Genomic DNA, 57,671 nt, shown 5'->3' on the forward strand with positions numbered 1-57,671 from the left:
AATGATGGTTTGCCATTGTTCTTGGCTACGCGAAATTCTCATGCTTATCTCCTAAGTTAAGTGAGGAGATAATGTATATGAGATCAAGTGCTAGAGGCAGGTGTCGTTAACTATACGCTTACGATCAATCATTAAAAGGAAGAATAATGAAAATCACCATAATTGGAGCTGGTAACGCAGGTTCTGCTTGTGCGTTTATGGCTGCCGAGGCTGGACATAAAGTAAGACTATTGAAGACATCAAATCGTATTACACATGATGAGCACTTTGAAGCAATGGTCAGCAATAAAGGAATATATTGCGTCAATAACACCAACAATGGCCATTTTACCGACAGTGCCGTTGATGCCGAAAAAACTTTCCAACCATTGGAAATGATCACGCGAGATCCCAAAGAAGCGATTGAGGGAGCAGATGTTGTGATGATTTTCATTCAAACTACATACCATCAAGCTTTAGCTGAACGGATTGCAAAGTATTTTCAGGATGATCAATTGGTCATGTTAGTCCCAGGATACGCAGGAAGTTTGTTTTATCATCAATTTTGCGATAATAATCCAATCTTTGCTGAGGGTGAATCAACCCCTAATGATGCAAGAATAGTCTCACCTGGTACAGTAAAAGTCTTATTCAAAAATGTCAGAAACTCTCTATCATTTTTTCCAGCTTCAAGAACTACTGAAGGCATGGCCATTGCCTCCCGTTTATTTCCTGCCTATAACATTGAAATGAACAACGTTCGAAAACATATATTCGAATCAGCACTACATAATCCCAATATCATTGTTCACACAGTGGGCATGTATGTTATGTACCCGATGCTTGAGTATTGTGCAAAACACCATCCTGATGAAGTTCCATATATGTACAGAGACGCACTTTCGACAGACATGGCATGGCTGATGATAGAGAAATTGGACGCGGAAAAAATGGCGGTATTAAATGCACTAGGATGTGAAGAAATTCCTTATCTAGATGCTTGTTTATTTAGAAACGAGGAAGATCTCACGCAAAACCCAAGAGATGTATTTGAAAGTTATAAATTATCATCACCACCAGGTCCCTATAGTTTTGATAATCGTTACATTACAGAAGATGTTCCTATGGGATTGGTTTTATTAGCATCATTAGGTGATAAATTGAATATTGCTATGCCTGAGTGTCATCGCTTAATAGAGATGTGTGGTGGCATTTTAAAAAGAGATTTTTATAAGGAAGGAAGAACCTTAACTTCATTAGGTTTAGGTGCGTTATCAACAGAGGACCTATTATCTTTTGTCAATGACGGTATAGTACCAATCAAAAACTGATTGCATAATGAAGGAGGAGGTAAGTATAAATTTTATACTTACCTCTTCACTACACAAACCAATTTATTTTGAAAAAATATTCTAAGGTCAGCTATCCCTAAGATAGTGATCATAAAAGTGAAGTCTTTTTTACAATTAATTAGCACCACTTTGTGCCTTGAGTTCAACCGATGCAGCACGATCCTAAAATCAGTATTAAAGAATTTACAGAATGTTAAGGTGGGTTGAACGTAAAGATAATATGTAAAACATGGTCTAATATGTATATAATTTCACCGGAGAAACTTATGAATTTGTACGAAAATAGATCAGTGTCTAGCTTGTTTCCACTCGTCATTATGTTCTGTCTTATCAGTACATCTCTTTTGGCAGCTCAAATTTCGGATCCGGATGCATCCCAAAAAGCCTCAATAGATAAAATGCATCACAAACTGCATATTGATCAGGCTCCCTTTAAACTACAAGAAGTGCAGGCACTCAAAGAACTTAATGAAATGACCATTCTTGATGATGTTAAACTTGAAAATATCGATGTCAAGATTGATGAACTTATGGCGGCAAAAACACAGATTATGCGCCTAAGATATGAACACCTTATCGAAATGCGTGCAATTCTTTCCGAGGCACAAAAAGTACCATACGACAAAAACGTATTAAAGCGATCGCTTGTTAAGTAATAAATAATTCCCCTTGGAGTAAAAATCATCAGTGAGAACAGAATTTTCTAGTTTTTATTGAAAATAATTTTACTGGTACAATTGCTAATGTTGCCTTTGTGGCAGAAGAACCGTTTCTCATTATTTCTGACACCTCAACATATTAGGTAAGGATACTGATATATCCTTACCTGTAGATTTTATTTTAATAACGTTATTTTTCTAATATATTACTTTAATGGCAATTTTATTGAATAAAACCAGTGCCTATTCTCGTCCCATTCCTCCCGCCACATTTTAATAAACCGCAACTTAACCCGTTGCGGTTTTTTCGTTTTGCATTAAGTAACATGCCTATGCACTTGGTCAGGATCGTCATCCCCGTGGTGTTTTAATCGAGGACCCAGTGTATAAAGAGCAATGGATCTTCGATCAGAGACTTCGAAGATGACGTTTACAAAGAGTTCCTGAGTAAACTACATAGGCATGTTAAGTAATGGTAAACTAAAGGGTCTGTAGCATGAAATCGGCACAAAAAATCAAGTGGCTAATTCCTCCATCAGATAAGGTTATATCAATATAGTTAATCTCTTATAGACAAAGTGTTTTATTGATGTAATCTAAAATTACTATTCAATTTAATAAGAATAAATAATGCAAAGATTAAGAGAATCTCAACAGGCGTTAACTCTTATTTATAACGCTTATAATGACGCAGCAACTAAGTCACTAGCACCCTTAGACATTGATGATGCAGAAGTATTGAAAAAATTACTTGATACTGTGATGAATCGAGAATCTGTATCACATATGCAAAATAAAAAAACACTTAAAGAAAGTACTGCACTTCGAAGCGCTATAGCCGATGTACTATTGTTACTTGATCATTGTGATATTAAAGAAATTAAAGCAAATATGAAAAAAGCCACCTCTACAGCGGTATAAGTAGCAGACTACGTTATTGTTAAGGCTTGTTGTACAAAACTAGCCGATTGCTATATTAAGAAAGCCCATTACCTAAGTAATGGGCTTTTTTATTTTTGGGCAGCAACTAAAATAAAATCTGCATTAGTCTGCTATTGCTCTATAAAGCTAGGCTATAACAGCGTAGGATCATATTACGTTCGATAAAAATTAGGTTTGCACTTATACCAATTGGCTAATAGGTGCACTAATACCAACTTAATCAAAATGGTATACATAAAAATATGCAACTAACAGCAAAAGCATCACGTACTAACGCTTTACTTATTTCAATTTGCACACCGGATTTTAAAGGTGATGAGGCAACTGAATCACTGGCAGAGCTGGCGCGTTTAGTGACGACGTTAGGCTTTAAAGTGGTTGGTAGTCAGTCGCAAAAGCAGAGTTCGACTAAAAAAATTAATGTATTGGGTTTAGGGAAACTGGCTGAAATAGCGCACCTCACTGGTAACAAAGGTGAAGTTAACACCGAAGTAGAAGCGGGCGAGGTTTTACCGGAAGAAGAAGTTGATGAAACGCCATTTAGTGATATTCCCTCGGACAACCTGCCGTTTGCTTGTGCGGATGTAGTCGTATTTGATTGTGATTTAAGCCCATCGCAGTTGCGTAATGTCGAGAATCAATTAGGCGTAGAGGTGTTTGACCGTACCGGCATTATTATTGAAATATTTAGTCGCCATGCCCGTACCAAAACAGCAAAATTACAAGTTGAAATTGCTCGCCTTAATTATGTCGCGCCACGGCTTCGTGAGACATCATGTGGTGATAAAGAACGTCAAATGGGTAAAGGCGCTGGCGAAACTACGCTAGAGCTAAACCGCCGGAAAGTTCGTGACCAATTAGCAGACCTTAAGCGTGAGTTGGTGAGTGTGCAAGATGAAATGAAGGGCAGGCGTAGCCAACGTGCGGAGCTTTTTTGTGTGGCTTTGGTTGGTTATACCAATGCCGGTAAGTCATCATTGATGCGAGCGATTACCGGTAGTGATGTCGAAGGTGAAAACAAACTTTTTGCTACCCTTGATACTACGGTACGGGCCTTATTTCCAATCACTCAACCTCGTATTTTAGTATCAGATACGGTTGGTTTTATTAAAAAATTACCGCACGATTTAGTTGCCTCATTCCATTCAACCTTAGCAGAAGCACATGATGCTTCATTATTGTTATATGTAGTAGATGCTTCAGATCCTTCTTTTCGTGCGCAACTCGATGTGGTGCACGGCGTATTAGAAGAGGTCGGTGTTGAGGACAGTAAAAAATTACTGATACTAAACAAATCAGATCAACTTAGCAGTGAGCAACAACAAGCATTGATGGATGAGTTTCCTGAAGCCATGATGACATCGGCTCGTGATCCGGCTGATATCAGTAAATTGCATAAATATATCGTTGCAATTGCCCAGGATGAGATGATTGAAGAAGAGATTATTGTCCCTTACACTGCTAACGGTATCATAGGTGAAATTCGCTCAAAAATGAGTGTCACCAAGGAAGAGTATGAAAGTGATCATATCAAGATTACGGTTAGGTCAAATGCCATTGATTTAGCACGATTGAAAAAGCGGATGCAGAGCTTATAAAGCTAAGCGCAAGCAATAGCTAATTTAACAGGGTCAGCATGCCGGTAAATAAAGCTCATCTGACCCTGACTAATACCAAGGAATGACCGATTAAACTGTTTTAGAAAAGTTTAATCGGTTTTCATTGCTAATCTTTAGGTTATTCTTAGATAGTTTTTAACGATAAAACGCTTCAACAGTGCCTTTTATTGTCATCATAAGCGGTTGTCCACGACGGTCTAACGCTTTTTTAGACGGCACTTTTACCCAACCTTCACTGATGCAATATTCCTCAACATCGAAACGTTCTTTGCCATTAAGCGTAATACCAATTTCGTGCTCGAAAACTTGCTCATCATGGTGAGGGCTACGGGGATTACCAGAAAGGTGATCCGGTAAAGCTGGTTTCGATGTAGTGTCGTTCATGTTCGTGACCTGTGATAAATAAATAGTGCGCTATTGTAGGCAATATAGGCTTACCGCTCAAGTGTTGCCGTAATAAATGTTAGCCAGGGGTACCGTTGTCACCCTTAATTTTCTCCAGTGACTAAAATAAAAACAGCTAATTAAAACGATTGTTTTATTTTGCTATTTTTACGGGTATTTATGGTGTTATCATTTCGCCCAGAAATGTCCTGAAAATAAAGACTGGTCACAAACGACGCTGGTCTTATTTTCTAAGGCAAAATAAATTGTCAGCTAAATAGGCTCTTAATAGATTATTAATAGGTAATCACACCATGTTTAACAGTACCGAAAATTACATTGCATCAGACGATCTTCGCTTAGCCGTGAATGCCGCTATCACCCTAGAAAAACCTTTATTAATTAAAGGGGAGCCCGGCACAGGTAAAACACAATTAGCGGAAGAATTGGCTAAGTCACTCAATTGTAAGTTGTACCAATGGCACATCAAATCAACGACAAAAGCGCAACAAGGTTTATACGAATATGACGCGGTATCGCGCTTGCGTGACAGTCAACTTGGCGATGAACGGGTAAATGATATCGGTAACTATATTATTAAAGGCAAGTTATGGCAGGCGTTCGAAGAAGACGAACGTTGTATATTGCTCATTGATGAAATAGATAAAGCTGACATTGAATTTCCTAACGATTTATTACAAGAGCTTGATAAAATGGAGTTTTTTGTTTATGAAACTCAACAGGTTATCAAAGCGAAACAACGTCCTATTATCATTATCACTTCAAATAATGAAAAAGAATTACCTGATGCCTTTTTAAGACGCTGCTTTTTTCACTACATTAAGTTTCCAACAAAAACTGAAATGCAGCAAATTATCGACGTTCACCATCCTCATGTTAAACAAGACTTATTAAAGCAAACATTAGACGTATTTTTTGACTTAAGAGAATTAAAGGGCATGAAGAAAAAACCGTCAACGTCCGAATTAATTGATTGGTTAAAATTGCTGATGGCTGATGATATTGCCCAAGAGGTTTTAATGGATAAAAAATCTGACATTATTCCTTTATTTGGCGCCTTATTAAAAAATGAGCAAGACGTTTCTTTAATGGAAAGACTTGCCTTTATGACCCGTAGAAACAGGTAACTAGCCGTGTTTATTGATTTTTTCCTCGCCTTAAAAAAGCACAAAGTACCCTGTAGTTTGCGTGAACTGTTAGATTTAATCGCGGTATTAAAAAAAGGTGTGATTTTTGCTAATGTCGATGATTTTTATAACCTTGCCAAAATAGTCATGGTTAAAGATGAAATTCACTACGATAAGTATGATCGTGCTTTTGCTGAATATTTCCAAGGTATTGAACAAATTGATATCTTTGACAAGCTATTACCGGAAGATTGGTTAAGAAAAGAGTTTGAAAAACACTTAAGTGATGAAGAAAAAGAAAAGCTCAAGTCGTTAGGTGGCCTTGACCAATTAATGAAGGCGTTAAAAGAGCGACTTGAAGAGCAGAAAAAACGTCATGCTGGCGGCAGTAAATGGGTTGGTACCGGTGGCACATCGCCCTTTGGTGCTTATGGTTATAACCCCGAAGGTATTAGGGTAGGGCAGGATAAAAACCGTAATAACAGTGCGGTAAAAGTGTGGGACAAACGTGAGTTTAAAAACTTCGACCAAGACCGTGAATTGGGCTCTAGAAATATCAAACTAGCGCTGAAAAAGTTAAGGAAATTTGCCCGTACTGGCGCCAGTGAAAAGCTGGATATTAATACCACCATACACGCCACGGCAAAAAATGGCGGTATGCTTGACGTACACATGGAGCCGATACGTCATAACGCGGTAAAAGTATTGATGTTCTTTGATATTGGCGGCTCTATGGATGAATACATTAAGACTTGCGAAGAGTTATTTTCAGCGGCGCACAGCGAATTTAAACATTTAGAATTCTTTTATTTTCATAACTGCGTTTACGAAAAAGTGTGGCGAGATAACCAAAGACGTCGCAGCGAAACTGTCGATATTGAAGAAATCATCAGAACCTTTGGCTCAGATTATAAAGTGATTTTTGTCGGTGATGCCACTATGGGGCCATACGAAATCACCTACCCAGGCGGCAGTGTTGAACACTGGAATGAAAAACCTGGCGCTGACCATATGAATAGACTTACCAGTCATTTTAGTAAAATTGCCTGGTTAAATCCGCAACCTGAAGCGCAATGGTCCTATTATCACTCAATAGGGCTGATCAATGAGTTGATTGACAACAAAATGTTTCCGTTAACCGTTGATGGCATCGGGCGGGCAATAAAAGCAATAAGTTAACTTTTGAGGGTAAAATAGTTTTTGAGCCTAAAGGGAAAACTATGAAGTTTTTATAAATGGCTGAGCAAGCTTGCGAATAACAAAGTTAGCAGATTACTCCGCTAACTTTACTCCGCTAATTTTATTTAGCTAGCTTTACCGGGTAATAATGAGATGAAAAAGCTCATTTCCAAGGCTTTTTCTCTTAAACTTTTAAAACGTCCTGATGCGCCGCCATGGCCCGCTTCCATATCAGTTTTAAATAACAATAAGTTATCATCGGTTTTCAGCTCTCGCATTTTTGCTACCCACTTCATCGGTTCAAAGTACTGCACTTGTGAGTCGTGCAGTCCGGTAGTAACCAGTATATTGGGGTAGTGTTGCGCACTGATATTATCAATGGGCGAATACGCTAAAATACTATGGTAAGCCTCTGCTTCATTCGGGTTGCCCCATTCGTCATATTCATTGGTGGTTAGCGGTATGGTTTCATCGAGCATAGTGGTTAACACATCTAAAAAGGGTACATGTGCACCAATGCCTAGATACAGCTCAGGTGCTTGGTTTACCACAGCGCCCATTAATAAACCGCCGGCGCTACCACCCGAGGCGAATATTTTATCTTTTGCGCCATAACCTTGGGCAACCAAGGCCTTAGTGACATCAATAAAGTCATTAAAGGTATTTTGTTTAAACTCTTTTTTTCCGGTTTCATACCATTCTCTACCTAACATTTCTGAGCCCCGAATATGGGCGATAACGTAAACAAAACCTCGGTCGAGCAGACTTAATGTTTGACTGGAAAAGTCAGGGTCGATGGTAATGCCATACGCACCATAACCGTACTGTAAAAGCGGGTTAGTGCCATCCTTTTTAAACATATCGCTACGATAAACAAGGGATACCGGTACTTCAACACCATCACGGGCAGTAATAAATAACCGCTCTGATTGATAATCTTCTTTGTTAAATTCACCTAATACTTTTTGCTGTTTGAGCAGCGTGCGCTCACCCGTAGCTAAGTCAAATTCAAATAAAGAGCCGGGTGTGGTTAAGCTTGAATAATATAATCTTGCCGTAGTACTATTTGGCTCTGGGTTATCGCCAAGGCAAGCAAAATAACAGGGGTCGTCAAATGATAATGGATACTGATGGCCAGAATTTTTACCTCTTGTGGTGTGCACAATAAAACGAATTTGGCCATTTTCACGTTCGGTCACCACAATGAAGTTATGAAATAATTCAATGCCCTCAAGTAGCACCTCTTTTCTGTGTGGGATCACTTCTTGCCAGTTACTTATGTCATCAACTTTATCAACAGCGACTTTCATTAAGCGAAAGTTTTTAGCTTGATAGTTGCTGACAATATAAAAGTGTTCGCCCATTTTATCAGCGTGATATTCGTGTTGTTCTTGATAAGGCAGTAGCTCAATAAACTCGCCCTCAGGCTCATCGGCACTAAGCGTTAAAGTATGCGTTGATTCAGTGGCATGTAAGCAAATATAAATTTGTGACTCATCTCTGCTTTTATCTAAACTCATATAAAAGCTGTGATCGTCTTCTTCATACACCAAAACATCATCAGCTTGTGGCGTACCCAGTTTATGGCGATAAACTTGTGTACCTAACAAGGTTTCTAGGTCTTTTTTTACATAAAATACCGTTTGATTGTCATTAGCCCAAACAATCTGTCCTTCCGTTGCAAGTAAAATATCGGTTAAATAAGCGTCTTGTGCGTCAGTTTCGTTGCTTAACTTGTTTAAGTCTTTAAAATTAATGGTGTAAATACGGCGGCTGTCAGTGTCTTCAGCTATTGTCATTATTTGATCATTAGGACTTATTGATATATCACCTAAGTCATAAAACTCATGGTCTTTGGCTCGCGCATTAACATCTAACAACAGAGTTTTTTTGTCACCAGCAAAGCTGGTTGTGCGGAAATAATTTGAATACTCTTGTTCGCCATTAATTTCACTGTGATACCAATACTTACCATCTTTTGCCGGCACGGTATTATCGTCTTTTACGATACGTGCTTTAAGCTCTTCAAAAAGCTGTTCTTGTAACGGTTTTTGTTCAGCCAACATAGCATCAGCATAACTATTTTCATCCTTAAGGTGTGCCAATATCACTTCATCACTACGCTGGTCATCACGCATCCAATAATAATTATCCACCCGCTGATGATCATGTATTGCCATTGTATGGGGGATTTTTTTAGCAAGTGGTGCGGTAATGTTTTGCTTTGGTTTTGGCTCTGATGAAGGTGAAAGTAAAGATGTTGGCACTAAGTGCTCCTAGGTAAATGAGGTGATATTTTATTAAAGCTATAACGGGATAAAAATCCCTATGATCAAGTTTATCGATATTTTATCAATTAAGTTAGTTAATTATTTAAAAATTAAGCATCAAGGTTGAACAAGGCTTGTTGTCACTTGACTACGTTCAGCTGACAACCTGTTATTGACCTGCACAATTGCAGGTTCTGCTTAGTACATCTGCCATTGAAAAGTTAAGATATAGTCGGCAATAGGGCTAGCGACAGCGAGTAAATAAAATACCACCGGGTCGTTAATAACGTACGGGTAGCTGTTAGCTTGGCTCCATGCCACTATATATTTTAGCCCACAACTACTTAATCCGTGCACGTGGCAATGGCGTTCAATCGAAGACCAGTAGATCAAACAGGAGAAACCCCCTTGTCTGTTCACATTCCTTTCCTTTATCATCGATTTTAGTCATTAATAAAACACATCTTGCCGGAATCTCGCTATTTACTGGCTTTTATTCCCTGTACAATGAGCTTTTAAGCATTCTGGTTAATACTAATTTACTTCCAGGTAAACTAGATGCCTTTTTGCATTGTCAGCTACCCCCTATAAGAGCTAAATAATTTAATGATACCTTATACCGATACCGCCGAATTAATTGTAACCTTAGAGTCAGAAATAAAAGCACTTAGCAATACCATTGCCACCTTAAAGCAAGAGCCGAAAAGCTTTAATGAACAAGTTATCTTTAAGTATATTGATACCGCTAGTACAGGTAAAACTAAAGATTTTGTTAGATCATTAGGGGTGAAATCTGAGCGTGGTTCGCTATTTTCCTCGGGTGATGTCAGCAAGCTAATTAAAAGTGGTGCTGACGATATTTCACCAGAGTTACTGGTTATAGCGCGTGATGTCATGTATATGAAAAAGAAAAAACGCTAAGCGGAGTTGCTCAACAACCGATTCAGCAATAAAATTAACAATCAAATTTTGATGAACATTTACTCACCTACCGGTAGGCTTTACTCTATGAATAATCGTTTTATCTCTGTGTTATCAGGGCTCTTTTTTGCTGCATTAAGCTTTAATATTAGCCAAGCTCATGCGCAATCAGATAACTTTTCTGTGCAACAATTAGCACAAGTTGAACAGATAAAGTTGCAGGCTTTAGAAAGTGACCTTGCTTGGCGTTTAGTTGAGTCGTTAACCACCGAAGTAGGCCCGAGAATGCCAGGTACCCCAGGAGATAAAGCTGCAGTTGCTTGGGCAGTAGCCAAGTTTAAAGCCATGGGTTTTGACAAAGTATGGACAGAGCCGGCTACTTTTCCTAAATGGCTTCGCTACTCAGAGTCAGCCGCTATTGTTAGCCCAGCACCGCAAGCACTTCATATAACAGCGCTAGGTAATAGTATAAGTACACCTAAAGCCGGTATTCAAGCACAAGTCATTGAATTTCAATCCTTAGCCGAATTAGAAAATGCGCCGGACAATGCGGCAAAAGGTAAAATTGTTTTTATAAATTATCGCATGAACCGTAATCGCGATGGCAATGGTTACGGCCCAGCGGTACAGGCACGTAGAGATGGCGCTGTTGTCGCAGCACAAAAAGGTGCTGTCGGTTATGTCATGCGCTCAGTAAGCACGGCTAATCACCGCTTTGCTCATACGGGTGGCAGTCATTATAAAGCAGGCGTTACCAAAATTGTTACTACTGCCATTTCAAATGCCGATGCTGATCAATTACATCGTTTAATTGCTTTAGATAAACCTGTTATTATCAATATTAAGGTACAAGCAAAATCGATGGGTGAGGGCACATCTTATAATGTTATTGCTGAATTTACTGGCAGTGAATACCCTGAACAGCATGTACTTATTGGTGGTCACTTAGACTCTTGGGATCTCGGCACAGGCGCATTAGATGATGGCGCCGGTGTTGCTATAACGATGGCTGCGGCAAAACTAGCCGTATCAAAAGGTAAACCTAAACGCAGTATTCGTGTGGTATTGTTTGCCGCAGAAGAATTTGGCTTATGGGGCGCGAAAGCTTATGTTAAAGCGAATAAAGCAAGCCTAGCCAATATAGTTGCGGCAGCAGAGTCAGACTTTGGTGCCGGTAAAATATGGGCATTTGATGCCAATGTTCACGACAGTGTCTTGCCCTTGGTTAGTGATATTGCCGCTATGATGAAATCTCTTGATGTTGAGTACCTCGCTAAAAACTCAGCACGTGGCGGTCCAGATTTAATCCCATTTCGCCCTTTTAACATTCCAGTCTTTCGTTTATCGCAAGACGGTAGCGACTACTTTGATTACCATCACACCGCTGATGATACGCTGGATAAAATAGATCCGGAAAAGTTACGTCAAAACGTGGCAGTTTATGCGGTATTTGCCTATATGGCAGCTAATGCTAAAACTCGCCTGATTGGTAAGTAGCTAGGCTCAATATAAAAAGTATGCCACCAAGGTTACTTAGATTATTGAAAAGCACAGGGTAATTATTCTGTGCTTTTTTGTTTCTGTTTATTACTAGCTTGATTGTCAGTGACGGGCATAATTAAAAAACACGGTGCTCAATTATAAGAATCATCGTTATGTCGGCTGTTTGGCGATAAATAACTAGTTTGTGTAAGCCTAATCGCAACAGGAAATAACCAGTAACTTGGCAAGCGAGTTCGGTTCCGCTCGGTTTTATCTGTTATTCTATGCCCAGTTCATCTTTATTGTCTTTTAATCCCAGTTAAGGTCCTTATATCTATATGAATCAAAATGTTATGCCGACATTTGTCGGTGTTTTTACCAGTTTATTTGCCATTTGGGCGTTACATACTTTTTTAATCGTTGATGATTGTTTAGATAATGGCGGCTCGTTTGATTACGCTACCGCTAAATGCTTACTTGAAAATGGTCAAACATATGAGTCAACTCTCGCAACTATAGCCGTTGTACTTTATTTTGTTGTTGGCTTTGTCGTGTCATTCTTAGTTTCAAACTTGATAAGAAAGGTTTTTAAAATCAAAGCTAAATCATAGTGAAATGGAATATTATTAAGGCAACTAGATGCAACGTATCGTCGTTATTGGTGCTAGTTGTAGTGGTAAGTCGACTTTTTCACAGCAGTTAGCGAGTACAATTGATCTTGAATACATCGAGTTAGAGCAATTACATTGCTTACCCAATTGGCAAGAGCGAGCTGACGAATATTTAAATAAGATATAGATATAGATAAAACGTAGCTTATGACAATGAATGAACGCTAGCGATAGAAAGAGACCCTAGTACATAACTAGACACTTGCTTACCAAGTCAGCCAACTTTTACAAAAGAAAATGAATGTTTGTCGGGTCTATTAAGCTATAGCCTTTTATTTAGTTCAGGAATGCCCCTTGCTACGCAGTTTTGCTATTCAAGCCATTATTTTTTTAGTGGCCTTTCAACTCATTTCTTTTTTACGAGAAACCAGTATGTTGGCGACAGATACGCCGCTAAGCGAAGTGGTCAGCTCTAATCAAAGTATCAATATTGATAAGGTACCGACTTTGATGGGCGAGACAGTGTCATTAAATGCTCAAGGCAAGACCACCATTTTGTATTTCTTTGCGCCTTGGTGTCAGGTCTGCCATGCCAGCATAGGTAATTTGCAAGCCTTGTATGAAAAGAATGAGCAGCTTGATGTTATCGCTATTGCCATGGACTTTACCAGTCATAAAGAAGTCATGGCATTTACTAGCAAACATCACTTAACTTTCCCTATTGCTTTAGGTAATGAAGCGATAAAACAAACTTTTGAAATCAGCGGATATCCCAGTTATTACGTTTTAAGTGAAGAAAATGTGATTATTGCTAAATCTATGGGATATTCTTCAGAGTTAGGGCTTTATTTACGTTCATTGTAAAATATTTTAGCGGAATCTATATAGTGATCTGCTAGCCGTTTGTGTACACTGTGTAACTCAATTATTCATTGGCGCTATACCGTGTAAATGCCGTATAAATAAGCCAAGCAAATTAAGAAATAATTATTATGCAAATTACTGACAATTTCGACAGCGGTAACATCCGCGTTATTGATGCATCTGATGCCAGCAATATTCAACTAGAAATAAAAAAAGACAACCAATCTGATTTTTACCAATGGTTCCACTTTAAACTGCAAACTGACTTAAATGCTAATGGCGAACGTCAAGAGCATGTCATGCATTTAAACAATGCTGGTAAATCTGCTTATACAGAAGGCTGGGAAGATTATCAAGCGGTTGCCTCTTATGACCGTGAACATTGGTTTCGTGTACCAACGCAATATGATGGTGAAAAACTTACTATCACTTTAACGCCTGAATATGACTCAGTATATTTCGCTTATTTTGCACCCTATAGTTATGAACGCCACCAAGACTTGGTTCATAACGCGCAAATGCACCTTGATTGTCAGTTACAAGTGCTCGGACAAACCCTTGATGGTCGTGACATGACCTTATTAAAAATCGGTGAAGAGGGTGAGGGCAAACGTAAGATTTGGATCACTGCTCGTCAACATCCTGGTGAAACCATGGCTGAATGGTTTGTCGAAGGCATGTTAGAGCGTTTACTTGATGAAGATGACGGTGTTGGTCGTGCTTTATTAAACAAAACCGTATTCTATATTGTGCCTAATATGAATCCAGATGGCAGTGTCCGTGGTAATTTACGAACCAATGCTTGTGGCGCCAATCTTAACCGTGAATGGTTAGAGCCAACCATGGAACGCAGCCCAGAAGTTTTCCTCGTTCGTAAAAAGATGCTTGAAGTCGGTGTTGATATGTTCTTAGACGTTCATGGTGATGAAGCCCTACCAGTAAACTTTGTTGCTGGCTGTGAAGGTGTTGTTAATTACGATGCCCGCCATAAAGCACTTGAAGATAAATTTAAAAAATTCATGGTAGCTCTCACGCCAGAGTTCCAAGATGAGCGCGGTTATGATAAAGATGAACCAGGTAAAGCATTACCAACGGTAGGCACTAACTGGGTTGGTAATCAATTTAAGTGTTTAGCTTATACCATTGAAATGCCATTTAAAGATAATGACCTGTTACCTGATTACAGCGTCGGTTGGTCTGATGAACGCAGTAGTTTGTTAGGACGAGACTTCTTAACAGGCGTGTACCACATGGTAGACGATTTACGCGAGTCATAGACAGTTATCTTATTGCTGTATAGCCCAATTAATGCGTTAAATGTACTCATTGACATGCGTCAACTCCGTGCATTTTCCTGCTAATGGAACTTTACAGCTTTAAGCTAAACGCTATTTAAAAGTTTACTATAAAAACAAAAACAAAAACAAAAACGATAACAAAAATAAAAACAGTAGGAGTTAACTGTGCAAGATCTTGTCAATAGTATCAATGCCATCATTTGGAGCCCAGCGCTTATATACTTGTGTTTAGGTACAGGTTTATTTTTCTCAATAATCACCCGTTTTGTCCAAGTACGTCAATTTAAAGAAATGATTCGCTTATTGCTTTCGGGTAAAAGCTCAGAGAAGGGCATTTCATCATTTCAAGCGCTATCCGTGTCGTTATCGGGTCGTGTTGGTACCGGTAATATTGCCGGTGTTGCCGCTGCCATTGGTTTTGGTGGTCCGGGTGCTGTTTTTTGGATGTGGGTAGTCGCCTTTTTTGGCGCCGCCACCGCTTACATTGAATCAACCAACGCACAAATTTATAAAGAAGAAGAAGACGGGGTCTACCGTGGTGGTCCGGCCTATTATATTGAAAAAGCCATGGGACAAAAATGGTATGCGTGGATATTTGCTATTTCAACTATCGTCGCCTGTGGGGTGTTATTACCCGTAGTTCAATCTAATGGTATTGGTGATGCCTTGGTTAATGTCTTTGGTACCGGCGGTACCGTACCTTCATTTTTAGGTGATATTGCCTTAACTAAAGTTTATGCCGCGACCTTTATTGTGTTAATCCTAGGTTTTATCATTTTTGGTGGTGTAAAACGCATCGCCAACTTTACTCAAATTGTTGTGCCATTTATGGCGTTAGCTTATATCATTATTGCTTGTGTTGTTATTGGTATGCACATTGATATTTTACCGAGTATTTTTATGTCAATCATCACGGATGCTTTCACACCTATGGCGGGTTTTGGTGCTGCAATTGGTTGGGGCGTTAAACGTGGTGTTTATTCCAATGAAGCAGGTCAGGGCACAGGTCCACATGCTGCGGCGGCGGCCGAGGTTGAACATCCGGCACAACAAGGTTTAGTACAAGCATTTTCGGTTTATATTGACACCTTATTTGTTTGTTCGGCAACCGCTTTTATGATTTTAATTACTCAGTCTTATAATGTAATGACCCCTGCAGAAATATATAATCTGATGCCTGAAGGTAGTAGTCCTTTTATCGTGCAACATCTTGCCGCCGATATAGTGATTAGCGGCCCAGCATTTACTCAGATTGCAGTGGATAGTGTGTTAACCGGCTTCGGCAAACCTTTTATTGCCATTGCGTTATTTTTCTTTGCTTTTACCACCATATTGGCTTATTACTTTATTGCCGAAAACAATGTTTCTTACATCAACAGAACCATTAAAATACCGGCCTTACGGTTTGTATTAAAAATTATTCTTATGTCAGCCGTTTTTTACGGCACAGTAGCTCAGCCAAGTGCGGCTTGGGGCATGGGTGATATTGGTGTTGGTTTGATGGCTTGGCTTAATATTATTGGTATTCTTATTATCTTCTTTATGGCAAAACCGGCGATAAAGGCGTTAAAGGATTACGAAGCACAACAAAAAGCCGGTGTTAAAAACTATACTTTTGATCCAAAAAAGTTAGGTATTACTAATGCTACTTTTTGGGAAGAGCGTATTGCTAAAGCGCAAAGTGAAAGCAAGTCGCAAGTCTCAAACAAAGACAGTGAAAGTTAACCGGGCTGAATTGAGCTGAGTAAGCTCCATTGGTTCTAAAGAAAAAGCCGCTCATCGTTGAGCGGCTTTTTTATTGTTTTCGACTGTATTGACTTTAGGCGTTATTCCCGTGGTTTATGCGGTATTGTTTGCTATCAAAATGCCAATAGCAACTACGACGAGTTAACACTGTGCTATTCGAGGTATTAGTCGAACAGCCCTGCGCTAAAATAGGGATTATTGTTCAGACACTTGCATAATCCCTAGCTAATTTACTCTGCTAGTAAACGCTCAAATTTTAATTAATAATACTCTGACTCAGAACTCAAGGCTTTTGTGTATCTGCCTAGTGAAATAGCACAACAGGTCAGGTATACTAAGCAAAATCCAAGCGAATTTCTGGTAAAGGTCTTTTCACAAGGCACTCGCTGGTTATCATTTTTATATATTGCATGAGTAGTTAAATGGCCGTTATTAATTGTCCGGGTTGTTCGAAAAAAATATCTGATAAAGCAAAAGCCTGTAATCACTGTAACCTTGATTTATCAGGCCTTGATGCCGGTAAAATTGCCAACCTGAATCGAGTTGATCTGATTAATAAAACCCAAAATTTGATGAATTACTCATTTATCGCCATGCTGTTATTTTGTGGTGGCTTCTTATTTATGTTTTGGGAAGGTGTTGAATTAGGTAGCTGGCAACATGACTTAGCCATTGCCAGTACCATGCTCGGTTTTGTTCTGTACATAATCATCCGCTGTATGTTGCTCTTCACCAAGCATAAAGCGAGCTAGGCTGTGCTAAGACAGCACGAATAAAACACGATAAATAACTAATATAACTAAATAATCATCTATTAATACTACTTAGATCTCGGAATTCTGATGGACTTACTTAACACCATAGACGCTATGTCAAATGACATGTACTTACGCTTAAAATGTGCTGCGGAAACTGGCAAGTGGCCTGAGGGCACTGTGGTTGATAAAGCCCAGCGCGCTACGGCTTTACAATTAAGTATGGCATATCAATCTAGGCACCTAGAAAGTGACCAAATGCTTACCATAGGCCCTGATGGTCATATAGTTGAAAAAAACAAACGCCAGTTAAAAGCCGAATTTTCTGGTGATAAGCCGGAAGAAAAAGTTAAAAAACGTAGTAAACCAACACAAGCGGATATCGCTTATTTCAGTAACCATGAGCTTTAACTATGAACTTAAATTTCATGGTTATTTTCCAACGGAATGAAACCAAATAAACTATGATTTTCTCCTCCTTTTTTAAAACAAAAGCCAATTGGCAACATAAAGACACCACGGTACGAATCACGGCCATTAATAGTGAGTTATCCGTGGATAACAGCGAACAACTGGCTATTTTAACCGATCTTATTCAACAAGATAGCAGTGATTTAGTGCGCCGTGCCGCATTGATTAAGGTGGCCTCTTTTGACTGTTACCTTGACGCTAGCCATAATAACTCTCAAGCGAAGGTAAAACAATTTGCCGGTAAACAAGTTCATGATATTTTAGCGACCGATCACAAAATTGTGCTTTGCGCTGAGAAGAAACAGAATATATTAGCTAAACAAGCGCAAAACCCGATACTTGGCACCGTTCTATTAGAAGCATGGCTAGCCCATGAACAAGACAGTGCAATTATGATTGCGCTTTATCAACAAATTAGTGCCCGTAAAACATCTACACATTTATTAAGTCATAGCTTTAGTCAAAAACAAAACCCTGAGTTTCAAACTTACTTACTTAGCCAAGTTGATGACAGCAAAGTATTAGAGAAACTGAGTAAAAAAGTTTGTAACGATACTTTAGCTCAACAAGTTAACCATAAACTCGCCGCTATTCAGGCGGCTGTTGAAAAGCCAAAAAAATTAGCCAAAACAATACAACTTGTTTTAGCCAAATTACAAGCGCTAAAAGATGTTGCAGACTATGGTGAATATAAAAAGCGGAAGTCACGGTTAATTGATGAATGGCAAGTGCTGGAGCCTGAACATGAAGTTTTTAGTGCCGAAGAACGCAGCATTTTTAATGATAAGTACCAAGGTATAATAAACCATCTGGAAAAATTGTTTATCGCCAAAGCTGAAAGTTATCAGCAACAAATCATTATCGATAAACTAGCCCATGATAAACAGCGAGACAAAAAAGATTTTACTCAACAGCTTAATCACATTAGCCAAGCGATAACAACGGCGGTATTTTCAAGTGATAATCTGGATGAAGAACAATTTTTAGGCTCGCTCGGTCAGTTAAATACAGCTATTGAAGCCTCGGTTCTGAATAAAGACGAGCAACAAGTCTTTATCTTACAAGTTAAGCAATTAACTAAACGTTTAGGTCAAATACCTGAGATTGCCGAGTCGGTTAGCCAAGCGACGAATTTAATCTCTAAAATATCGCAACTTACTTTGCCGACATCATTGCAAGAGTTAAATACTCGTCAAGAAACCTATCATGACTGGCTAATAACATGGCGTTTAATTGAACAAAAAACGGCGGGCATTTTGCCTGAGTCTATTGTGCAAGCGCAAAAACAAATAGTCAGTACTTGGCAAGGGGGGTTAAAACCCTTACAAAGTCAGCAAAAAGAATTGTTTTTTGTGCATAAGAAAAAACTACAAGATATAAAACGCCTACTTAACAATGGTAAATTTAAGGTTTGCTTTGGTTTATTTAAGGGCGTAAAAGAGAATATTGACCAGTTATCCGCACAGCAAAAGCAACAACTGCAACGTGATTTTGACCAAGTTAGCGAAAAAATGACTGAGCTTAGCGATTGGGAACACTATATCGCTACGCCACGTAAACAAGAATTATTACTAGCAGTGCAAGCACTGGTTGATACGCCGCTTGATAATCCAAATGAACAAGCCGAAAAAGTTAAAGCCTACCGCAGCACATGGAATTCGTTGGGTCATGCCGATGAAGATATTGATAAACAATTGAATGAGCAGTTTAACCAACGTTGTGAACAAGCTTTTGCCCCTTGTCGATTATTCTATGCTGAGCAAGATAAAATACGTCAGCAGCATTTAGAGCAGCGTAACAATATATTAGCGCAAGTGGAGCAACTGGTTACCGAGCTTAATAAGGCAGAAGAGACGCAGAGTGTCGATTTTAAAAAGCTTGATGGCAAACTTAATACTATACAACAGCACTGGAAAAATGCCGGCGAAGTAGATCGTAACCAGTACAAAAAATTACAACAGCAATTCAAAAATACTATTGCGCCGGTAAAAAGTGCCATTGGTGCCTTTCATTTAACTAATAGCAAAGAGAAACAAGCACTAATAGTTAAAGCGCAGCAGTTAATTGCCAGTGATGATATTTTTGCTGCTATTGACTCAGCCAAACAATTACAGCAATCATGGCGTGAAGTCGGCTTTGCCGGCAATCATCAAGAGAGTCAGTTATGGCAGAAGTTTCGTCAGGTGAACGATGAATTATTTGCCAAAAGACAAGTGTTAAAGTCAGAGCAACAAGCGGCCTTATCTAATCAACAGCAAGCATATGATGAAAAAGTGTCAACAATAGCAGAGTCACTTATTTCATTCACTAATCAAGCAGCTAATAAAGAAGTAGAGCCAGAAAATAAGCAAACCCTACAAGACATTGAGCAACAGGCCGAAGCGCTACTTACCGAAGTTATTGCTAATAAACCCGTTATTAAAGTTGCGGTGGCTCGTCTTGAAAAAATCATCAAACAAGTTGAGCAATTAATTAAAAGTAATAGACAAGTTAAGGAACAACAACGTTGGTTAAACTTGTTTGAGTTAATGTCTTTACAGGCTCAAAGCAATCAAGATGTTGAGGCTTTAACTGCGTCGGCTATGGTTAATAAACTAAGTAGCTTTTGGCAAAAACGTTGGCAAGAGCATGTTAAGTTATCAGAGCAAGTTCAAGGTGGTCATCGTCTCGATAAGACCTTAGAAATTGAAATACTTGGCAAAAGTGAATCGCCAGCAGAGTTAGCTGACCAGCGTATGAAAGTTCAAGTACAATTAATGCAAGAGCAAATGCTTTCTGGTATCGATATTGACCTCAGTAAATTACTGGTCGATTGGTTGATGTTGGGTACCCTTACTGAAGGTGATTTACCGTTAATTAGACGATTAAAAGCCATTTATTGCCAATAGGGATAATTGGCAATAAACTCAGAAAGTTGCTGAACTAAGAAGAAGGCCAAAGCATAAAATTAGAAATCAGTTTACCTCATTAATGAGGTAAACTGATTTGTTTACCAGTCAATTTATATCCCGATAGGATATAGCAGTAGCATCACTTGTTATAATCCCCAGTAAAATCATTGTTATTCATTTCCGTCTTTGTGACTAACACCTAGGCTAGCTATTTATTGACTTTAACCATAATAGTAGGAGAAACAGCTAGGTACCCCAATATAAAGTTGTTTTCGAGCTTCTTAAAAGCTAAATACCGTGCTAAATTAAATTTGTTTATAAAGCCAGATCCTTGTCCGCACTAATTTAATCGACTTGGCATAACTACTGTTTAAGGACGTTTTATGAAAATAATTTATCCATTACTTTGCCTGTTTTTACTATCGTCCTGTGTTTATTATGGCGTGCAGCGAGACTTTGGTGGCGACCCATCGGCACCATGTACTAATGGTTCAAGTAAACAAAATGCACAATGTAAGGCAGAATTAAAAGCGGTTAATAGTGAAATAGCTAAGACAGTTAAGTAGTCGTTAATAAAATAATCACAAACCATCTTGTTTTACAATATTTACCAGGGGTTTATATGATAAGGGCAGTACAAGAGCAAGATGCTCAAGTCATTAGCGATATTTACAATCATTATATTACCAATACTGTGATCACCTTTGAAGAAGAGCCGCTTAGCTCACAAGATATCAGTAACCGTATGAGGACAATTGAGTCCGCTGATTTACCTTGGCTTGTTAGCCTAGATAAATCAGGGCAAGTCTTGGGTTATGCTTATGCCAGTAAATGGCGGGATCGTTACTCCTATCGATTTTCAGTTGAAGTCACTGTCTATTTATCGCCAGAGCATGCGGGCAAAGGCTTGGGTAGCCAGTTGTATCAAGCCTTATTTAATGAGCTAAAAGACAAAAACATCCACAGTGTTATCGGGGGGATCACTTTACCCAATGCGGTTAGTGTTGCTGTGCATGAAAAGTTTGCCATGAAAAAAGTTGCTCACTTTAAAGAGGTGGGTTTTAAATTCAATCAGTGGTTAGATGTTGGTTATTGGCAGGGCACACTCTAGTCTTCACTTTTAGTGATCTGTAAGTAAGTACAGGTAATTAATCGATAATTCAGCTAATCAAGCAATAAAAATGTATAAGGTACTTCTCATGATGTTGAAAACCATACCGTCAAAAAAACTACTGCTCTCAGGCGTCGCTCTGAGTGTATTATTAGCACTGCCAACTGTCTTTGCTCAAGCAGAGGTTAAAATTAACGACCAGAGCACTACCGACGTTAGCGCAAAAGAAGCGCCAGAAAAATGGTCTGTTAATGAGCCACAAGGTGAGTTTACCACCGCCAAAATCGACGTTCGCTCAGGTACTTGGATGAATGTTGATTTAAGCCCTGATGGTAAAACCATTGTTTTTGATTTATTGGGTGATATTTATACTATGCCTGCTTCAGGTGGCGAAGCGAAAGCATTAATGACTGATATTGCTTGGCAAATGCAACCACGCTTTAGCCCAGATGGTAAATATATAGCCTTTACTTCTGATGAAGATGGTGGCGATAATTTATGGATAATGCAAGCTGATGGCAGTAATGCTAAAGCGGTAAGCACAGAAAAATTCCGTTTATTAAACAGTCCAGCATGGTCACCCGATGGTAATTACCTGGTTGGCCGTAAACATTATACCGGTACTCGTTCTTTGGGCGCGGGTGAAGTGTGGATGTACCATAAGTCGGGTGGTAATGGCGTTATGTTAACCAAACGTCCCAATGAGCAAAAAGATTTAGGTGAACCGGCCTTCTCACCTGATGGCAAATATGTCTATTTCTCCCAAGATGCTACCCCGGGTAAAACCTTCCATTATTCGAAAGACTCGGAAAAGGGCATTTATAAAATTAAACGTCTAGAGCTTGAAACCGGTGAAATAAAAGTCATCGTTTCAGGTAAAGGTGGTGCGATCAGACCAACACTTTCACCGGATGGTAAGTACCTAGCCTTTATTAGTCGTGATGATTTTCAATCAAATTTATACCTATATGATCTTAAAAGTGGCGCTCACACTAAAATTTATGACGGTTTAGACCGTGATATGCAAGAAACATGGGCTATTCATGGTGTTTACCCAACGATGGCTTGGACGCCAGAAAGTGATGCCTTAATTTTCTGGGCAGGTGGAAAAATCAATAAAGTATCGCTTGCAACCAAAAAAGCTACAGTAATTGAATTTCATGTAAAAACAGAAAAGAAAATTCAACTAGCGCTACGTTTTCCTCAAGACTTAGACCAAAAGGTCTTTGATACCAAAATGTTACGTGATGTTAAAATATCACCGAATGGTAAAAAAGTGGTCTTTGAATCCATGGGTCATATTTTTATAAAAACCCTACCAAACGGTAAAGCTAAGCGTTTAACTAAACAAAAAAGTCAGTTTGAATTAAATCCAAGTTTTTCACGTGACGGCAAAAAAATTGTTTATGTCAGTTGGGATGATAAAAAACTTGGCCAAGTACGAGTGGTCTCTAGTCGAGGTGGTAAAGGTAAAGTCATTACTCGTGAGCCAGGAAAATACGTTGAGCCAAGCTTTTCACCAGACGGTAAAACCATTGTTTATCGTAAAGTGCGTGGTGGCAATATTATCGATCCTACTTGGGGCTTAAACCCTGGTATATATGCGGTATCAGCCAAGGGTGGTAAGGCTAAACTTGTCACCGAAAGTGGTTTACAACCACATTTTGGCGCACGAAATGATCGTATCTATGTAACGCGTAACGGAGAAAAACCCCATATTGCTCGTATTGATTTAGATGGTCAGCATGATACCAAGTTATATCAAGGTGAGTTTTCTTCAGAATACCGGGTCTCGCCCGATGGTAAATACCTTGCTTTTGCCGAGCGCTTTAAAGTATTTGTTACCCCCTTGGTAGAGCGTGGTGATGTTATAGATATTGGTCCTAAAGCAAAAAACTTACCGGTAGAGCAGTTATCAATTCGTGCTGGTGAAGGTATTAATTGGAATGGTAAATCTAACCAGATTTATTGGAGTCTAGGTGCTGATTTATACCAAAGCTCAGTGCAAGGTTTATTTGATATCAGTGCTAAAGTTAGTGAGCAAGAAAAAGAGCAACAGGCGGATAAGAGCGCTAGCCAAGTTAAAAACAAAGTTAAAGTTACTAATTTAAGTTATCAGCAAAAAGTAGATATTCCATCGGGTCGAGTTGCCTTTGTTGGCGGTACTGTTATCACTATGGACGGAGAGCAAGTGATTGAAAATGGCGTTGTTCTGGTCGAGGGCAACAAAATTACCGCGGTGGGTACAAAAGCGCACGTTAAGATCCCCAGTGATGCATATGTCATTGATATAACAGGAAAAACAATAATGCCGGGGTTAATCGACGCCCATGCCCATGGCTCACAAGGCAGTAATGAAATTATTCCCCAGCAAAACTGGAAAAACTATGCCGGCTTAGCCTTAGGTGTCACCACCATTCATGATCCTTCAAACGACACCACAGAGTTCTTTGCCGCTAGTGAAATGCAAAAAGCCGGTAAGATAGTCGCCCCACGCTTATTCTCTACCGGTGCTATTTTATATGGCGCCACTATTCCTGGCTATACGTCACATGTGGATAGTCTTGATGATGCTAAATTTCACGTTGAACGGTTAAAAGCGGCCGGGGCTTTTAGTGTCAAAAGTTATAATCAACCACGCCGTGACCAACGCCAACAATTTATTCAAGCCGCGCGTGAATTAGAAATGATGGTTGTGCCAGAAGGTGGCTCATTACTGCAACATAACTTAACCATGGTAGTTGATGGCCATACTACGTTAGAACATTCAATTGCTACGGCTAAAATTTATGATGATATCAAGCAGTTATGGTCACAATCAAACATGGCTTATACACCAACCATGGGGGTTGCTTATGGTGGTATTTCCGGTGAACATTATTGGTACGATACCACCAATGTTTGGCAGCATCCGCGTTTAAGTAAATATGTGCCGAGTGAAGTTTTAGATCCCCGTGCTATGCGTCGACCAAAAGCGCCGCTTCATCATTACAATCATTTCAATGTCGCTAAAGTGGCGAAAGAAATGCAAGACTTAGGCATTGAAGTTAACGCCGGTGGTCACGGCCAACGTGAAGGTTTAGCCATGCACTGGGAAATGTGGATGATGGTACAGGGTGGTATGACACCACTGCAAGCCATTCGTACCGCAACCATTTCACCGGCAAGAACGCTTGGTTTGGATAAAGACTTAGGCTCACTCACCGTGGGTAAACTTGCCGATATGATTGTTATTGATGGCGATGTCAGGAATGACATTCGCTTAAGTGATAAGGTTACCCATACCATGATTAATGGCCGTTTATATAACGCTGAAACCATGAATGAAATAGGTAACTATGATAATAAGCGTGAAAAATTCTATTTTGAAGATAAGTAGTAGCTAGATTATTTGGTAGCAGCTAACACTTAAACCTGCACCTGCAACTAGCTTGGGGATAAAATAATAAAGTCAGCAAACAGATGTGCTGGCTTTTTATTTTAATCAACATAAAGAGTTAACCATTACCCTCATTAAAAGGAAATTAACGGGTGAAAGATACTTTACAAGAAAAAATTATCGCCGTATGTGATAAAAAAATTGCCCAGAAAGGCACTAATGTCGGTTTATCATTTTATGCATTCTTTGCTAACAAAAATGATGATGCTGAGTTATTGATGGAAGCGGCAACCTGGTGGATTATCACCCATAAGCTTGATCACTTTGAAAAAGCATTAAAAATTAAAGCGTTAGTAATTTCTGAGCGCTAGCTGAGGCTGCTAATCATGGCTTAGCTTTAATTTCGTGTCACTAGACATTTTAGCAAAGAGCAGTGCCGCAATTACCTTAAAATGAGTCTTGTCATCAAAATACCCTTTTAGCGTCATATTATCGTCATAAAAGGTGCGTATTCTTTTTACACAGTTAGTCATGAAAAAATGACGTCTTAATTCAACGCTGTGTTCGGAGTATATATAATGACAAACAAAGTGATACTTATTGTTCTTGATGGTTTAGCGTTTAAAGTTGCCGAGCAATGCATGGGATTTGTTCAGGCATTAAAGGAGCAAAAACGGGCTACACTTTACAAGGTACAATGTGAATTACCCTCAATGTCTCGTCCACTATACGAGACTATCCTAACGGGGGTGACACCAGCAATTAGCGGCATAGTTCACAACCAAGTGATACGGAATTCCAACCAAAAAAGTGTTTTTAGCTTGGCTCGCGCAGCGGGGTTGTCAACCGCTGCCGCTGCCTTTCATTGGTTTAGCGAACTGTATAATCAAAGCCCTTACAATGCGATACGCGATCGCCATACCGTAGATACCGAACAACTCATTCAATATGGTTCTTTTTATCATGATGGGCAATACTTGTACCTTGATGCTGAATTATTACGCCGCCGCTATAATCCTGACTTTCTCTTGATTCATCCGATGAGTATTGATGAAGCGGGTCATCGGTCTGGCCTTGATAGTTCTCATTACCGCAACACCACCCGCAAATCAGACAAAGAGCTATCCGAATACCTGCCAATTTGGATTGAAGCCGGATACCAAATTATAATTACCGCAGATCATGGTATGAATAAGGATAAAAGCCATGGCGGCTCTTTAGCAGAAGAACGAGATATTCCCTTATATGTTATTGGCGACCGTTTCTCTCACCAAGCAGGTTGCACACCAAAACAAACCGATATTTGTGGGGTCATTTGTGAACTGTTGGGCATCCTCGATCATAATAAATCGGTGACTGAAAATTTATTGCTAAATGAAGGCTATCACCGATTAGAACAAACAATCATTAGGGCTGTTTGCTAAGTTTTCCTTGCTAAAAAAGCCTAAGACGTACTATTACCTTAGTATTATTTACTTTACCTCACTATTTTACCCAGTGTCCGTACTTAGACTTTCTGGGTGAAATTAAAACAGCAACCTATTTATTTTAGTCAATTAAAATTTAGACAGATTATTTATTTGTTGCAGGAAATAATAATGAAAATAGAGATAATTACCACACCAAATCAAGAATTAAAAGAAACTGGTTTTGGCAGTATTAATGCTTGCGAGGGCGTGTTGTCAGCCATACGAAAAATGGGCCATACTGTACAACTAACAGTCTGTAAAACAATGGCTGATTTAGATAATGTCATCGACAGATGTCCAGATTTAGTCGTTCTGGCGGTTAAATATATCGCTATCGATAATAATGGTGATATTTGGTTATCTGAATATTTTATGAGGCATAAAGTTAATTTTACTGGTTCCTTAAGGAATATATTGGAATTTGACTCCAATAAAGTGCTTGCTAAAACCATTTTACAAAATAAAGGCATTGTTACCGCCAAATATTTTACCACGGTACCGGGTAAGTACCGTAGTGAAAATGAATTGCCGATTAAATTTCCTTTGTTCTTGAAACCCATAGATGCAGCCAATGGCAATGGTATTGACGATTCATCATGGGTGGTGAATTTTTCAGAATTTGAAGCTAAGGTTTTATCACTATATACGTTATTTTCTCAGCCTATACTGGTTGAAGAATATTTGGACGGTCGAGAATTTACAGTGGCCATAATAAGTAAATCTAATGGCGAATTCATTGTTGCTGCCATTGAAATTATTCCACCTGAATCAAAAAATGGCCTGAGAATTTTAGGGCATAAAGTTAAAAATGATAATAGCGAAGCATTGAAAAAAATTGATAATAATCAAATGTTAAATAAAGTGAAGCAACTTGCCCTTAATTCTTTTATTAACCTTGGCATAAGAGATTTTGCACGAATAGACATTAAATCAAACAAGAATGGCGAGTGTTTTTTTATGGAGGCTAATCTTGTTCCAGGCTTGACTCCAGATTCTAGTTATTTTCCAAAATCATGTGAAATGGAATTTGGCTTAAGCTATGATAAAGTAATCCAATTAATGTTAGATAATGCGCTTTATCGAGCTCAGTTTTTCCCCACGGTAAGTCATTTAATAACACCGCCAATAATGGCAGAGCAGGTCTCAGGCTTTTAGTTGATAATATCAGCTAGAATGGCGACAAATTATTGCACTATTGCCAGTTAAAAGCAGCTCAGCCGTAATGAACTGAATAAGGTCTGGGCTAATTAACAAAACCTGTGATACCCACCCCAAGCCTTAGACCAAAGCAATAAAATAACATGCCTATGCACTTGGCTCAGGATCGTCATCCCCGTGGTGTTTTAATCGGGGATGCAGTGTATAAAGAGCAATGGATCTTCGATTAGAAACTTCGAAGATGACGTTTACAAAGAGTTCCTGAGTAAACTACATAGGCATGTAAAATAAAGCTGACGCCCTGAGCAAGTAACACTTTTAAATTGGCTATATTGATGGCATATTCAATAGCATAGGATACTTCGAGGGGCAGGCACTGTTTAATCGTTATTCACAGAGTTATCCACAATTAATGTTAAAATCCATCGGTAAGTCACTGTTCAACCAGTAAGCGACAAGTGAGTGAAAAAGAGGCAGTCAGTGACTTATTCATCGAATAATTTACTATTTACTGGATAAAAAAATAAGATGTACTACACTTTGTCAATTGCTTTTCTGCTTAGCTTATCTTTTCTTGTTTGAAAAAACTTTTCCACAACCACTCAGCGCCTAAATAGCCATTGAATAAGCCGCTCCTTTGATAAAACCTCTCTGCTGACCCTATGTTCCTGCTGCCGTTAATTTAGCAACTAGGCTAAACGTGCTCGCGACCTTGTCGACAGTACGTGCTTGCTTTGGTTAAGGGATATAAACATGGCTTTGAGCTAAGGCAGACAGGTGTGGACAAAGTGGACCTTAGCGAAAATATTTTATCAATAGTTTTTCTAATACGTTATTATATCTCTTCCATTAAGTTTGTCACCTTGTACCTCGAAGTTGAACGGGTATATTAAGGTAACTCTTGCAAAAAACATATAATTCTCTAAAACGATATCATGACAAGAAAAATATTAACGTTGAATCTGAAAAGAAAAAAAGTCGCCACCCCCGTCAAAGAAGTACTTAAGGAAGTACCTCATATTGATCCACAAAAGCGTTTTTCTAATGGCGTAGCGATCAACCCTCATCAGTGTATTCGCCTAGAATTAGGTTCTCAGCAACTCTCCACCCGAGCGATAGATTTGTTCACGCCAATTGGCATGGGTCAGCGAGGTTTGATTGTAGCTCCGCCAGGCTCGGGCAAAACAACCCTGTTAAAACATATATGTCAGGCGGTAGGGGCAGCTTATCCCAAAATAAAGCTGTATGCGTTACTCATTGATGAGCGTCCAGAAGAAGTGACCGACTTTAAGCGCAGCGTACCAGCAACAGTATATGCCTCATCCACGGATGAAACTTATGAACAACACGTCCGTGTAGCCAATGACCTACTTAAAATCGCGCGCCAGCAAGCGGGCGAAGGTCACGATGTCATGATTGTCATTGATTCGCTCACTCGGCTAACACGAGTACATAATGCTAGTCAAAAGAGCAGCGGTCGTACCATGTCGGGTGGGCTTGATGCTAGAGCAATGGAAATACCACGAAAACTGTTTGGCGCAGCGAGAAAAATTGAGCATGGTGGCTCACTTACCATTATAGCGACCATACTTGTTGATACTGGTAGCCGAATGGACCAGGTGATATTTGAGGAGTTCAAGGGCACGGGGAATATGGAAATCGTTTTATCACGAGAAGCGGCAAATCAACGAATCTTTCCTGCGCTGGATATTGCTAAAAGTAGCACCCGTCGTGAGGAGTTACTGCTTAATTCGAAGGAACTCGACAAGATAAGAATATTGCGCAGGGCACTTACCAGTCTTAAACCTGCAGAAGGTGCAAGTAAACTTGTGGAGTTACTGGAGAAATACCCAACGAATGCTGAGCTGCTGAACCGCTAGTAACAAAAAGTCAACAGAGCGCTAAGGCAATGAATTCTATCCTTTGTTGCTCTGGTAAGCTTAGCTATAATGCCTGCGTTTTTATTGGCGGGCAATCAGGTTTTCCTCCAGTACCCCATGATTTAATTAACCCAGTATTATTCTTAGCAAGTCTTGCCCAAGCTTAAATCCTTAATATTCCTTTGGTGGCACTTGCGGCCATATCTTATAGCAATCGAACTGATTTATTACTCATTAGCAAACTAATAACATCAAAGAATTCATAATATATAGAATTCTATGGATAGGTGTTCTATAAAATAGAGTAGCTATACCCGTTACCCATCAAAGAAGCGTTTGAGCAACAGCACTTCATCGTTGCTGAAACTTATAATGACGCGACATGGATGGAATGCAGACGGTACAGGAAGTACCTTATACGGATAATGCAGACGGTACAGGAAGTACCTTATACGGATAATGCAGGAGCAATTATCCTGAGCATATTATCCTGAGCATATTCTGCTGAATAACCATTATTTCATCACAGCGCCTTGAATTGAAATTGCTCAAGCACTCTGAAATATGCATATTGAATGGTCACGGGTATATAGTTCACAGCTTTAATATAAAAATAAGGGGAAATTTATGTCCAACTGTTTTCATCTTGCCATTCCTGCAGGAGATTTAAATTTGGCTAAAAACTTTTATTGCGAGGTACTTGGTTGTAAGAGTGGCAATAGCGAAAAGCACCGTTGGCTTGACATTGATTTTTGGGGTAATGAATTGACGCTACACCAAAGTGAGGAAAGTTTACCCAAAGTACGGCATGATGTGGACATGGGTGCGGTACTTGTTCCCCACTTTGGTATACATTTACCTGAGCGGGAGTTTCAAGCCTTAAAAGCGCGTATTGAAGCGGCTGGTCTGGTCTATTTAGACCCGCCTTATCGTCGTTTTATCGACAGTGAATATGAACAAGAAACCTTTTTTATTGCCGATCCGAACGGAAATATTCTTGAAATGAAAACCATGGTCAACCCTAAGGTTTTGTTCAAAGTTGAAAGCGCTAACATGCTTAACCATTAACGCTAAGCGAGTCATCGGCTATATTGCCGACAGTTCAGGGAGTGATTATGTCTAACCGAACCCGACAACAGATCAATATTATCGTTGCCATGTATCTAGGTTATGCCGCCATGATGATTTGTCGTCAAATGGTCACCATTCTCAGTCCTGCCTTACTTGCCGATGAAACTTTAGCGTTAAGCAAAACAAACCTTGGCGACTTTGCTGCTTATGGCACCTTAGGAGCCCTGATTGGTAAACTTATTTGGGGACCCCTTGCCGACAAGATTGGCGGTAGAATTACTATTTTAATGGGAATTTTTCTTACCGCGCTATTTATCATAGCCTTTGGACTTTCAGCCAATGTCATGGCCTTTACGGGCTGTTCATTTCTGCTTTACTGCACAAAATCCTCTGGCTGGCCCGGTATGACTAAATTGATCGGTCAGTGGTATCACCCGCAACATTATGGACGAGTGTGGAGTATTCTCGCGACCAGCTCAAGATTTAGTGTGGTGTTGGCCACTTTTTTCTTTGGTTGGCTGTTGAGCTTTATGCCTTGGCGAACCGTGGCCTTCATTGCGGCTGCTTTAGCGTTGATAATTTTTATCGGCTGCTATGTTTACCTGAAAGAGAAGCCAGATAATCCAGCATTTTTCAAAGAAAATGAAAGCCATAGCGATAACAAAGGTGATAACAAAGACAATCACAAAACTGACAATTCAGTGCAGGCTAGGGCAGAAAAACAAGCGCTGGATAACAAATATAATCACCCACTTAAAGACACCGACACGATTGCTGGACTGGTGGCCTTTGCAAAAAGCCCCAGAGTTTGGCTGGTGGTGATCATGTTGATGGTGCTTACTTGCATGATGGCCTTTTTGGACTTTGTTGCGGTTTATCTGATGGAAAGCTATCAACTGAGCCCCTCTAAAGCCGCAATGGCCTCGACCGTCTTTCCCATTGGCTCTTTGACTGGTCTGTTGGCCGCAATCGCCTTTTATGACCGCTGTTCAAAGCGAGGCATTAGGACAGTATTAACCATAGCGCTGATACTTAGTTTATTGAGCGTGCTTACTTTGCAGTATTTACCCTGGTTTAATTTGAGTGCACAAATGAACTTCTCGGTAGCGCTGGGCGCAATATTTTTGTTCGCTTTTTCAATTTCCCCTGCCTATTACTTACCTATGTCGATATTCTCTATTGAATACGGCGGTCCCCATAGTGCGACTTTGGTGTGTTTAATTGACGCCTTTGGTTTTGCTGCTAGTGCAACTTTTGCTTTCATTGGCGGCAGACTGGCAGATAGCGCCGGTGGCTGGTCTAGCTTTATCAATATGCTCATCTTGATTTCTGCCGTTGGCATATTGTCTGTATGGGCCTTTATGCACGCAGAATATAGAGCGGCAAAGCAGTCAGTTGAATAATGGACTTAATTAAGGCCGCAGAGTAACAAAGTTTGCTCGTTGCTAACGGCAGTGAGCTTATTAGCTAGTTAGCTAGGCGCTAATCGCACTGTTTTAGCTATAATTTAACCTAGCACTTGGTAAAGCCGAACTGGATTTACAGTAAAATATTCAAGCTAGAATAACTCGATTTCATCTTCTTCAGAAGCAATTTTATTTGCCATATCTAGGTTAAATTCAATTAAAGCTTCTTCAATGGGCACGCCAGATATAACCTTATCAAACATTTGCCGTTCTTCTTCCATAGTATATTTACTGCGGATTGTTTCTTGTAATCCTTGCCAAGCAATAGGCGAATATAAATCTGTTGGGTTACTAATAAGTGCGGTTAAAGCACTGAGACTTTGACTGACATGATCTAACCTTTGGCTGAGTTTATCGTAAAACTGAAAGGCGATTATAGCTGAATGTACTTTATCCAAGGCAGTTGACGTAGAGCCTTCAATTATTAACTTCATTTTTTCACTACTTTCATCTTTTTGATTTAATTGGGCAATGGAGCTCTGAATATCACTTAAATTGGTGGCAAGACCGGTAAATGATTTAGATAAAGTTGAAACAGAAGAGTTACCCTCATTCATCGATTGATCAATTTGAGTCACTGCCAAGTTAAGCATGACGATAGTTTCTTTTAATTGGCTCCAGTCTAAGTCCGGACGAGAAGAGGTTGAGCCAGATAAAACATTCATATTATACATCCCTGTGCTAATTAAATTAAAAATTAAGGTGAAGAATGGTAATTATAGAAGTAAATGAGATTTTTCTAGGATTAAATTATTTATTGGCACAAATGAAGCAATATCAAGGCTCAACACTGACCGTTGATGCCATGCAAAGGTTTAGTTACTGTTTGAGTCAGAGCTAACGGGCGATAAAAAAAGCAACTGGAACGTTGCTATTTCAGGGGTAAATAAAGGCAAAGGGCAGCGTTAGTTTGCAAGGTCAACTGCCCTTAATAGCGTCAGCTAAAAATTATAATCAACTTGTATGCCATATACCGCAGGGCGATCAACAAAGCCATAAAAAGTATCAGTGCCAAAAGTACTGCCTGATAATGGGTTATTACCCACATAGGTCAATACTTCTGCATTGGTCATGTTTTTAGCAAATAGTGCAATGTTCCACTGTTCACTTTCAAGGGCAATACGCATATCGACTTTGTTGTAAGCGTCAATTTCATAAAGTGGATTTAAGTTAACATCAACATTCTGTTTTGCCGAGTGGTAAAGCCCAAGCGTAGTTCGAAAATATTCAAAACCCAAGAATGAAATATCAGTGAAATAGTCAAAACCGATACTGGCAGTGACTTTAGGGGTAAATTGCCCAGACTTGCCAGTGTAATCACAAAGTTGATTGCCATCAGCGCCCATATCACCATCGGGTACTTGTCTGCTATGACAGTTGCCATTAGTGAAGTCGGTATATTCATGGTCTAAATAAGCGATACCATATTGCATTGATAAACCATCGAACAATATCCAACGACCTTCAATTTCAACACCTTGCACCACGGTCTCTTTGGCATTACCGACATTAAAACCAAGTACACCATCAAATTGGCTGACTTGTAAGTTGTCGTATTCGGTGCGGTAAAACGCTAAGTTTATCTCTAAAGTATCATCGAGTATTAATGACTTTACCCCCAATTCATAAGCCGTTGCTTCTTCTTCGCCAAATTCCCACGAATTGACGTTATTGGCTCTGGCATCAAAGCCACCTGCCTTAAAACCTGTGGTGGCAGAAGCGTAGAGCATAATTTTATCATCAATTTTATAACTGACATTAATCAGCGGAGTAAAAGAGTTCTCATCACGTTGACCGGTTAAGTTATGACCTTGGGGTGATAAAGGGCTTTGCTCGCTTTGAATACCAAAAACAGCATCAAATAAAGCCGGTGCCATGGGATCTTCAGTAATATCACCGGTACTTAAGTCGGTAATATTCATCACGCGAGAAGATGTTTTCTCTTCACTGGTAAAACGAGCACCTAAGGTAAGTGTTAAGGCATCGGTGAAATGATAACGACCTTGGAAAAATGCCGACCACATATCGCTATCTAACTGATAGTTTCGACCCGCAGCTTGTCCGGTCATAGGTGCGAGAGCACCACCCGAGATTAAACCTAAAATACTGTTGCTAGGTATAATGATATTATCATCAAAGGCAAGTTCACTGGTTTGATAAAATAGCCCGCCTAGCCAATCAAATTTTTCTCCTACCGGCGAGACTAATCTAATCTCTTGACTGAACTGCTGATACTCTTCATCAATAAATACTGAAAAGATAGGCGCGGCGGTGTAATCACAATCACAGGTTTCAACAAAGTCATATGAAACGAAGCCCGATACCGAGGTGAGGGTGTAGTCGCCGAAGATGAAGTTAGCGGTTAACGTGGCATTATTTAAATTGTTAGTATTACTTTCTTCGGCATCAGCTTGGCGCTGATAATTCAATGTACTGTCGGCTATTGCCTGAGGGTGGCCTAAAATTCCTAATATTTGGCTGAATGTTGCGCCAGGAATAGGGTAACCGTCAAGAGCCGGCTCATCTTGAATTACTTCTATTTGTCGACCAGTGCCATTAAACTCATCTCGTTCGACTTTAAATAAGAAGTTCATGGTATCGCTTGGCTCCCATAAAAGACTCAAACGCACAGCGCCTTCATCACGAATGGTCTCATCTCGCTCTTTAAAGGTGTTGTCAATATAGCCATCTTCTGAATAATGGCGAACGGCTAACCTTGCCGATAAAGTATCCGTCAGTGCACCAGAAACCATTGCAGTTAATTCAGTGGCGCCAATAGTCGGTTGATACTGCAAGCCAAGATGAATTTCGGTATCTTGGCTTGGTTTAGCCGAAGATAAATTCAGTGCACCAGCAACGGAGTTTTTACCAAACATTATCGATTGCGGACCTTTTAGCACTTCAATTCTTTCTAAATCTAGAAAGGGCATGCGCAGTAGTTGTTGTCGGCCATAATGGATACCGTCGATATACTGACCGACGGATTGTTCAAAACCTTGGTTATTACCGGTACCTATACCGCGAATAAACATTTGTGTACTAATGCCGGTTTCTGTCATATGCAAATTAGGTACTGAATATTGTAAGTCATCAATTTTTTCAATGCTTTTTTCTTTGATATCATCGGCGCTCAATACGTTCATTGATATCGGGGTGTCTTGCGCATTTTCCGATCTTTTTTGTGCCGTTACCTGAATTACTTCTAATGTGACTAGATCTTGCGCGGTGGCCGCGTTAATGGCTACAGCACAGCCACTCAGGGCAAAGATGCTTTTTAATGCTAGGTTTTTCATGTTATCTCACTCTCTTATTATAATTTTTAATCATCGTTATCACTAATAATATAAAGAGGAGTTATAGTGAAAATAAGGTGAATAGCGGTCAATTTGAGGTGATATACGGGCTATTTGATGGTTAACTGGTGTCAAATAGCAATAAGTTGAATAACGATATGGTTTCAAAAAACAGCATGCCGGCTAACTTTTCCGGTCAAGTATTTGCGCATAAGCTTAACTTTATTGCGTCCACCTTAGCTAAAAAAGGTATTCATTTATCGCGTTTGTTAAAGGGTACTGATATTGAACCCCATGGCTTAAAGGATCGTGAATATAAAATCCATAAAGAACAAATAATCACTTTTTATCGAAATGTTTTAGCACTGGACATGCCCGCGATTAGTTTATTGTTGGGAGCCGCAATAAAGCCTAAGGACTACGGTTTATATGGTTGCACGTTATTATGCTGTAAAGGTCTACGTTCCACCTTAGAGTTTGCTATTCGTTATCATAATTTAGTCACTAAAACCGTTAATATGTCACTGCATGATGATGATGATGATGAATCTGGGCAATCGTGCTTTCGTTTTGAAGATCTGTTGTTTACCCGTGATTTAGAAGAATTTAATATCGAGCTACAGTGCGTCATTGTTTTATCTTTGGTGCGAGATTGTTTAAACAGCGAAAATTTTTCTTTTGATGCCTTAAGGTTTAGCTTTGCCAAACCTAAACACCATCAACTTTATCAAGAATTTTTCCGTTGCCCAATAAGTTATGGTAATCAACATAGTGAATTTCTCTTTAATAACGACAAGTGGTCATTAAATACTCCAAGCAGTAATCCTTTTGCCATGCCGATCTTACTTAGCCAATGTGATGTGGTGTTAAATTCAGTGGCGATAAAAAATGAATTTTTAATCACCATCAATAATTGGATAGCTGCTAATATGCAACAGGAGCTTTGTGCTAAAAAACTGGCGAGTGCCCTCTATCTCACCCCAAGGACGTTACGCAGAAAGTTATCAGAGCAGGGCACAAGTTTTACCGAAATTGTCAAAGATTTACGCTGCAGCGCCGCTAAGAAATTAATAACCGAGACGCAATTGACCATTGAAGACATAGGCTGTGCTATTGGCTTTAATGATGTGTCAAATTTCAGAGCTGCATTTAAAAAGTGGACCGGGGAAACACCATCAAAGCTTAGACAGGTTAATTAAGCTATCGATTAGCGCCCCCATGACCATAAATTGGCAATGCTCGTGGGCAACCTAACACAGTCGCTTGAATATTTAAAAATAAAGCCATACGATGGCTTAAAGCTATAATAAAGCACAATATTCAGTTTGCTGTGTTTCGTTCAGCTATAATTTTATCTAATTATATAAGCTTTGCCCATTAACCAGTAGGAAAGGTGATTTATGTTTACTGAGCAACCAGAAGATTTTATTTATAACTCATCCATAGGCATCCATGTTGTCTCTGCAGAAGGTATTATTGTTTATGCCAACGAATGTGAACTGGAGGTGTTAGGGTATACCAAGGATGAGTATATAGGTCATCATGTGTCAGAATTTCAACAAGACAAGTCTTGTTTATCTGACATGATGGCGCGGTTAGGCCGTATGGAAAAACTGAAAAATTACCCCGCAAAGGTACAAGGGAAAGAGGAACTGAAATATATTATCTACAACTCAAGTGTTTATGAAGAAAATGGCGAGTTTAAACATACACGTTGTTATGGCACAGAAGTTATGAAAACGATTTATGATGCTTTTTTCAAACATTTTGATTTTTCAGGATCACCTGACAAGCTGTTAACAGATAATAAGTGTCTTGATAATTAAGCTTTACCTGCACCTATATCACCAAGGTGTATTGATGAGTGCCAGGTTTGCTGTGTCACCAGCGCTACTCATTTTTGTACACTAGTATCAGCCCGTTAAATAAGAGGGTGTTTAATTTCTGGAGCAGTTACAGTGAGAAAATCTTTATTTATATTGTTAGCTTTATTATCTTTTGTGTCGACTAGTCAAGCCGAAGATACCGAGGTATTAAACATCGATCGTTCGGTAACAAACACAATTATTTTGTCTTTCCCTAATGATAATAATGTTAAGCCCAAAGCGGGTGACTTTGAAATAGTAAACTATGTACTAATGAGTAATGACATCGGTGAACGCTGGGGGGTTATAACACTAACGAATTTATCCTCGGGTAACCGCGAGTTAGATCAAGATCATTTAATGGCGCTATTTGCTGATGGCAGTCGTAACAAGCCACTAGAGTATAAATTAAACTTCAAAGGCAAAGAAACACAGTCCATTACCGTGTCCTTTGGCGTGTTTAAATTTCCAATATTGAGCATCTATACCAGCAACTAAAACGATTATATCCTTTCATAAATCAAACGCTTCACTAAGGGATTTAATCTTACCAGCTGACAATGACTTGCAATGTGTGAGACATTTTAGCAAACTAAGTAAAAGTCCTATAGTAGGGCGCGACATTACTTCTGGATATCTATTATGAATTTAGATAAATCAACAAAACGTATAGCAAAACGAGTTAAAAAAGGCTTTCAAGGTTACCCACAAATATCACTGGCTTATTTTGGTGAATCAACAACTTGTGCAACACAAGTTGTTGTTGCTTACACCTCAGAAGAAGGTGCTGAGATACAAGAGCAGAAGTTTTCCTGTCAGGGTGATGTTAGAACCGATGAAACTATTCAAACGACATTATGGAAGGTTATTGAGCGGGCAGACGCAAAAACAGTGTTAGAAGTTAGCGGTGTTGCAATTATTCAATAAGGTTAGCAAACCAGCAGTAGCCGATTAATCTAGCTTGTCTGCCAAGATAGATTACCCTAGGAGTAGCTTGGCGGGCGGCTATCTTGCATCAATACATCTAATTTTATTTGCGCTTTTTTGTGATTTTCTAAGTCTACTACTTCAATCATCTCACATTCATCTCTGATCATTTCAGCAATCAGGCTAGGATAATGACGGCAGTCTTCCGGTCTATCTAAATAAATGCTGCAAGTATAAAGATCCGGCGCGAGTGGGTCTTTTTTTGCCGCTATTGCTAGAAAAGGGCAACTTTTTAGTCGTAAGCCAGATTTAGGGTCGAACCATAACTCATTGTTTTTAACAAATGCGAAGATTTCAGGGTTAAATATTTCCCATAGGTCAATCTCTTCTTTGCTTGCTGCCAGATCACCGCCGCCGTATTTGATACAACATTTCCCGCATTGATTACAATCTTTCATAGTTCACTAGTGAGTAGGTATACCAAGCCTTATTGTATCATTGATGTTACTCAAGCACTCTAAACATGAATTTAAACATGAATTTTTATTAGTAATACCATTTTCATTAAGTTTGTGATCTTGTTGTGCTCAGCAAAAACATTTCAGGACAAGGCGCTCGATTGGCCAAATAGTGGCCTATTGGGATTGTAGTTTTGGCCTATTTTACCCCCACAAGTGGGCCATAATTTAGTGAAATTGGTATAATATGGCTATATAGGGACATTATATATCTGAGCTTTGGGGTAAATGATAAAATAAAAGCCAGAGAGTCAATTCAACGGTCGACTATTTACCACTTTACGTTATACTGCCGCGCTTAAAGCAAGCATTTAAATTAGCGGAGAAAATCATGCACGATCTTTATTACAAAGGACGTATCCACATCAGACATAACCATGTCACCACAGGTTATAACAATAAACGTGCGGTAAAACTTGGTACTGAAAAAAAACCATTAACGCTAGTGGTTAGTAGTGATGAAAGAAAACTCGAAGTAGCGAGCTTAGTTGCCGAGAATGAACTTTTTGCTGATATTACTGTAGACAGCACCAGCGATGAAAATATCATTGAACTTAACGCCATACTCAACAAACCCACCACGACTCGATTCGACCAAACACCGAAGCGTAATGATCCTTGTTCATGTGGCAGTGGCAAAAAATATAAAAAGTGTTGCGGCTAACAAAATTCTTATTATCCATGCCTTTATTTAAGTGACTGCTACGCAATTTTTTGCTAACAATCTGTAAGTAACTTTTGACTAGTCGTAGCTTAAATAATTGCCATCAATATAATCCGCCATGACATCGTGCACTTGCTGGCGAAACAGTCTATTAGTTCCCACGGTTAGAATTTGAGAAAAATTTACTACCCTTGGCTGTTGACCCAGCATGGTCTAGCGTATGGTCAATAAAGTAGCATGAAAGCCCATAACGGTAACTAACGAGTTATCGGTTATTTTTTACTCTTTAAGTATGTTTTTTGAGCATAATCAACTAATCCCACCAAACATTAAAATTTGTTACATAATTTAAGCCGATAATCGTGCTTAAAGGTAGTATTCTGCCTCACTTTAGATTAAATTTGCAACCTTAAATTTACTACAGTTAATAAGAGCGCCTTATGTTAGAAAATACTCTCCCTCAACTCGAACAACTGATTGAAGACATCATTGAAAAAAATAACCAGCTAAAAAATCAAGTGGCTGAACTAGAGCAGCAAAAAACCGTGCTTATTGATGAAAATGAAACCTTGCAACTTGAAGCCCTTGAAGGTGAAGAAAAACAAAAACAGACCAATGACGTTTTAACAAATTTACTAGGTAAATTACAAAGTGCATAAGTGCATAAGAGCATAATTAATGATTACTGAAGACTCTACAGGCATCAGCATTAACATTTTGGGCAAGCCACATCAGTTTGCTTGCTCAGCTGAGCAAGCAGAGGATTTAACTCAAGCCGCACGTAGCCTCGCTAATATGTGTATAGACATCAAGCAACAAACGGGTATTGGCAGCCGCGAGCGTGTTTTATTGGTGGCGGCCATGAATTTAAGTCATTCATTATTGATGGCGAATAATAAAATTGAACGTTATCAACTTGCACAAGATGCTTTAATTTCCACCTTAAAGAGCGCTTTATAAACACTTTCAATTTTTCAATATTATTACTCTCTGCTTGTTATTGTGGCGGTAATATTAGCGAGTTGATGATTAACTAGATACCGTCACTTGTCTTATTTAGGGAAACCTTCTTTATGGCTGATGCCAGCATTGAATTTAAAGGGTCAAGTTTTACCCTGTCTGTTTTACATTTAAAGTCGTCAGAATTAGCAGATATTCGTGCTGATTTAACCAACAAAGTAGCGCAAGCTCCCGATTTTTTTTACCGAGTTCCCGTCGTGGTAAATGTTGAAAAACTCAACGGTTCCATTGATTATCAAGGGGTAAAAACATTAATAGAAGAATTCAATTTTACCTTTGTTGGCTTCACTGGCGTTATCGCTAAAGCGCAACGTCAGCAAATTCGGGATCTTGGTTTTTCATTTGTTAATTCAGCGAAAGCCAATACCACGACAAAAGCCAAGATTAGCAAAGAGAGCGTAGTTGCCAAGACTGAAAGCGTAGCGGCGACAACGCAACGTCATTTATACACGGATAAAATACACCGAGGCCAGGTTCGTTCTGGTCAGCAAGTGTATGCTAAAGAGCAAAATTTAGTCATTATCGGCTCAGTTTCAGCGGGCGCTGAAGTCATTGCCGATGGTAATATTCATGTCTATGGCTCTTTACGTGGTCGCGCCATTGCCGGCGCAACCGGCCATCATAGCGCGCAAATATATTGTCAAAATCTTCAGGCTGAGTTGGTTTCTATTAATGGTCACTATTGGCTAAGTGAGTCCATGGAGCAACACTGGGACTCACCGGTATATATTCATTTGACCGACAACGAGCTAACGTCATCAAAACTCATTTAATTTTTAACTTATAAAGGATATTCTGTCTATGGCACGAATAATAGTAGTTACCTCAGGAAAGGGCGGTGTTGGCAAAACGACATCTAGTGCTGCAATTGGCCTTGGTTTAGCGTTAAAAGGACATAAAGTAGTATTAATTGATTTTGATATAGGCTTACGAAATCTAGACCTGATAATGGGCTGTGAACGTCGTGTGGTATATGATTTTGTCAATGTGATTAATGGTGAAGCCACCTTGAATCAGGCCTTAATTAAAGATAAACGTGTCAGCAGTTTATCTATATTACCCGCCTCACAAACACGTGATAAAGATGCCTTGAATAAAGAAAATGTTGGTAAGGTGCTCGATGATCTGGGTAAACTTTTTGACTTTATCATTTGTGATTCGCCAGCAGGTATTGAGGCTGGAGCCATGATGGCGCTTTATTATGCCGATGAGGCTATAGTAACCACCAATCCGGAAGTATCATCGGTACGTGACTCTGATCGAATTTTAGGCATGTTAGCAAGTCGTTCACGTAGAGCTGAACTTGGCTTAGAACCGATAAAAGAGCATTTATTATTAACACGTTATTGCCCTAAACGTGTTGCTGAAGGTGAAATGCTGAGTGTCGAGGATGTAGAAGATATTCTGTCGATACCGTTGTTAGGTGTTATTCCTGAGTCACAAGCTGTGCTTAAAGCATCAAATGCGGGCGAGCCAGTTATTTTAGATACCGACAGTGATGCCGGTCAAGCTTACCAAGATGTCATTGATCGCCTGTTAGGTGAAACCATTGAGTTTAGGTTTTTACTCGCTGAGAAAAAAGGCATCTTTAGTCGGATGTTTGGAGGATAACATGGCATTACTGGATTATTTTTTACGCAAAAAAGAAAAGCAGGTAACCACAGCATCCAGGGCGAAAGAACGTCTGCAAATCATCGTTGCTCATGAACGCAATAGCCGCAATAAGCAGCCAGATTATTTACCGCAACTTACCGCAGATATTCTAGTGGTATTGCGTAAGTACATCAAAGTATCGGATGAGAGTTTTTCGATAAAACTTGATAATAAAGATGGTGATTTAAACGTGTTAGAGCTCAATATTGAATTACATGATGAGCACGATAGCAGTTAAGTTTATTAACCTTGCCTCAATATATCGAAAAACACCAACTGTCAGCAAGGACTACCGGCTGAGTAATGGTGTTTTATCATTTTACTTGAGTAATTAAATGCTTAGCTAAGTTCACCACGTAAACTCAATTGCATTTGTTGGCACATTTCGTCATAACTTAAATTTTTACTCGATTAATTAGATGCTTAGGTAAGTTCACCACGTAAACTCAATTGCATTTGTTGGCACATTTCGTCATAGCTTAAGTTTTTACTTGAGTAATTAAATGCTTAGGTAAGTTCACCACGTAAACTTAATTGCATTTGCTGGCACATTTCGTCATAGCTTAAATTTTTACTCGAATAATTAAATGCTTAGGTAAGTTCACCACGTAAACTCAATTGCATTTGTTGGCACATTTCGTCATAGCTTAAGTTTTTACTTAATAAGTAATGTAGTTTAGTTAACGTTGCCTCTAGGGTCATATCATGACCACTGATGACACCGACCTCGCTCAAGGCATTGCCTGTGGCATAGCCAGACATATTGACCGTGCCTTTGATACATTGGCTACAGTTAACCACCACGATACCTTGCTCTTTCGCTTTACTTAAACAAGCGAGTAAGGCTTTATCTTGTGGCGCATTACCAACACCGTAGCTGCGTAAAATAAGGGCTTTCACCGGCTGTTTTATGGTATTTTCAATGACGGCACTGCTTATACCTGGGTATAAGTGCACTACACCGATGGGCTGGGGAGTGATTTTTGCCAGTTGCAGTGGCGGCACTTTTTCAATGTTTGGCGCTATCTTTCCCGCCACTAATTGAATATTGATACCTGCTTCAAGTAAGACTGGCATATTAGGGGAATCGAAGGCGTTAAAGCCATCGGCATAGGCTTTTATACACCGATTACCACGGTAGAGTTTGTTATTGAAAAACAAACCAACTTCACTAATGGGGTAATTAGCCGCTATGTATAAGGCATTTAACACATTAACTTGGCCATCAGAGCGCAGTTGACTAAAGGGTATTTGTGAGCCGGTAACAATGACGGGTTTGCTTAAATTCTCAAACATAAAAGACAAAGCTGAGCTGGTATAAGCCATGGTATCGGTACCATGTAACACCACAAAACCATCATAATCATCATAGTTGGCTTTAATATCATCGGCGATACGTTGCCAATCTCTTGGCGTCATATTGGAGGAATCAATTAACGGCTGATATTCACTGATGGTGAAATCTGGCATTTCACTGCGATGAAATTCAGGCAGTGCCTTGATTGATTCACTCAGATGGCCTTTAGCCGGTACAAAGCCTTGAGTGCTTTGCTTCATACCAATAGTACCGCCAGTGTAGGCAACATAAATTCTTTTTTTTATCATAATTGTTAATGCTATGTTGTAGATTTTATAAACGAGTAATTATACCTTACCTCTAAGCCTGATAATTATCGCTGAGTGGCAATGAGTGGCAAATTAATTAATAGACTTAGTATTATATCTTAGCATGCAGGATACTTGCTATAGCACTTGCTGAATGATTTCAGTCTCGACAACAATTCTTTAGCGGATAGGTGATAACCGGGGTGTTTAGTAGACTTTGGCAGGAAGTTAATAAAAAAACATGCCTATGTAGTTTACTCAGGAACTCTTTGTAAACGTCATCTTCGAAGTTTCTAATCGAAGATCCATTGCTTTTTATACACTGGATCCAGGACAATAAGCTCCATGCATTGTCTAATAAGTGCCATCCATGGCACGTCCGATTAAAATACCACGGGGATGACGATCCTGAGCCAAGTGCATAGGCATGTTAAAAAAAGAGGTAGTTATTTTCATAACTACCTCTACACGTTAAAAGCTTTTACTGTCGCGCTTAGTTGGCACTACAAGCAATACATAAAGTATAGCGACCTTGTGGGTCATTAAACTGGTTCATTTGTGTTAACTCAGCTTTCATCATCTTAATGAATTGTGATATAGGTTTATTATTCACCGCATTGCTGGTTAAATCAATTGAGCTATGCTCTTGGCTGGTTGCAAAAAAGCTGATCACAGCTGATGACTTACCCAGTATTTGTTGCATTATTTTACTGCGCGAAGATTGCTCTTTTTCAATAAGCAGGGTGTCATAGTGTTCAAGTTTAGCTAGGTTTGCTGCCGCAACAACCGCGTCGGTTAAGCTACCTAGTTCATCAACTAAGCCAAGCTCTTTGGCTTTTTTACCGGACCACACTCGACCTTGGGCAATACTATCAACTTCAGCAAGGGTCATATTACGATTGTTGGCAACCAATTGAATAAAATCTTGGTAACCTTTGTTTATCGATAATTGAAATAATTTCGCCATGCCTGGTGTCAGGGCTTGGGTGGGGCCAAAGCCGGCCATATCGGTGGTACCAACACCATCGGTATGGATACCCATTTTGCTTAATGAATCTTCAAAAGTCATCATCATGCCAAAAATACCAATTGAACCTGTGATAGTTGATGGCGCTGCATAAATGAGATCTGCCGGTGCTGAAATCCAGTAACCACCCGAGGCAGCATAGGTGCCCATTGAAGCGACAACAGGTTTACCCGCCTTTTTCAATAATTCAACTTCTTGGCGAATAATTTCTGAGGCGTAGGCACTACCACCTGGGCTATCAACGCGTAATACTACGGCTTTAACATCATCATTCAATCGTGCTTGGCGCAATAACTTCGCGGTGCTGTCACCACCGATAGTACCGGGTTTTTGCGTACCATCTAAAATAGTCCCTTTAGCAACAATAATGGCAACCTTATCGCTACCGCTACCGCTATCAGCATCCGCTGCGCTTTCATCTAACAATGAATTCGTGGCAGCAATATAATCTTGGTAGCCGATATGACTGTAGCTATCGCCTTTTTTGTTCTTGCCCACTAAATCAATAAGCTCGGTGCGCATTTCTTGGCGTGATTTGAGTTGATCAACCCAGTTATTATCAAGGGCATACTGAGCAAAACTACTGTTAGCCGCGCTAAATTTAGCCACTAGAGTATCAATGTTTTCATCAAAGTTATCGATAGCAAAGCCACGACGCTCGGCCACATCTTCTTTGTATTGCTGCCATAAGTCAGTAAGCCAAAGTTTGTTGGCTTCTTTTGCCGCAGCAGACATGTCATCACGAATAAAGGGTTCAACTGCTGATTTAAAGGTACCAACACGGAAGATGTGTTGATTGATGGCTAATTTATCTAATGCCGACTTAAAGTACATTTTATAGCGACCATAACCGTCAAGTAACATAAAACCTTGTGGGTTTAACCAAATGTTATTCGCCGTACTGGCTAAATAGTATTGGTCTTGTGAAAATTGGTCACCAAGGGCAATAATGGTCTTGCCGCTACTTTTAAAGTCCTCTAGCGCTTTAGCAATATCTTGCAACTTAGTTAAACCGGCTCTGTTTAAGCCTTGCAGTTGTAAAACTAATATTTCTACCCGATCATCATTTTTCGCTTTAGCAATAACGTCTAAGATATCGGCAAGTAAAATTTCTGGTTGATCTTCTTGTTGCTCCAGTGCTTCTACTAAAAAAGCCTCCATCGGGTCAACTTCACGCTTTTGCTCTACCACATCACCAACAAGGTTTAACACTAAGGCCGTTTTGTCTGGGACTTGTACTTGTTCATCACCACTTGAAATGACGCCAATGAAGCCGAATAACAGTATAAAAAATACTAGGTTTACCACTATTGAGCGAGTAAAGCTTAATACGCGCCAGAGGGAAGAAAAGATCCGTTTTATAATGCCGGGTTTATTATTCATATATATATCTTAAATTGATTAAATTAAAAATTCTCACCTCTATACTACCTTAATGTTAACCAAAACTTAACATATGGCTTTAGCTAGATTGTAACTATTTATGGCGACTCAGGGTTAAACGGTTGTTTTTATTAATTAATGAGTAAGTTGAAAGTCTTTAGCAACTAAAGCGTTCTTATTATTAATCGCTTTATTTCTTGATAAGACCGTCACTATGCAAACACTACAACATTACTACCAGAGATTTTTAAGCCAGCTTAAACACTTTGATGGCATACCGGCGTTATTATTACGGCTTTATCTTGCGCCGGTTTTTATCATGGCTGGCTTTAGTAAAACGCAATTACTCAATGAAGACGTTACCGGTTTTAGCGCCATCTTGGCCGATGCTAGTATTATTGCTTGGTTTGGCAACAGTGATTGGGGCTTGGGCTTGCCATTTCCGGCTTTACTAGCAAACTTGGTTATTTTAGTTGAGTTTTTTGGTGGCTGGTTATTATTAATTGGCGCCTTAACGCGTTTAATTAGCATACCGCTGATGTTTACCATGATAGTTGCCGCAACAACGGTTCATGTTGATAACGGCTGGTTTGCTATCACGCCAACCAATAGTGAGATCAGCCCAGCGAGAGTTGCCAGCTGGTTAGGGCTGGAAAGTGCGCAAGGGAGTTTAGCAAACAGCGAACAAACAGCCATACGACTGGAAAAAATGCGTGAGCTGTTAGCTGAGCATGGTAATACTGATTGGCTGTATGAAAAGGGCAATATAGTGGTGTTAAATAATGGTATAGAATTTTCAACCACGTATTTTATTATGCTACTCGCCTTGTTTTTTATTGGCGCTGGCCGTTATACCAGTGTTGACCATTACCTAGCGCAGCGATTTTTAATGGTCGAAAAACGCTGAACAGATATCAATTTAACTACGCTCTGTTCAGCTTTTTATCTTCATTGTCACTATATTATCGGCATTGTTTATTTGCCGTTAACTACGGATAGGTTTCTTTTTAATTCCAGGAATTAAATGGCCAAAGTGATAAATAGATAAACCTAATAATACCATCACAGCACCTATTATCAGCTTGTCGGTAATCACTTCACCGTTTAACATCGCACCTAAACTCAAGGCAACTACCGGAGTAATTAGGGTTATTAAGGTAACACTACTGGCTGATAACTTTTGCAATATGGTAAAATAAGCATAAAAAGCAATCAATGAACCAAATACACCTAAATATAGCGTTGACCAAATAGACCTTGCTTGCCACAGTTCAACGGGTAAGGTGCCATCCAAAACCAACCAGGTTAATAAGAACATAGGTGTGGCTAGGGTTAACGCACCAACCGTGGTTGCTAAGGGATGAATAGCTATGGAGACACTTTTCACCAACACACCACTTAAGCTAAAGAAAAATACCGCCAATAAAATAAAAATAATGCCATAAATACCATCGTCCGCTAAAGTGAAATTATCAGAGCACACCACGCCTAAACCAAGCAATGAAATAACCATAGAAAATTTACGAATACCACTGATATTGGGCTCAGCTAATATTCTCTTTGCTAGTACCGCCGAGATAACAGGGGACAAACCAAAGACTAGCGAAATAATGCCTGAAGATAAATAGGGTGCTGCTAAGTATGAACAGAGCATGCCGCCAAAGATGCCAAGTGCTGAAAAGCTGTATAGCCTTAATGCTTGTTTATGCCACGGGAGATTGATTTTACCCATTTTAATCACTAAGGCGCCAAGCACTAAAGCAATAAGCATTCTAAGTAATACCGCTAAACTGGGGTTAATTGTCTCGCTACTCCACACTATACCCAATGGGGTGGTAGACCATATTAATAGTACCGCCAAATAGGCAACTGACACTGACATTTTACTCTCCTTTGTTGCGTTTAAAATTTTTGTTTTAAAGCGAAAGCAGACTATTACGGTTTTTTGTCGGGAAGGGGGTAAAACAAAAAGCCGCAAGAGGTGGTTGCTGCGGCTTTAAAAGTGAACTAATTAATGACTCGATTAACTATAATTCTTCAATGTTCCGCAGTGACTGGCCAATTTAACTGGCGCTTAACTTGCCACAGTCGATTGACCACAAGCAGATAGCTTATCGCTATTGCTTTGGGGTTTCGAATACTGATCATGGCGAGTAAGTTGCTTGGCATTGCTTTTCTTTATAGTAAGTTATATTAAGTTATCTTATGGCTAAGCTAGAGTTTGAATCTAGGTTACATAGGTACAGTTCTGTTAGCTCGAATAGTGGCGTTAGAGCAAAATGAAGTCAAGTATAAATAACGCCTTTGCGGTATAAAATTTATTTTAACTCTGTTATTGAGATTAGCGTGTCCAAGGAGTACCAAGGCAATGTAATACGTTAGCCGTGTGACCAGTCTTGGATGAGAATAAACTTAATTGATTTGGTCTCAGCTTAACGATAAACTTCTACAATAACCCTTGTTAGAAGTATTTTATGGACGCTATTGAATTACTATTGCAACGCCAGTCGACACCGATGTTAACTGATCCCGCGCCAAATAAAGCCGACTTATCAACATTATTGTCTGCGGGCATGCGAGTCCCCGATCACGCGGGCTTAAAACCTTGGCATTTCCATGTTATTAGCGGAGCAGGTTTACAACGATTAAGCGACCTTTACGTTGCAGCTACCACCATTGACCTAACCACTAAAGCAGGTCTCCTTGAGGGTACTAGTATAGATGAAGATGCCTTTAATGAAAAAATAGCGAAAGTAGCGAAAATGCCATTTAGAGCGCCAATGATGATTGTTATCTCAACTCAATATGTTGAGCATAATAAAGTTCCTCAACAAGAACAATTGATTGCCGCAGGTTGTTGTGCACAAGCCATGCAAATGGCCGCTTTTTCGTTGGGCTATGGTGCTATGTGGCGTACCGGTGACTTAGCTTATAATGAAACAGTGAAAACCGGTTTAGGGCTGGCTGCGGGTAATGATATCGCCGGTTTCTTATATCTAGGCACGCCAACAAAAGCGCCACACAGTAAACCGGCTAAAGATTTCCAAGCGAATGTTACTTATTGGAACTAATACCAATATCATTAAATTACATGCCTGTGCACTTGGCTCAGTATTGTCATCCCCGTGGTGTTTTAATCGGACGTGCCATGGATGGCACTTATTAGACAATGCATGGAGCTTATTGTCCTGAATCCAGTGTATAAAGAGCAATGGATCTTCGATCAGAGACTTCGAAGATGACGTATACAAAAAGTTCCTGAGTAAACTACATAGGCATGTTAAATTATTGCCCACTTGTGCGGGTTAAAATACACCAAGGCGGCGTTGCTCTCAATGCCAATAGCCTGCTATTGGTCAATCGAGCGCCTTGCTTTAATCTATTTTTCCTATGCACAACAAGATCACAAACTTAATGAAACTGGTATAACCGACAGTATACAATTAAAAATTTGGCAATAAAAAAGGCGACATAAGTCGCCTTTTTCTGTTTTTAACGTTACGTTAAAACGTTGCGCTATTCGGTGTTCTTGGGAATGGGATCACGTCACGAACGTTTTGCATACCTGTGGCATACGCCACTAAACGCTCAAAACCTAGACCAAAACCGGCGTGAGGCACAGTGCCGTAACGACGAAGATCACGGTACCAACCATAATCAGCAATATCTAAGCCCATTTCTTCTAAGCGGCTATCTAATACGTCAAGACGTTCTTCACGTTGACTACCACCAATAATTTCACCAATGCCAGGGGCCAGAATATCCATGGCAGCAACCGTTTTACCATCGTCATTTAAACGCATATAGAAAGATTTAATATCTTTCGGGTAGTTTTGTAAAATTACCGGGCCGTTAAAGTGCTCTTCCGCAAGGTAACGTTCATGTTCAGAGTTTAAATCTATGCCCCAAGCGACTGGGTTTTCAAATTTCTTACCGCAGTTCTCTAAAATAGTGATAGCGTCAGTGTATTCAAGACGGACAAAGTCAGTATTAATGACAGAATTTAATCGCTCAATTACTGTTTTATCAACACGTTGTTGGAAGAAAGCCATATCATCAGCGCGCTCTTCAAGTACGGCTTTTAACACATATTTAAGCATTTCTTCTGCCAAATCAGCCGCATCCGATAAATTAGCAAAAGCGATTTCCGGCTCAATCATCCAAAACTCAGCTAAATGGCGGCTGGTGTTAGAGTTTTCTGCTCTAAAAGTAGGACCAAAGGTATAAACTTTAGATAAGGCGCTACAATAAGTTTCTACATTTAATTGACCTGAGACCGTTAAAAAGGTCTCTTTACCAAAGAAGTCTTGTTTGTAATCCACTTTACCTTCGTCATTACGGGGTAAGTTTTCCATATCTAAGGTACTTACCCTGAACATCTCACCAGCGCCTTCACAATCACTGCCAGTGATCAGTGGCGTGCTGATCCAGAAATAACCTTTGCTATGCAAAAATCTATGGATAGCTTGGGCTAAACAGTTACGTACACGGGTTACTGCGCCGCCAATGTTAGTACGGGCACGTAAATGTGCTTGTTCGCGTAAAAACTCCATGCTATGTCGTTTAGCTGCCATTGGGTAAGTATCAGGGTCTTCAACAAAACCCAATACTTCTACTTCTGTTGCTTGGATTTCAAAAGCTTGGCCTTTACCAGGAGATTCAACCAAAATACCGGTTACTTTAACTGAGCAGCCCGTAGTTAATTTAAGAATGTCGCTGTCATAATTGTCGAGTTCACATGGCACTATGGCTTGAATAGCATCAAAACATGAACCGTCATGTATTGCTAAAAATGAAATACCAGCTTTCGAATCACGGCGTGTTCTAATCCAACCGTGGACGGTAATGCTTTCATTAACAGGGAAGTTACCCGCTAACACATCAGTAATTGCTATAACTGACATTTAATGACCTCTTATTCTTATCTAATTGATTGAAATTGCTTATACCAAGTTGACGCTATTATTTGCCATTCACGCTAAGTGAGGGATAAATTTAAACTAAATTGGTATTATGCTAAAAATGGGGTGATATGTTACCGTGACAAGGCATAAATGCAATGCTTAATTGCACTGAACAATAACAAATAGTACCAGTTAACACTAAAAGGGTGGGAAATAGTTAAAACATCAGTAAAGATGAGGGTAAAATTTGAGCAGCTTACTGTCTTTCCCCCTCAGCTACTATTGTTATCTAAGCCGCAGCGAGGCAATAAACTAGAAAAAATTACCATATATCGCATTGGCAAGGCATAAATGCAATGAGCAATACCCAAGTAAGGCAATGAACAATAACAAATAGTGCCAGTTAACACTAAAAGGGTGGGAAATAGTTAAAACAACAGTAAGGATGAGGGTAAAATTTGAGCAGTTTACTGTCTTTCCCGCTCAGCTACTATTGTTATCTAAGCCGCAGCGAGACAATAAACTAGAAAAAATTACCATATGTCGCATTGGCAAGGCATAAATGCAATGAACAATACCCAAGTAAGGCAATGAACAATAACAAATAGTGCTTGATGGCAATAAAAAGTGCATAAATGGCGGCAAACAAGCTGAATTACAGCAATGATGACACAAAAGAGTGATGGAGGAAGTAAAGTGGCGCAAAGAGAAGAGCGCAGAAAAAGCACCGACTTTTGGATTTACCTGCAAAAAAGCTTGGCCCTGCTCAGTTGGATATTTTTTTTGGTCGCACTGATCATGTCATATTATGCGGCACCCGATCAATATTATGGCATGTTACGCTATTACGATATTGAAATTCGACAATTTTGGTTAACGCCACTAACGGGCTATTTATATATACTGTTATGGCTGAGTACCTTGGGCAGTTATATAGCGCTAATGACAGATAAATATCGCTGTCGCCGGTACATTGATAACCCTCATTACCACTTGATGTTCTTAATTGTCGTCAATCTTATTTGGTTAGTGTATATCTTAGTTGAGGCGCCTTAACCTAGGAAGCAGAACTAAGGCACTGCAGGTAAGGCCAAATGATTATCCTTGTCTTGTGCCAATGGCTTTAAGGCAGATGCCTCTATGCCATTTAAATCTCGATGAGTGGCAATTCACTTTATATACTTGCTATCACTCGCTAACTAAAACAATCATCTTCATCGAGGACAGTAGCGATGGCATGTACTAATGTTGTTAACTGCTCAGTATTAATGATCAGCGGCGGAATAATATAAATTAAAGTGCCAAAAGGTCTGATCCATACACCTAATTCAACAAAGCGTTTTTGTATCTTAGCCACGTTAACTACTTGTCGACATTCTATGGCAGCAATACTGCCTAAAACACGTGTATCGATAACCCTTGGGTGGTCATGCAAAGGTTTTAGCAGATTAATAAGCGTACTTTCAATTGCTTGTACTTGAGCTTGCCAATCATTTTCAAATAATAAATCAATGCTAGCATTAGCAACGGCGCAGGCGAGGGCATTACCCATAAACGTTGGACCATGCATAAAACAACCTGCAACACCCTCACTAATGGTTTGGGCAATGTGTGTGGTACATAAGGTTGCCGCTAGGGTGATATAACCACCGGTTAAGGTTTTACCTAAACACATGATATCTGGGCTAATGCCTGCCCATTCACAGGCAAATAATTTACCTGTACGGCCAAAACCCGTGGCTATTTCATCAACGATAAGCAAGACATCATACTGATCACATAAGTTTCGACAGGCCTTTAAATACTCAGGGTGATAAAAACGCATGCCACCCGTGCCTTGTACTATGGGCTCAATAATAAAGGCGGCTATCTCAGCATGATGCTGAGCGAATAAAGCCGAGAGTTCAGTGACATCATTACTGTCCCATACTTGACCAAATTTAACTTTCGGCGCTGGGGCAAAATAATGCTGCATTAATACTTGTTCAAATATTTGATGCATGCCGGTAACAGGATCACAAACCGACATGGCCGCAAAGGTATCACCGTGATAACCATTTTTAACCGTCAATAATTTGGTTTTAGTTAACTTATGCTGGCTTTTTTCGGCCCTAGCATGTTGATATTGCAAAGCCATTTTCATCGCTATTTCAACACTGACCGAGCCGGAATCAGATAAAAATACTTTTTCCAGACCTGGCGGAGTTAACTTCACCAACTTCTCACATAAGGTGATAGCACTGATATGTGTTAAACCGCCAAACATCACATGCGACATTTTTGCCGCTTGCTGTTGCAGGGCGGCATTTAACTTAGGATGATTATAACCATGTAAAACAGACCACCACGAAGACATGCCATCAATAAGTTGTTCACCGCTGGCTAAATTGATGGTTACCCCTTCGGCACTGTCAACCAAATAGCTTGGCAGTGGCTCAGACATTGAAGTGTATGGATGCCAGACATGTTCTTTATCAAGGCGCAGCAAGGAATTTTGTTCCGATGGGGTTATGGCTGTATGTTTATTGTTCATTTGTTAACTAAAAATCTTATTAATCGTTGACATCATGCTTAGGCTGGCTAGACTACCCGTTAAGTTAACTAGATGCAATTGAGTTCTATGTCAGATTTAAATATGTCCGAAGCAGTATTAAAACCGCAAGTAACACCGCAAATAACACCACCCGTATCAGCACCAACACAGTCACTAAATTCAATCGTTCGTCACAATTGGAATTTAAAAGAAGTCCAAGCATTATTTGCTATGCCTTTTAGTGACTTAATGTTTAAAGCGCAAACGATACACAGAGAAAACTTTAATCCCAATGAAGTACAAGTGAGTACTTTATTATCGATTAAAACCGGTGCTTGTCCGGAAGATTGTAAATACTGTTCTCAAAGCGCACGCAATAAAACTAACTTAGAAAAAGAAAGTTTATTAGCCGTTGATAAAGTATTAGAAGCGGCACAACGCGCTAAAGACATGGGCTCAACTCGTTTTTGCATGGGCGCTGCCTGGCGTAACCCGAAAGAACGTGACATGCCTTATGTACTTGAGATGGTTAAACGTGTTAAAGCCATTGGTATGGAAACATGCATGACTTTAGGTATGTTATCTGTTGAACAAGCAGGCCGATTAAATGATGCCGGTTTAGATTACTATAACCATAACCTAGACACTTCACCTGAGCATTATAATCAGATAATTACCACCCGTACGTTTCAAGATAGACTTGATACTTTAGGCAATGTCCGCAGTGCCGGTATGAAAGTTTGTAGTGGTGGCATTGTCGGTTTAGGTGAAAAAGCAACAGATCGTGCCTCTTTATTAATACAACTCGCTAACCTAAGCCCACAACCAGAAAGTGTGCCTATTAATATGTTAGTGAAAGTTGAAGGTACACCTTTAGCCAATGTTGAAGATTTAGACAGTTTTGATTTTATTCGCTGTATTGCCGTTGCTCGTATTATGATGCCGAAAAGCCATGTACGATTATCAGCTGGGCGTACCGCTATGAATGAACAAATGCAAGCAATGTGTTTCCTTGCCGGCGCTAACTCAATCTTTTATGGTTGTAAGTTACTGACTGCCGATAACCCTGAAACAAATCAGGATATGGCATTGTTTAAAAAGTTAGGCATCAATACCGAAACGGTGGTTGATGATAGCGCTTCAACAGAGCAGATACTTAATACCGCCATTGTTGATCAACAACATAGCGATCAGTTTTACAACGCATCGGCATAACAACAGTCTTTGAGCTAACGATAAACTTCGCTAGCTCATTGTTGAATTTATCCTTTCAGGAAAACATTCATTTATGACCTTTGATTTTATTCGCACCGACGTTGAAGAGCAAAAAACAAAGTTTCGCTATCGTCAATTGGTTTGCAATAGTATGGCTAGCCAAGGCAATGAAATCGTTATTAAAGGCAAGTCTTACTTAAATTTTTCTTCCAATGATTATTTAGGCCTAAACGGTCATGCGCAAATAAATAAAGCGCTACAAGAAGGCGTAGATAAGTTTGGTACTTGTGCAAGCAGCTCAAGTTTGGTCACTGGCTATCATTATGCTCATCAAGCATTAGAAGAGGATATTTGTCAGTGGTTAAATAAACCAAAGTGCTTGCTTTTTACCAGTGGTTTTAGCGCTAACTTAGCACTATTTCATGCCTTAGGTAAAAATGAGCACAGCCACTTTTATCTGGATAAGCTAAGTCACGCGTCAATGATCGATGGTGCTTATCAAAGCAAAGCAAAAGTAAAACGCTTTAACCATAATGATATTGACCAACTTGCTCGACTACTCACACGTACTGACCACAGTGCACTGGCTAGTAGCAATAAACTGATTGCCTCAGAAGGGGTGTTTAGTATGGATGGTTGCCAAGCGAAAGTATTGCAACTTGCTCAGCTAGCAAAATCGCACCATGCTTGGCTTTATTTAGATGATGCCCACAGTATTGGTGTCATTGGTAATAAAGGTCAGGGCAGTAATAGCTTTGCTAATATTGATATTACCATGGCCACGTTTGGCAAGGCCGTGGCAACGAGTGGCGCCTTTTTAGCCTGTGATGAAAATTTACATGAGTACTTGGTCAATTTCTCTAGGCACTACATTTACTCGACAGCAATGTCACCCGCTATCGCTTGGGCAACAAAAAAAAGTATTGCGCTTATCCAAGCGGAGCATTGGCGTCGAGAAAAAATTAGTGAACTAAGTGCATTATTTGGTGCCTTACTGGCAGACAATATTGAGTTAGTCACCACACAATCTTCAATTCATGCCATAATAATTGGCGATGAAAAAAAAGCGCTTATGGTCAGTGAAAAACTCAAAAGTCAGGGTATTTGGTTAACCGCAATTCGTCCACCCACGGTGGCAGTCAACAGTTCTAGGTTACGTGTTACCATTTGCGCCAATCATAATACCAAAGATATCAAGTATTTAGCAGAATGTATTAATAAGGCTATCGCTTAATGGTTCAAACAGAACAAACAAATGCAGACCGAGTAAAGATTGCCAAAAGTTTTGGCTCTGCCAGTAAATCCTATGATGTATCGGCAAGGTTACAACGCTTTTCCGGTAAACATCTTATGCCTTGGTTACCTAATCGCCATGATCTAACCGTGTTAGATTTAGGCTCAGGCACAGGTTTTTTTACCGACTTGTTAGCTGGGTCTTATGAGCAAGTTATTGGTTTAGACATTTCAACTAAGATGCTCAATTTTGCCAAAGAACATCGTAATAAAAAAATAATATGGCTTGAAGCTGATGCCCATGACATTCCGCTTAAAGATAATAGTATCGATTTTATTTACTCAAATTTAGTGATTCAATGGTTCGAGCCACTCGATGAAGCCATTACGGAAATGTTAAGAGTATTAAAACCCGGCGGTTTACTTATCTTCACCACCTTAGTGGATGGCACCTTACATGAATTAAAATCTTCTTGGCGACAAGTGGATGATGATCAACACGTCATTGATTTTAAAACCGTCACTGAGCTAAATACTTTATTCAATAATGATAACGGTAAATTGGTCGAGCAAAAATGCCAAGATATTATTTTAGAATATCAAAATGTTATTCATTTAGCGCGTGAGTTAAAAGGTTTAGGGGCTAATCACCTGGCGCAGAAAAAAAATAGAGGTCTATCAGGTAAAGATAAGTGGTTTAAAATGACCGAGCATTATAAAGATTTTCTTGAACCCAGCGGTATTTACCCCGCCACGTATCGTTTGTTTTCTGGTTTGGTTGTTAAGTTAAATAACTAACACTAACAATAACACTAACAATAATAAGTTAAATTCTTCTACTATTCACCTTAGTATTAATAAACACTAAGGTGTTACCATGAAAAAAATAATGAGCAAAATATCCGCCAAGCTATCATCTCCGTATAGAAAGCCTATTTAAGCAATTTTTATGAAACAATTTTTTATCACCGCCACAGATACTGATGCCGGTAAAACGTTTGTCAGTTGCGCTTTAATTAAGGCCTTCACTCAGCCTTTAACTCACCATAACAATCACTCCACCAATAAAACCTTAAGCGTTGCCGCCTTTAAACCCATTGCCGCCGGTTGTGAATTAGTCGATGGCCAGTTAATAAATGAAGATGCTAAGCGACTCAGTGAATTTGCTAATTGCCAGCAAAGTATTGCTGATATCAATCCAATTGCCTTTGAGCAAGCGATTGCGCCACACATAGCGGCAAAAATACAAAACAAACGACTTAGCGTTGCACAAATAAATGATCATTATCAACAAGTAAAATCACTTAATGCCGATGTTATTTTAGTGGAAGGGGCGGGCGGTTGGCGATTACCCCTTGGACCTTTACCACTTATAGCCAATTCGGTAAATGCCAATACTCACACTGAGATAAATACTGAAAGTAATGCGGATAAGATAAAACCGGCTTACCAATTTTTGTCAGACTTTGTTAAAGTGGCAGAGCTTGACGTTATTCTCATTGTTAATATGAAGTTGGGCTGTTTAAATCATGCCTTATTAACGTATGAAACGATAAAAGCAGATGGTCTACATTGTATAGCTTGGATTGCCAATTGTGCGGCAAGTGAGCCAATGAATAATTTGTCAGAAAATATCAGCGAGCTAGAACAATTATTACCTATGCCAAAAATTGCCCAGTTTGATTTCTATAGCGATCTTGATAGCCAAGGTAAAGCAATCACTTTT

The 57,671-nt window shown here is 39.5% G+C and carries 56 protein-coding genes (1 of these 56 running past the window's edge); 44 read left to right on the forward strand and 12 right to left on the reverse strand.

The features are described 5' to 3' along the window. Positions 1–146 precede the first annotated feature (146 nt). The 4 genes from MTCD1_RS09890 (at position 147) to hflX (ending at position 4,530) form a co-directional block, all read left to right on the forward strand. Positions 147–1,310 (forward strand): NAD/NADP-dependent octopine/nopaline dehydrogenase family protein, encoded by a 1,164-nt coding sequence (locus MTCD1_RS09890; RefSeq protein ID WP_057181040.1) that lies wholly within the window; start codon positions 147–149, stop codon positions 1,308–1,310. A gap of 287 nt (positions 1,311–1,597) precedes the next feature. Then, positions 1,598–1,987: a hypothetical protein gene (locus tag MTCD1_RS09895; protein ID WP_057181039.1), complete on the forward strand. Its 390-nt coding sequence runs from the start codon at positions 1,598–1,600 to the stop codon at positions 1,985–1,987. A 633-nt stretch (positions 1,988–2,620) separates the two neighbouring features. Continuing rightward, a complete protein-coding gene (locus MTCD1_RS09900) occupies positions 2,621–2,911 on the forward strand; it encodes a hypothetical protein (RefSeq protein ID WP_057181038.1) in 291 nt (96 codons plus the stop codon). A gap of 263 nt (positions 2,912–3,174) precedes the next feature. Beyond that, positions 3,175–4,530, forward strand: coding sequence for a GTPase HflX (gene hflX, locus MTCD1_RS09905; RefSeq protein WP_057181037.1), 1,356 nt, complete (start codon positions 3,175–3,177; stop codon positions 4,528–4,530). A 156-nt stretch (positions 4,531–4,686) separates the two neighbouring features. On the opposite strand, the gene MTCD1_RS09910 is transcribed toward hflX, so the two are convergent. Then, a complete protein-coding gene (locus MTCD1_RS09910; RefSeq protein ID WP_057181036.1) occupies positions 4,687–4,935 on the reverse strand; it encodes a DUF3297 family protein in 249 nt (82 codons plus the stop codon). Positions 4,936–5,249: 314 nt separating this feature from the next. Here MTCD1_RS09910 and MTCD1_RS09915 point away from each other — a divergent pair, with 314 nt between their 5' ends. Continuing rightward, positions 5,250–6,083 carry an AAA family ATPase gene (locus MTCD1_RS09915; RefSeq protein ID WP_057181035.1) on the forward strand — a complete coding sequence of 278 codons (834 nt, stop codon included), beginning with the start codon at positions 5,250–5,252 and terminating at the stop codon, positions 6,081–6,083. Positions 6,084–6,089: 6 nt separating this feature from the next. Next, a complete protein-coding gene (locus MTCD1_RS09920) occupies positions 6,090–7,262 on the forward strand; it encodes a vWA domain-containing protein (protein ID WP_057181034.1) in 1,173 nt (390 codons plus the stop codon). A 125-nt stretch (positions 7,263–7,387) separates the two neighbouring features. Here MTCD1_RS09920 and MTCD1_RS09925 read toward each other — a convergent pair whose 3' ends face one another. Together MTCD1_RS09925 and MTCD1_RS20695 are read right to left on the reverse strand one after the other, a co-directional pair. Then, a complete protein-coding gene (locus MTCD1_RS09925) occupies positions 7,388–9,529 on the reverse strand; it encodes a S9 family peptidase (RefSeq protein ID WP_057181033.1) in 2,142 nt (713 codons plus the stop codon). 201 nt (positions 9,530–9,730) lie between these two features. Next, positions 9,731–9,952, reverse strand: coding sequence for a hypothetical protein (locus MTCD1_RS20695; protein ID WP_143760105.1), 222 nt, complete (start codon positions 9,950–9,952; stop codon positions 9,731–9,733). A 186-nt stretch (positions 9,953–10,138) separates the two neighbouring features. On the opposite strand from MTCD1_RS20695, the gene MTCD1_RS09930 reads away from it, so the two are divergent. The 20 genes from MTCD1_RS09930 to MTCD1_RS10015 all read left to right on the forward strand — a co-directional run bounded on the left by MTCD1_RS09930 (position 10,139) and on the right by MTCD1_RS10015 (position 32,042). Then, positions 10,139–10,453: a hypothetical protein gene (locus MTCD1_RS09930; RefSeq protein ID WP_057181032.1), complete on the forward strand. Its 315-nt coding sequence runs from the start codon at positions 10,139–10,141 to the stop codon at positions 10,451–10,453. Between the two features lie 87 nt (positions 10,454–10,540). Further along, entirely contained in the window at positions 10,541–11,950 is a 1,410-nt protein-coding gene (locus MTCD1_RS09935) for a M20/M25/M40 family metallo-hydrolase (RefSeq protein ID WP_057181031.1), read from the forward strand. Between the two features lie 323 nt (positions 11,951–12,273). Continuing rightward, positions 12,274–12,546: a hypothetical protein gene (locus MTCD1_RS09940; protein ID WP_057181030.1), complete on the forward strand. Its 273-nt coding sequence runs from the start codon at positions 12,274–12,276 to the stop codon at positions 12,544–12,546. A 28-nt stretch (positions 12,547–12,574) separates the two neighbouring features. Next, positions 12,575–12,733, forward strand: coding sequence for a P-loop NTPase family protein (locus MTCD1_RS21205; protein ID WP_157447804.1), 159 nt, complete (start codon positions 12,575–12,577; stop codon positions 12,731–12,733). Between the two features lie 167 nt (positions 12,734–12,900). Then, complete coding sequence (locus tag MTCD1_RS09945; RefSeq protein WP_082606497.1) at positions 12,901–13,410, forward strand: TlpA family protein disulfide reductase; 510 nt, start codon at positions 12,901–12,903, stop codon at positions 13,408–13,410. A 128-nt stretch (positions 13,411–13,538) separates the two neighbouring features. Next, positions 13,539–14,687 (forward strand): M14 family metallopeptidase, encoded by a 1,149-nt coding sequence (locus MTCD1_RS09950; protein WP_057181029.1) that lies wholly within the window; start codon positions 13,539–13,541, stop codon positions 14,685–14,687. Positions 14,688–14,873: 186 nt separating this feature from the next. Beyond that, positions 14,874–16,433: an alanine/glycine:cation symporter family protein gene (locus tag MTCD1_RS09955; RefSeq protein WP_057181028.1), complete on the forward strand. Its 1,560-nt coding sequence runs from the start codon at positions 14,874–14,876 to the stop codon at positions 16,431–16,433. Between the two features lie 443 nt (positions 16,434–16,876). Continuing rightward, complete coding sequence (locus MTCD1_RS09960) at positions 16,877–17,206, forward strand: hypothetical protein (RefSeq protein WP_057181027.1); 330 nt, start codon at positions 16,877–16,879, stop codon at positions 17,204–17,206. A gap of 90 nt (positions 17,207–17,296) precedes the next feature. Beyond that, the gene (locus MTCD1_RS09965) at positions 17,297–17,620 is read left to right on the forward strand and encodes a YeaC family protein (RefSeq protein WP_057181026.1); all 324 of its coding nucleotides are present in this window, start codon (positions 17,297–17,299) and stop codon (positions 17,618–17,620) included. 53 nt (positions 17,621–17,673) lie between these two features. Then, complete coding sequence (locus MTCD1_RS09970) at positions 17,674–20,568, forward strand: HEAT repeat domain-containing protein (protein WP_082606496.1); 2,895 nt, start codon at positions 17,674–17,676, stop codon at positions 20,566–20,568. A 386-nt stretch (positions 20,569–20,954) separates the two neighbouring features. After that, entirely contained in the window at positions 20,955–21,137 is a 183-nt protein-coding gene (locus tag MTCD1_RS09975; RefSeq protein WP_057181025.1) for a hypothetical protein, read from the forward strand. A gap of 56 nt (positions 21,138–21,193) precedes the next feature. After that, positions 21,194–21,682 carry an arsinothricin resistance N-acetyltransferase ArsN1 family B gene (locus tag MTCD1_RS09980; RefSeq protein WP_057181024.1) on the forward strand — a complete coding sequence of 163 codons (489 nt, stop codon included), beginning with the start codon at positions 21,194–21,196 and terminating at the stop codon, positions 21,680–21,682. 91 nt (positions 21,683–21,773) lie between these two features. Then, positions 21,774–25,061, forward strand: a complete 3,288-nt coding sequence (locus MTCD1_RS09985) for an amidohydrolase family protein (protein ID WP_057181048.1) — start codon at positions 21,774–21,776, stop codon at positions 25,059–25,061. Between the two features lie 152 nt (positions 25,062–25,213). Further along, complete coding sequence (locus tag MTCD1_RS09990; RefSeq protein ID WP_057181023.1) at positions 25,214–25,432, forward strand: DUF6500 family protein; 219 nt, start codon at positions 25,214–25,216, stop codon at positions 25,430–25,432. Between the two features lie 207 nt (positions 25,433–25,639). Continuing rightward, on the forward strand, positions 25,640–26,485 hold the full coding sequence (locus MTCD1_RS09995; RefSeq protein WP_088568939.1) for an alkaline phosphatase family protein: 846 nt from the start codon (positions 25,640–25,642) through the stop codon (positions 26,483–26,485). 96 nt (positions 26,486–26,581) lie between these two features. Further along, positions 26,582–27,685 (forward strand): D-alanine--D-alanine ligase family protein, encoded by a 1,104-nt coding sequence (locus MTCD1_RS10000; RefSeq protein ID WP_231733024.1) that lies wholly within the window; start codon positions 26,582–26,584, stop codon positions 27,683–27,685. A 938-nt stretch (positions 27,686–28,623) separates the two neighbouring features. Beyond that, complete coding sequence (gene rho, locus MTCD1_RS10005; protein ID WP_082606495.1) at positions 28,624–29,568, forward strand: transcription termination factor Rho; 945 nt, start codon at positions 28,624–28,626, stop codon at positions 29,566–29,568. Between the two features lie 29 nt (positions 29,569–29,597). Beyond that, positions 29,598–29,735: a hypothetical protein gene (locus tag MTCD1_RS21210; protein ID WP_157447803.1), complete on the forward strand. Its 138-nt coding sequence runs from the start codon at positions 29,598–29,600 to the stop codon at positions 29,733–29,735. A 460-nt stretch (positions 29,736–30,195) separates the two neighbouring features. Then, positions 30,196–30,636, forward strand: a complete 441-nt coding sequence (locus MTCD1_RS10010) for a VOC family protein (RefSeq protein ID WP_057181019.1) — start codon at positions 30,196–30,198, stop codon at positions 30,634–30,636. Positions 30,637–30,683: 47 nt separating this feature from the next. Further along, complete coding sequence (locus MTCD1_RS10015; protein WP_057181018.1) at positions 30,684–32,042, forward strand: MFS transporter; 1,359 nt, start codon at positions 30,684–30,686, stop codon at positions 32,040–32,042. Positions 32,043–32,197: 155 nt separating this feature from the next. Here the strand turns inward: MTCD1_RS10015 and MTCD1_RS10020 are convergent, their stop codons facing one another. Then, complete coding sequence (locus MTCD1_RS10020) at positions 32,198–32,770, reverse strand: hypothetical protein (protein WP_057181017.1); 573 nt, start codon at positions 32,768–32,770, stop codon at positions 32,198–32,200. 44 nt (positions 32,771–32,814) lie between these two features. On the opposite strand from MTCD1_RS10020, the gene MTCD1_RS22120 reads away from it, so the two are divergent. Further along, a complete protein-coding gene (locus MTCD1_RS22120; RefSeq protein ID WP_257721038.1) occupies positions 32,815–32,946 on the forward strand; it encodes a hypothetical protein in 132 nt (43 codons plus the stop codon). 100 nt (positions 32,947–33,046) lie between these two features. On the opposite strand, the gene MTCD1_RS10025 is transcribed toward MTCD1_RS22120, so the two are convergent. Next, positions 33,047–35,398: a TonB-dependent receptor gene (locus MTCD1_RS10025; protein ID WP_057181016.1), complete on the reverse strand. Its 2,352-nt coding sequence runs from the start codon at positions 35,396–35,398 to the stop codon at positions 33,047–33,049. 128 nt (positions 35,399–35,526) lie between these two features. Here MTCD1_RS10025 and MTCD1_RS10030 point away from each other — a divergent pair, with 128 nt between their 5' ends. From MTCD1_RS10030 to MTCD1_RS10045, 4 genes are all read left to right on the forward strand, one after another. After that, on the forward strand, positions 35,527–36,597 hold the full coding sequence (locus MTCD1_RS10030) for an AraC family transcriptional regulator (protein ID WP_143760106.1): 1,071 nt from the start codon (positions 35,527–35,529) through the stop codon (positions 36,595–36,597). 201 nt (positions 36,598–36,798) lie between these two features. Beyond that, the gene (locus MTCD1_RS10035) at positions 36,799–37,224 is read left to right on the forward strand and encodes a PAS domain-containing protein (protein WP_057181014.1); all 426 of its coding nucleotides are present in this window, start codon (positions 36,799–36,801) and stop codon (positions 37,222–37,224) included. 132 nt (positions 37,225–37,356) lie between these two features. Beyond that, on the forward strand, positions 37,357–37,761 hold the full coding sequence (locus MTCD1_RS10040) for a hypothetical protein (protein ID WP_057181013.1): 405 nt from the start codon (positions 37,357–37,359) through the stop codon (positions 37,759–37,761). Positions 37,762–37,905: 144 nt separating this feature from the next. Next, positions 37,906–38,190, forward strand: a complete 285-nt coding sequence (locus tag MTCD1_RS10045) for a hypothetical protein (protein WP_057181012.1) — start codon at positions 37,906–37,908, stop codon at positions 38,188–38,190. 56 nt (positions 38,191–38,246) lie between these two features. On the opposite strand, the gene MTCD1_RS10050 is transcribed toward MTCD1_RS10045, so the two are convergent. Further along, complete coding sequence (locus MTCD1_RS10050) at positions 38,247–38,648, reverse strand: YkgJ family cysteine cluster protein (protein WP_057181011.1); 402 nt, start codon at positions 38,646–38,648, stop codon at positions 38,247–38,249. A 391-nt stretch (positions 38,649–39,039) separates the two neighbouring features. Here MTCD1_RS10050 and MTCD1_RS10055 point away from each other — a divergent pair, with 391 nt between their 5' ends. From MTCD1_RS10055 to minE, 6 genes are all read left to right on the forward strand, one after another. Continuing rightward, the gene (locus MTCD1_RS10055; protein ID WP_057181010.1) at positions 39,040–39,372 is read left to right on the forward strand and encodes a PBPRA1643 family SWIM/SEC-C metal-binding motif protein; all 333 of its coding nucleotides are present in this window, start codon (positions 39,040–39,042) and stop codon (positions 39,370–39,372) included. Between the two features lie 440 nt (positions 39,373–39,812). Continuing rightward, on the forward strand, positions 39,813–40,031 hold the full coding sequence (locus MTCD1_RS10060) for a hypothetical protein (RefSeq protein ID WP_057181009.1): 219 nt from the start codon (positions 39,813–39,815) through the stop codon (positions 40,029–40,031). Between the two features lie 19 nt (positions 40,032–40,050). Further along, positions 40,051–40,332, forward strand: a complete 282-nt coding sequence (locus MTCD1_RS10065) for a cell division protein ZapA (protein ID WP_057181008.1) — start codon at positions 40,051–40,053, stop codon at positions 40,330–40,332. 113 nt (positions 40,333–40,445) lie between these two features. After that, positions 40,446–41,165 (forward strand): septum site-determining protein MinC, encoded by a 720-nt coding sequence (gene minC, locus MTCD1_RS10070; RefSeq protein WP_057181007.1) that lies wholly within the window; start codon positions 40,446–40,448, stop codon positions 41,163–41,165. A 28-nt stretch (positions 41,166–41,193) separates the two neighbouring features. Continuing rightward, entirely contained in the window at positions 41,194–42,003 is an 810-nt protein-coding gene (gene minD / locus MTCD1_RS10075) for a septum site-determining protein MinD (protein WP_057181006.1), read from the forward strand. Position 42,004: 1 nt separating this feature from the next. Continuing rightward, positions 42,005–42,283: a cell division topological specificity factor MinE gene (gene minE, locus MTCD1_RS10080; protein ID WP_057181005.1), complete on the forward strand. Its 279-nt coding sequence runs from the start codon at positions 42,005–42,007 to the stop codon at positions 42,281–42,283. A gap of 353 nt (positions 42,284–42,636) precedes the next feature. On the opposite strand, the gene ansA is transcribed toward minE, so the two are convergent. Further along, positions 42,637–43,650, reverse strand: a complete 1,014-nt coding sequence (ansA, locus tag MTCD1_RS10085; protein ID WP_057181004.1) for an asparaginase — start codon at positions 43,648–43,650, stop codon at positions 42,637–42,639. A gap of 493 nt (positions 43,651–44,143) precedes the next feature. Further along, positions 44,144–46,060, reverse strand: coding sequence for a signal peptide peptidase SppA (gene sppA, locus MTCD1_RS10090; RefSeq protein ID WP_057181003.1), 1,917 nt, complete (start codon positions 46,058–46,060; stop codon positions 44,144–44,146). A 214-nt stretch (positions 46,061–46,274) separates the two neighbouring features. Here sppA and MTCD1_RS10095 point away from each other — a divergent pair, with 214 nt between their 5' ends. Next, complete coding sequence (locus MTCD1_RS10095) at positions 46,275–46,967, forward strand: HvfX family Cu-binding RiPP maturation protein (RefSeq protein WP_057181002.1); 693 nt, start codon at positions 46,275–46,277, stop codon at positions 46,965–46,967. Between the two features lie 78 nt (positions 46,968–47,045). Here MTCD1_RS10095 and MTCD1_RS10100 read toward each other — a convergent pair whose 3' ends face one another. After that, the gene (locus MTCD1_RS10100) at positions 47,046–47,942 is read right to left on the reverse strand and encodes a DMT family transporter (RefSeq protein ID WP_057181001.1); all 897 of its coding nucleotides are present in this window, start codon (positions 47,940–47,942) and stop codon (positions 47,046–47,048) included. A 155-nt stretch (positions 47,943–48,097) separates the two neighbouring features. Continuing rightward, positions 48,098–48,229 carry a hypothetical protein gene (locus MTCD1_RS22125; protein ID WP_257721037.1) on the reverse strand — a complete coding sequence of 44 codons (132 nt, stop codon included), beginning with the start codon at positions 48,227–48,229 and terminating at the stop codon, positions 48,098–48,100. A 305-nt stretch (positions 48,230–48,534) separates the two neighbouring features. Between MTCD1_RS22125 and MTCD1_RS10105 the strand changes: the two genes are divergently transcribed. Beyond that, positions 48,535–49,131, forward strand: coding sequence for a nitroreductase family protein (locus MTCD1_RS10105; protein WP_057181000.1), 597 nt, complete (start codon positions 48,535–48,537; stop codon positions 49,129–49,131). Between the two features lie 432 nt (positions 49,132–49,563). Here the strand turns inward: MTCD1_RS10105 and asnS are convergent, their stop codons facing one another. Next, the gene (asnS, locus tag MTCD1_RS10110; protein WP_057180999.1) at positions 49,564–50,964 is read right to left on the reverse strand and encodes an asparagine--tRNA ligase; all 1,401 of its coding nucleotides are present in this window, start codon (positions 50,962–50,964) and stop codon (positions 49,564–49,566) included. A gap of 663 nt (positions 50,965–51,627) precedes the next feature. Here asnS and MTCD1_RS10115 point away from each other — a divergent pair. Further along, the gene (locus MTCD1_RS10115; RefSeq protein WP_231733023.1) at positions 51,628–52,020 is read left to right on the forward strand and encodes a hypothetical protein; all 393 of its coding nucleotides are present in this window, start codon (positions 51,628–51,630) and stop codon (positions 52,018–52,020) included. 139 nt (positions 52,021–52,159) lie between these two features. On the opposite strand, the gene bioA is transcribed toward MTCD1_RS10115, so the two are convergent. Next, positions 52,160–53,497, reverse strand: a complete 1,338-nt coding sequence (bioA, locus tag MTCD1_RS10120; protein WP_082606494.1) for an adenosylmethionine--8-amino-7-oxononanoate transaminase — start codon at positions 53,495–53,497, stop codon at positions 52,160–52,162. Positions 53,498–53,584: 87 nt separating this feature from the next. On the opposite strand from bioA, the gene bioB reads away from it, so the two are divergent. The 4 genes from bioB to bioD form a co-directional block, all read left to right on the forward strand. Beyond that, positions 53,585–54,712, forward strand: coding sequence for a biotin synthase BioB (gene bioB / locus MTCD1_RS10125; protein WP_082606498.1), 1,128 nt, complete (start codon positions 53,585–53,587; stop codon positions 54,710–54,712). Positions 54,713–54,785: 73 nt separating this feature from the next. Continuing rightward, the gene (locus MTCD1_RS10130; RefSeq protein WP_057180998.1) at positions 54,786–55,946 is read left to right on the forward strand and encodes an aminotransferase class I/II-fold pyridoxal phosphate-dependent enzyme; all 1,161 of its coding nucleotides are present in this window, start codon (positions 54,786–54,788) and stop codon (positions 55,944–55,946) included. Beyond that, the gene (gene bioC, locus MTCD1_RS10135) at positions 55,946–56,743 is read left to right on the forward strand and encodes a malonyl-ACP O-methyltransferase BioC (protein WP_057180997.1); all 798 of its coding nucleotides are present in this window, start codon (positions 55,946–55,948) and stop codon (positions 56,741–56,743) included. The genes MTCD1_RS10130 and bioC overlap by 1 nt, the downstream gene beginning before the upstream one ends. Positions 56,744–56,894: 151 nt before the next feature. Further along, on the forward strand, positions 56,895–57,671 hold the 5' portion of the coding sequence (gene bioD, locus MTCD1_RS10140) for a dethiobiotin synthase (protein WP_057180996.1). Its footprint extends 57 nt past the window's final position; only the first 777 of its 834 coding nucleotides appear in the window; its start codon is at positions 56,895–56,897; the stop codon falls past the right edge of the window.

Origin of the sequence: Colwellia marinimaniae, from assembly GCF_002207865.1 — a bacterium.
Taxonomy (GTDB): Bacteria; Pseudomonadota; Gammaproteobacteria; order Enterobacterales; family Alteromonadaceae; genus Colwellia; species Colwellia marinimaniae.

What these genes read in the sequence shown, in the direction of transcription:
- MTCD1_RS10010 (WP_057181019.1), top strand. Translation starts at nt 30,196, where the DNA reads ATGTCCAACTGTTTTCATCTTGCCATTCCTGCAGGAGATTTAAATTTG.
- MTCD1_RS09940 (WP_057181030.1), top strand. Translation starts at nt 12,274, where the DNA reads ATGAATCAAAATGTTATGCCGACATTTGTCGGTGTTTTTACCAGTTTA.
- minC (WP_057181007.1), top strand. Translation starts at nt 40,446, where the DNA reads ATGGCTGATGCCAGCATTGAATTTAAAGGGTCAAGTTTTACCCTGTCT.
- MTCD1_RS09995 (WP_088568939.1), top strand. Translation starts at nt 25,640, where the DNA reads ATGACAAACAAAGTGATACTTATTGTTCTTGATGGTTTAGCGTTTAAA.
- minD (WP_057181006.1), top strand. Translation starts at nt 41,194, where the DNA reads ATGGCACGAATAATAGTAGTTACCTCAGGAAAGGGCGGTGTTGGCAAA.
- MTCD1_RS21205 (WP_157447804.1), top strand. Translation starts at nt 12,575, where the DNA reads ATGCAACGTATCGTCGTTATTGGTGCTAGTTGTAGTGGTAAGTCGACT.
- MTCD1_RS09935 (WP_057181031.1), top strand. Translation starts at nt 10,541, where the DNA reads ATGAATAATCGTTTTATCTCTGTGTTATCAGGGCTCTTTTTTGCTGCA.
- MTCD1_RS09950 (WP_057181029.1), top strand. Translation starts at nt 13,539, where the DNA reads ATGCAAATTACTGACAATTTCGACAGCGGTAACATCCGCGTTATTGAT.
- MTCD1_RS10105 (WP_057181000.1), top strand. Translation starts at nt 48,535, where the DNA reads ATGGACGCTATTGAATTACTATTGCAACGCCAGTCGACACCGATGTTA.
- MTCD1_RS10060 (WP_057181009.1), top strand. Translation starts at nt 39,813, where the DNA reads ATGTTAGAAAATACTCTCCCTCAACTCGAACAACTGATTGAAGACATC.
- minE (WP_057181005.1), top strand. Translation starts at nt 42,005, where the DNA reads ATGGCATTACTGGATTATTTTTTACGCAAAAAAGAAAAGCAGGTAACC.
- MTCD1_RS09930 (WP_057181032.1), top strand. Translation starts at nt 10,139, where the DNA reads ATGATACCTTATACCGATACCGCCGAATTAATTGTAACCTTAGAGTCA.
- MTCD1_RS10035 (WP_057181014.1), top strand. Translation starts at nt 36,799, where the DNA reads ATGTTTACTGAGCAACCAGAAGATTTTATTTATAACTCATCCATAGGC.
- MTCD1_RS10020 (WP_057181017.1), bottom strand. Translation starts at nt 32,770, where the DNA reads ATGAATGTTTTATCTGGCTCAACCTCTTCTCGTCCGGACTTAGACTGG.
- MTCD1_RS09915 (WP_057181035.1), top strand. Translation starts at nt 5,250, where the DNA reads ATGTTTAACAGTACCGAAAATTACATTGCATCAGACGATCTTCGCTTA.
- MTCD1_RS09970 (WP_082606496.1), top strand. Translation starts at nt 17,674, where the DNA reads ATGATTTTCTCCTCCTTTTTTAAAACAAAAGCCAATTGGCAACATAAA.
- MTCD1_RS10100 (WP_057181001.1), bottom strand. Translation starts at nt 47,942, where the DNA reads ATGTCAGTGTCAGTTGCCTATTTGGCGGTACTATTAATATGGTCTACC.
- MTCD1_RS22120 (WP_257721038.1), top strand. Translation starts at nt 32,815, where the DNA reads ATGGTAATTATAGAAGTAAATGAGATTTTTCTAGGATTAAATTATTTA.
- bioA (WP_082606494.1), bottom strand. Translation starts at nt 53,497, where the DNA reads ATGAACAATAAACATACAGCCATAACCCCATCGGAACAAAATTCCTTG.
- ansA (WP_057181004.1), bottom strand. Translation starts at nt 43,650, where the DNA reads ATGATAAAAAAAAGAATTTATGTTGCCTACACTGGCGGTACTATTGGT.
- bioB (WP_082606498.1), top strand. Translation starts at nt 53,585, where the DNA reads ATGTCAGATTTAAATATGTCCGAAGCAGTATTAAAACCGCAAGTAACA.
- rho (WP_082606495.1), top strand. Translation starts at nt 28,624, where the DNA reads ATGACAAGAAAAATATTAACGTTGAATCTGAAAAGAAAAAAAGTCGCC.
- MTCD1_RS09910 (WP_057181036.1), bottom strand. Translation starts at nt 4,935, where the DNA reads ATGAACGACACTACATCGAAACCAGCTTTACCGGATCACCTTTCTGGT.
- MTCD1_RS10045 (WP_057181012.1), top strand. Translation starts at nt 37,906, where the DNA reads ATGAATTTAGATAAATCAACAAAACGTATAGCAAAACGAGTTAAAAAA.
- MTCD1_RS09890 (WP_057181040.1), top strand. Translation starts at nt 147, where the DNA reads ATGAAAATCACCATAATTGGAGCTGGTAACGCAGGTTCTGCTTGTGCG.
- MTCD1_RS09975 (WP_057181025.1), top strand. Translation starts at nt 20,955, where the DNA reads ATGAAAATAATTTATCCATTACTTTGCCTGTTTTTACTATCGTCCTGT.
- MTCD1_RS09960 (WP_057181027.1), top strand. Translation starts at nt 16,877, where the DNA reads ATGGCCGTTATTAATTGTCCGGGTTGTTCGAAAAAAATATCTGATAAA.
- MTCD1_RS22125 (WP_257721037.1), bottom strand. Translation starts at nt 48,229, where the DNA reads ATGCCAAGCAACTTACTCGCCATGATCAGTATTCGAAACCCCAAAGCA.
- MTCD1_RS09980 (WP_057181024.1), top strand. Translation starts at nt 21,194, where the DNA reads ATGATAAGGGCAGTACAAGAGCAAGATGCTCAAGTCATTAGCGATATT.
- MTCD1_RS21210 (WP_157447803.1), top strand. Translation starts at nt 29,598, where the DNA reads ATGAATTCTATCCTTTGTTGCTCTGGTAAGCTTAGCTATAATGCCTGC.
- MTCD1_RS10015 (WP_057181018.1), top strand. Translation starts at nt 30,684, where the DNA reads ATGTCTAACCGAACCCGACAACAGATCAATATTATCGTTGCCATGTAT.
- MTCD1_RS09900 (WP_057181038.1), top strand. Translation starts at nt 2,621, where the DNA reads ATGCAAAGATTAAGAGAATCTCAACAGGCGTTAACTCTTATTTATAAC.
- hflX (WP_057181037.1), top strand. Translation starts at nt 3,175, where the DNA reads ATGCAACTAACAGCAAAAGCATCACGTACTAACGCTTTACTTATTTCA.
- MTCD1_RS10130 (WP_057180998.1), top strand. Translation starts at nt 54,786, where the DNA reads ATGACCTTTGATTTTATTCGCACCGACGTTGAAGAGCAAAAAACAAAG.
- MTCD1_RS10095 (WP_057181002.1), top strand. Translation starts at nt 46,275, where the DNA reads ATGCAAACACTACAACATTACTACCAGAGATTTTTAAGCCAGCTTAAA.
- asnS (WP_057180999.1), bottom strand. Translation starts at nt 50,964, where the DNA reads ATGTCAGTTATAGCAATTACTGATGTGTTAGCGGGTAACTTCCCTGTT.
- bioC (WP_057180997.1), top strand. Translation starts at nt 55,946, where the DNA reads ATGGTTCAAACAGAACAAACAAATGCAGACCGAGTAAAGATTGCCAAA.
- MTCD1_RS09965 (WP_057181026.1), top strand. Translation starts at nt 17,297, where the DNA reads ATGGACTTACTTAACACCATAGACGCTATGTCAAATGACATGTACTTA.
- MTCD1_RS09985 (WP_057181048.1), top strand. Translation starts at nt 21,774, where the DNA reads ATGTTGAAAACCATACCGTCAAAAAAACTACTGCTCTCAGGCGTCGCT.
- MTCD1_RS10050 (WP_057181011.1), bottom strand. Translation starts at nt 38,648, where the DNA reads ATGAAAGATTGTAATCAATGCGGGAAATGTTGTATCAAATACGGCGGC.
- MTCD1_RS10115 (WP_231733023.1), top strand. Translation starts at nt 51,628, where the DNA reads ATGATGACACAAAAGAGTGATGGAGGAAGTAAAGTGGCGCAAAGAGAA.
- sppA (WP_057181003.1), bottom strand. Translation starts at nt 46,060, where the DNA reads ATGAATAATAAACCCGGCATTATAAAACGGATCTTTTCTTCCCTCTGG.
- MTCD1_RS09895 (WP_057181039.1), top strand. Translation starts at nt 1,598, where the DNA reads ATGAATTTGTACGAAAATAGATCAGTGTCTAGCTTGTTTCCACTCGTC.
- MTCD1_RS10025 (WP_057181016.1), bottom strand. Translation starts at nt 35,398, where the DNA reads ATGAAAAACCTAGCATTAAAAAGCATCTTTGCCCTGAGTGGCTGTGCT.
- MTCD1_RS10065 (WP_057181008.1), top strand. Translation starts at nt 40,051, where the DNA reads ATGATTACTGAAGACTCTACAGGCATCAGCATTAACATTTTGGGCAAG.
- MTCD1_RS10055 (WP_057181010.1), top strand. Translation starts at nt 39,040, where the DNA reads ATGCACGATCTTTATTACAAAGGACGTATCCACATCAGACATAACCAT.